Source organism: Nocardia sp. NBC_00511 (genome assembly GCF_045161165.1).
Taxonomy (GTDB): Bacteria; Actinomycetota; Actinomycetes; order Mycobacteriales; family Mycobacteriaceae; genus Nocardia.
The window spans coordinates 6,480,696-6,538,366 of sequence record NZ_CP107849.1 but is presented as its reverse complement, the minus strand read 5'-3'; the positions used below and the strand labels follow the sequence as shown (position 1 = coordinate 6,538,366).

Annotated in this window: 43 protein-coding genes and 1 pseudogene (2 of these 44 cut by a window edge); 26 read left to right on the top strand and 18 right to left on the bottom strand. The window is 68.7% G+C overall.

What is annotated here, in order from left to right:
• Both dcd and OG300_RS30530 read left to right on the top strand, forming a co-directional pair.
• Positions 1–550, top strand: the 3' portion of a protein-coding gene (dcd, locus tag OG300_RS30535) for a dCTP deaminase (RefSeq protein WP_405486903.1). The gene continues 29 nt to the left of window position 1, outside the view; 550 of the gene's 579 nt are visible here — the last part of the coding sequence; the start codon falls outside the window, past its left edge; its stop codon occupies positions 548–550.
• Positions 551–840: 290 nt separating this feature from the next.
• Positions 841–2,223 (top strand): molecular chaperone, encoded by a 1,383-nt coding sequence (locus OG300_RS30530; protein WP_405486901.1) that lies wholly within the window; start codon positions 841–843, stop codon positions 2,221–2,223.
• A 106-nt stretch (positions 2,224–2,329) separates the two neighbouring features.
• On the opposite strand, the gene OG300_RS30525 is transcribed toward OG300_RS30530, so the two are convergent.
• A complete protein-coding gene (locus OG300_RS30525; RefSeq protein WP_405486899.1) occupies positions 2,330–2,779 on the bottom strand; it encodes a hypothetical protein in 450 nt (149 codons plus the stop codon).
• 256 nt (positions 2,780–3,035) lie between these two features.
• Here OG300_RS30525 and OG300_RS30520 point away from each other — a divergent pair, with 256 nt between their 5' ends.
• The 3 genes and pseudogenes from OG300_RS30520 to OG300_RS30510 all read left to right on the top strand — a co-directional run.
• Positions 3,036–4,397, top strand: a complete 1,362-nt coding sequence (locus OG300_RS30520) for an XRE family transcriptional regulator (RefSeq protein WP_405486897.1) — start codon at positions 3,036–3,038, stop codon at positions 4,395–4,397.
• A gap of 27 nt (positions 4,398–4,424) precedes the next feature.
• Complete coding sequence (locus tag OG300_RS30515) at positions 4,425–5,684, top strand: pyridoxal phosphate-dependent aminotransferase (protein ID WP_405498736.1); 1,260 nt, start codon at positions 4,425–4,427, stop codon at positions 5,682–5,684.
• 477 nt (positions 5,685–6,161) lie between these two features.
• Positions 6,162–7,442: pseudogene (locus tag OG300_RS30510) on the top strand (YibE/F family protein); the annotation flags it as partial.
• A gap of 747 nt (positions 7,443–8,189) precedes the next feature.
• Here the strand turns inward: OG300_RS30510 and OG300_RS30505 are convergent.
• The 3 genes from OG300_RS30505 to OG300_RS30495 form a co-directional block, all read right to left on the bottom strand.
• Entirely contained in the window at positions 8,190–9,041 is an 852-nt protein-coding gene (locus tag OG300_RS30505; protein WP_405486895.1) for a lytic polysaccharide monooxygenase, read from the bottom strand.
• A gap of 353 nt (positions 9,042–9,394) precedes the next feature.
• Positions 9,395–10,156 (bottom strand): copper homeostasis protein CutC, encoded by a 762-nt coding sequence (locus OG300_RS30500; protein ID WP_405486893.1) that lies wholly within the window; start codon positions 10,154–10,156, stop codon positions 9,395–9,397.
• 186 nt (positions 10,157–10,342) lie between these two features.
• Complete coding sequence (locus tag OG300_RS30495; RefSeq protein WP_405486891.1) at positions 10,343–13,564, bottom strand: (Fe-S)-binding protein; 3,222 nt, start codon at positions 13,562–13,564, stop codon at positions 10,343–10,345.
• Positions 13,565–13,938: 374 nt separating this feature from the next.
• Between OG300_RS30495 and OG300_RS30490 the strand changes: the two genes are divergently transcribed.
• Positions 13,939–14,694, top strand: a complete 756-nt coding sequence (locus OG300_RS30490; protein WP_405486889.1) for a hypothetical protein — start codon at positions 13,939–13,941, stop codon at positions 14,692–14,694.
• Between the two features lie 87 nt (positions 14,695–14,781).
• Here the strand turns inward: OG300_RS30490 and OG300_RS30485 are convergent, their stop codons facing one another.
• The 6 genes from OG300_RS30485 to OG300_RS30460 form a co-directional block, all read right to left on the bottom strand.
• Positions 14,782–15,618 carry an NRDE family protein gene (locus tag OG300_RS30485; RefSeq protein WP_405486887.1) on the bottom strand — a complete coding sequence of 279 codons (837 nt, stop codon included), beginning with the start codon at positions 15,616–15,618 and terminating at the stop codon, positions 14,782–14,784.
• Positions 15,619–15,791: 173 nt separating this feature from the next.
• Positions 15,792–17,042 (bottom strand): S1 family peptidase, encoded by a 1,251-nt coding sequence (locus OG300_RS30480; protein WP_405486885.1) that lies wholly within the window; start codon positions 17,040–17,042, stop codon positions 15,792–15,794.
• A 267-nt stretch (positions 17,043–17,309) separates the two neighbouring features.
• Positions 17,310–18,662, bottom strand: a complete 1,353-nt coding sequence (locus OG300_RS30475) for a S1 family peptidase (RefSeq protein ID WP_405486883.1) — start codon at positions 18,660–18,662, stop codon at positions 17,310–17,312.
• A 105-nt stretch (positions 18,663–18,767) separates the two neighbouring features.
• The gene (locus tag OG300_RS30470) at positions 18,768–19,895 is read right to left on the bottom strand and encodes a hypothetical protein (RefSeq protein WP_405486881.1); all 1,128 of its coding nucleotides are present in this window, start codon (positions 19,893–19,895) and stop codon (positions 18,768–18,770) included.
• 46 nt (positions 19,896–19,941) lie between these two features.
• Positions 19,942–22,947 carry a LuxR C-terminal-related transcriptional regulator gene (locus OG300_RS30465; RefSeq protein WP_405486879.1) on the bottom strand — a complete coding sequence of 1,002 codons (3,006 nt, stop codon included), beginning with the start codon at positions 22,945–22,947 and terminating at the stop codon, positions 19,942–19,944.
• Between the two features lie 13 nt (positions 22,948–22,960).
• Positions 22,961–24,733: an Hsp70 family protein gene (locus tag OG300_RS30460; protein WP_405486877.1), complete on the bottom strand. Its 1,773-nt coding sequence runs from the start codon at positions 24,731–24,733 to the stop codon at positions 22,961–22,963.
• A 318-nt stretch (positions 24,734–25,051) separates the two neighbouring features.
• On the opposite strand from OG300_RS30460, the gene OG300_RS30455 reads away from it, so the two are divergent.
• From OG300_RS30455 to OG300_RS30445, 3 genes are all read left to right on the top strand, one after another.
• On the top strand, positions 25,052–27,247 hold the full coding sequence (locus OG300_RS30455; protein ID WP_405486875.1) for an IniB N-terminal domain-containing protein: 2,196 nt from the start codon (positions 25,052–25,054) through the stop codon (positions 27,245–27,247).
• Between the two features lie 99 nt (positions 27,248–27,346).
• Positions 27,347–29,203 carry a dynamin family protein gene (locus OG300_RS30450; protein WP_405498735.1) on the top strand — a complete coding sequence of 619 codons (1,857 nt, stop codon included), beginning with the start codon at positions 27,347–27,349 and terminating at the stop codon, positions 29,201–29,203.
• Positions 29,204–29,413: 210 nt separating this feature from the next.
• Positions 29,414–31,021 (top strand): dynamin family protein, encoded by a 1,608-nt coding sequence (locus OG300_RS30445; protein WP_405486873.1) that lies wholly within the window; start codon positions 29,414–29,416, stop codon positions 31,019–31,021.
• Between the two features lie 51 nt (positions 31,022–31,072).
• On the opposite strand, the gene OG300_RS30440 is transcribed toward OG300_RS30445, so the two are convergent.
• The 3 genes from OG300_RS30440 to OG300_RS30430 all read right to left on the bottom strand — a co-directional run bounded on the left by OG300_RS30440 (position 31,073) and on the right by OG300_RS30430 (position 34,692).
• Positions 31,073–31,618 carry a hypothetical protein gene (locus OG300_RS30440; protein WP_405486871.1) on the bottom strand — a complete coding sequence of 182 codons (546 nt, stop codon included), beginning with the start codon at positions 31,616–31,618 and terminating at the stop codon, positions 31,073–31,075.
• A 104-nt stretch (positions 31,619–31,722) separates the two neighbouring features.
• Positions 31,723–32,883 carry a zinc-binding dehydrogenase gene (locus tag OG300_RS30435; RefSeq protein WP_405486869.1) on the bottom strand — a complete coding sequence of 387 codons (1,161 nt, stop codon included), beginning with the start codon at positions 32,881–32,883 and terminating at the stop codon, positions 31,723–31,725.
• A 129-nt stretch (positions 32,884–33,012) separates the two neighbouring features.
• A complete protein-coding gene (locus OG300_RS30430; RefSeq protein WP_405486867.1) occupies positions 33,013–34,692 on the bottom strand; it encodes an MFS transporter in 1,680 nt (559 codons plus the stop codon).
• Positions 34,693–34,803: 111 nt separating this feature from the next.
• Between OG300_RS30430 and OG300_RS30425 the strand changes: the two genes are divergently transcribed.
• The 3 genes from OG300_RS30425 (at position 34,804) to OG300_RS30415 (ending at position 37,192) form a co-directional block, all read left to right on the top strand.
• A complete protein-coding gene (locus OG300_RS30425; RefSeq protein WP_405486865.1) occupies positions 34,804–35,316 on the top strand; it encodes a MarR family winged helix-turn-helix transcriptional regulator in 513 nt (170 codons plus the stop codon).
• A 72-nt stretch (positions 35,317–35,388) separates the two neighbouring features.
• Positions 35,389–36,261: a haloalkane dehalogenase gene (locus OG300_RS30420; RefSeq protein ID WP_405486863.1), complete on the top strand. Its 873-nt coding sequence runs from the start codon at positions 35,389–35,391 to the stop codon at positions 36,259–36,261.
• A gap of 52 nt (positions 36,262–36,313) precedes the next feature.
• The gene (locus tag OG300_RS30415; protein WP_405486861.1) at positions 36,314–37,192 is read left to right on the top strand and encodes a sigma-70 family RNA polymerase sigma factor; all 879 of its coding nucleotides are present in this window, start codon (positions 36,314–36,316) and stop codon (positions 37,190–37,192) included.
• On the opposite strand, the gene OG300_RS30410 is transcribed toward OG300_RS30415, so the two are convergent.
• The gene (locus OG300_RS30410; protein WP_405486859.1) at positions 37,181–37,657 is read right to left on the bottom strand and encodes a winged helix-turn-helix transcriptional regulator; all 477 of its coding nucleotides are present in this window, start codon (positions 37,655–37,657) and stop codon (positions 37,181–37,183) included. The genes OG300_RS30415 and OG300_RS30410 overlap by 12 nt on opposite strands.
• 104 nt (positions 37,658–37,761) lie before the next feature.
• On the opposite strand from OG300_RS30410, the gene OG300_RS30405 reads away from it, so the two are divergent.
• Complete coding sequence (locus tag OG300_RS30405; protein WP_405486857.1) at positions 37,762–38,244, top strand: SRPBCC domain-containing protein; 483 nt, start codon at positions 37,762–37,764, stop codon at positions 38,242–38,244.
• A gap of 6 nt (positions 38,245–38,250) precedes the next feature.
• Here the strand turns inward: OG300_RS30405 and OG300_RS30400 are convergent, their stop codons facing one another.
• Positions 38,251–39,144, bottom strand: coding sequence for an LLM class flavin-dependent oxidoreductase (locus tag OG300_RS30400; RefSeq protein WP_405486855.1), 894 nt, complete (start codon positions 39,142–39,144; stop codon positions 38,251–38,253).
• A gap of 151 nt (positions 39,145–39,295) precedes the next feature.
• On the opposite strand from OG300_RS30400, the gene OG300_RS30395 reads away from it, so the two are divergent.
• The 7 genes from OG300_RS30395 (at position 39,296) to OG300_RS30365 (ending at position 47,344) form a co-directional block, all read left to right on the top strand.
• Entirely contained in the window at positions 39,296–40,363 is a 1,068-nt protein-coding gene (locus OG300_RS30395) for a DUF1707 domain-containing protein (protein WP_405486853.1), read from the top strand.
• Positions 40,364–40,371: 8 nt separating this feature from the next.
• On the top strand, positions 40,372–41,151 hold the full coding sequence (locus OG300_RS30390; RefSeq protein WP_405486851.1) for a DUF1707 domain-containing protein: 780 nt from the start codon (positions 40,372–40,374) through the stop codon (positions 41,149–41,151).
• A 329-nt stretch (positions 41,152–41,480) separates the two neighbouring features.
• Positions 41,481–43,319 (top strand): molecular chaperone DnaK, encoded by a 1,839-nt coding sequence (gene dnaK, locus OG300_RS30385; RefSeq protein WP_405486849.1) that lies wholly within the window; start codon positions 41,481–41,483, stop codon positions 43,317–43,319.
• Entirely contained in the window at positions 43,316–43,945 is a 630-nt protein-coding gene (grpE, locus tag OG300_RS30380) for a nucleotide exchange factor GrpE (RefSeq protein ID WP_405486847.1), read from the top strand. Before dnaK ends, grpE begins: the two co-directional genes overlap by 4 nt.
• Before the next feature lie 63 nt (positions 43,946–44,008).
• Positions 44,009–45,184 (top strand): molecular chaperone DnaJ, encoded by a 1,176-nt coding sequence (gene dnaJ, locus OG300_RS30375; protein WP_405486845.1) that lies wholly within the window; start codon positions 44,009–44,011, stop codon positions 45,182–45,184.
• The gene (locus tag OG300_RS30370; protein WP_405486843.1) at positions 45,184–45,579 is read left to right on the top strand and encodes a heat shock protein transcriptional repressor HspR; all 396 of its coding nucleotides are present in this window, start codon (positions 45,184–45,186) and stop codon (positions 45,577–45,579) included. Before dnaJ ends, OG300_RS30370 begins: the two co-directional genes overlap by 1 nt.
• 595 nt (positions 45,580–46,174) lie before the next feature.
• Positions 46,175–47,344 (top strand): globin domain-containing protein, encoded by a 1,170-nt coding sequence (locus OG300_RS30365; RefSeq protein ID WP_405486841.1) that lies wholly within the window; start codon positions 46,175–46,177, stop codon positions 47,342–47,344.
• Between the two features lie 7 nt (positions 47,345–47,351).
• Here OG300_RS30365 and OG300_RS30360 read toward each other — a convergent pair whose 3' ends face one another.
• From OG300_RS30360 to OG300_RS30350, 3 genes are all read right to left on the bottom strand, one after another.
• Entirely contained in the window at positions 47,352–48,137 is a 786-nt protein-coding gene (locus OG300_RS30360; RefSeq protein WP_405486839.1) for an FAD-binding oxidoreductase, read from the bottom strand.
• A 45-nt stretch (positions 48,138–48,182) separates the two neighbouring features.
• The gene (locus OG300_RS30355) at positions 48,183–49,343 is read right to left on the bottom strand and encodes an FAD-binding oxidoreductase (RefSeq protein WP_405486837.1); all 1,161 of its coding nucleotides are present in this window, start codon (positions 49,341–49,343) and stop codon (positions 48,183–48,185) included.
• A gap of 154 nt (positions 49,344–49,497) precedes the next feature.
• Entirely contained in the window at positions 49,498–50,475 is a 978-nt protein-coding gene (locus tag OG300_RS30350; RefSeq protein ID WP_405486835.1) for an NADP-dependent oxidoreductase, read from the bottom strand.
• Positions 50,476–50,672: 197 nt separating this feature from the next.
• Between OG300_RS30350 and clpB the strand changes: the two genes are divergently transcribed.
• From clpB to OG300_RS30320, 6 genes are all read left to right on the top strand, one after another.
• On the top strand, positions 50,673–53,228 hold the full coding sequence (clpB, locus tag OG300_RS30345) for an ATP-dependent chaperone ClpB (RefSeq protein ID WP_405486833.1): 2,556 nt from the start codon (positions 50,673–50,675) through the stop codon (positions 53,226–53,228).
• Between the two features lie 126 nt (positions 53,229–53,354).
• The gene (locus OG300_RS30340; protein WP_405486831.1) at positions 53,355–54,278 is read left to right on the top strand and encodes a DUF5666 domain-containing protein; all 924 of its coding nucleotides are present in this window, start codon (positions 53,355–53,357) and stop codon (positions 54,276–54,278) included.
• A 176-nt stretch (positions 54,279–54,454) separates the two neighbouring features.
• Positions 54,455–55,540 carry a hypothetical protein gene (locus tag OG300_RS30335; protein ID WP_405486829.1) on the top strand — a complete coding sequence of 362 codons (1,086 nt, stop codon included), beginning with the start codon at positions 54,455–54,457 and terminating at the stop codon, positions 55,538–55,540.
• A 136-nt stretch (positions 55,541–55,676) separates the two neighbouring features.
• Complete coding sequence (locus tag OG300_RS30330) at positions 55,677–56,462, top strand: SDR family NAD(P)-dependent oxidoreductase (RefSeq protein WP_405486827.1); 786 nt, start codon at positions 55,677–55,679, stop codon at positions 56,460–56,462.
• 8 nt (positions 56,463–56,470) lie between these two features.
• Positions 56,471–57,016, top strand: coding sequence for an orotate phosphoribosyltransferase (gene pyrE, locus OG300_RS30325; RefSeq protein ID WP_405486825.1), 546 nt, complete (start codon positions 56,471–56,473; stop codon positions 57,014–57,016).
• Positions 57,017–57,180: 164 nt separating this feature from the next.
• Positions 57,181–57,671, top strand: the 5' portion of a protein-coding gene (locus tag OG300_RS30320; protein ID WP_405486823.1) for a beta-ketoacyl-ACP synthase 3. 568 nt of this gene lie beyond the right edge of the window; the window shows 491 of its 1,059 coding nt (coding positions 1–491); it begins with the start codon at positions 57,181–57,183; the stop codon falls past the right edge of the window.

Below are 57,671 nucleotides of genomic sequence, written 5' to 3'. Positions count from 1 at the left end.
GGAGCTCGCCTCGGGACGGCTGGGGGTCGAGCCGTTCGACGAGAAGCTGGTGCAGCCGTCGAGTATCGATGTGCGGCTGGACGGTTTGTTCCGGGTGTTCAACAACACCCGGTACACCCATATCGATCCGGCGCAGCGCCAGGACGAACTGACCACGCTGGTCGAGCCCGCAGCGGGCGAACCCTTCGTGCTGCATCCGGGCGAGTTCGTGCTCGGTTCGACACTCGAGCTGTGCACGCTGCCCGACGATCTGGCGGGCCGCCTCGAAGGCAAGTCGAGCCTCGGCCGACTGGGTCTGCTGACGCATTCGACGGCGGGCTTCATCGATCCCGGTTTCAGCGGTCACATCACCCTCGAACTGTCGAACGTCGCGAATCTGCCGATCACCCTGTGGCCGGGGATGAAGATCGGCCAGCTGTGCCTGCTGCGGCTCACCAGCCCGGCCGAGCACCCGTACGGCAGCGCCGCGGTGGGGTCGAAGTATCAGGGGCAGCGCGGGCCGACGCCGTCGCGCGCGTATCTGAACTTTCCGCAGCCCACCGTCAACTGAGCGGGCCGGTCGGTCCGAGAAGCCTGCCGGTCCAGCACTTTTCGGGCATCGGATCGGCGGCATTCGGTCATTACCTGGACGTTCGACCTTGCCCGCGATGGCGCGAATACGCCGTCCGCCAGGTGGGTCCGGCGGGTGTACGGATGGCTCGTCACGTCGTAAGGTGACGGCGAACAGGTACAGTGACCCCACCCCGAGCGTGTGCGGCTCCACCTCCTGCGCCTGGCAGTATTCCGCAGGCGGCGGTGCCCTCGTACGCGGGTGAGTGTGGGAATCGAGATGGGCAGCAGATGAGTTCGGTACTGGGAGTTTCGGTGGGGACGGGCGCGGTTCGCGTCGCACGTCCGACCACCGGCGATCCCGCCGAACCCACGGCCCGCCACGCCTTCTCGGCCGCACCGCACACCGCCCCGCCCGTGCCGGACGGATTCGATGTGCAGGCCGTCCCCGTCGGTGAGCGCCGCGTGGGCGAACTGGTCGCCGATGTCGTCGGCGCGGTGCTGGCGGCGGATCCGCGAATCAGCGCCACCGCCATCGCCTATCGCGACGAACAGCACGCGCGCGACATTCGCGCCGAACTGGCCCGCCGCCAGCTCACCAACTACGAGCTGGTGCCCGATGTGATCGCGGCGCTCGACTACCTCCAATACACCGGCGATATGCCGGGTTTCGGCACTGTCGCGCTGTATGACCTGGGTGCGTCCGGACTTTCGGTGACGGTGATCGACACCGCCTCCCGGCAGATCACCCACAGCGAGCGCACCAGCGACATCAGCGGCGAGTACCTGGATTCGCTGATCCGCGAACAGCAGATCGCCTCCGGCCGCATCGCGCATCCGCCGGATCACGCCGGTCTGGTCGCGCTGGACACGCTGTGCCGCGAGGCCAAGGAGCAGCTGTCGGCCAACAGCGCGGTCGCGCTGCCCTCCACCGAGGGCCTGGTCCTGTTGTCGCAGGAGAACTTCGAAGCGCTCATCATGCTGGCCGTCGAATCCTCGGCCCGGATGACGCGCGATGTCATCCTGCGTTCCGAACAGCCGGTGCAGGCGGTCGCCCTGCTCGGCGGCTGCGCCCAGATTCCACTGGTGGCCAGGGTTTTACGGCGCTGGCTCGGCGTCCCGGTGATCGTGCCCGGCGCCCCGGAGACCATCGCCACCCGCGGCGCCGCCCGCCTGGCGCGCCCGGTGCCGCAGCGCCCGGCCCCCGCGCCCTTCCCGGATGCCCGCGACGACAACACCGTTTCCGCGCCCGAACCATCCGCCTCCTGGCTGTCCACGCCGGGCGCGGTCGAGAAGTTCGGCCGTCGCCGCGAGATCAGTCTGGCCGGGGTGGCCGTCGGCGCACTGGTCGTGGTCGCCGCCATCGGCGTCACCCTGGGCTGGGGACCGCAAGTGCTGGAACATGATTCGCAGCGTCAGGACGCCGTGACCAGCTCGGTTCCACCCAGCACCACGCACAGCGCGGTGGCACCGGTGACCACCGCGACCACCACCACCGACGCCACCAACGAGTCGCTGGCCGCACCGCCGCCGCGCGCCGCACCCACCACGACGGACGCGCCACCCCCGCCTGCGCCGGGCCCCAACACCATCACCATCATTCCGGGTCTGCCGCCGGTCATCGTGCCGACGCTGCCCCCGCTGTTCCCGCCCGCGCCCGCCGAACAGCACTGACTCGAAAGCCCTGAGCTGGCACCGAATCCGCCCCCGTCGACTGCCGGGTGGGGGCGGACTCGGTGGGACCGGCGCCGGGCAGCGCCGGTGCGGAGGCCGACTGCGTTCAGCCTCCGCTTCCGGATCCCACCGCCAGAGCTGTCGTGACTATCGCCGACAGGGGTGGGAGTTCGATATCGCGGGCGGGCGGTTTGATCCAGTGACAGCCCTCCCTGGTCCAGCGGCCGAGTCCGGTGGGCAGCATGACCGCGCTGCCGATCGCCGGGATCCCGATGTCGAGGCGTTCGAGCACCTCCATCACCTGGGCGCCGGGACGCGAATCCGGTTCCGCCAGAAAGCTCCAGCGAATCTGGCGCGCCAGCATGGGCCCGGTGCGCTGATGCTGCTGTAGCGCCGCGCGCACCTGTTCGGCGCGCGCCACCGGCAGGTGTACGACGGCGACGGCACCGGTGACGGGAAGCATGACGAACCCGCCGCGTTCGGTGACCGGCAGCCCGAACTCGTGCCGGTAGTAGGAAACCCAGTCCTGGACGGTTCTGAGCTTGTCCGCGTTCACATCCCGCCCTCCTTGCCTCCCGATTCCAGGGTCGCGTGCGGACCGCTCGGGGATAACGCCCGCGCGCTCTACTTCCGCCGCCTTTCCGCCGCCACAATTACCGATGCGTATAAAGCCTGGTACCAGCTAGGTTTCGGCTGTGGCAACGACCATGTTCCACTCGTACCCTGGAGTTCGGAGTTCGTTCCGAAGGGATGGCATCGTGGTCCGGCACTGGTCAGGCAAAGAGGCCCGGGCCCTCCGCGATGCCAAGCGGATGAGTATCCGGGAGTTCGCCGCACATCTGGGTGTGCACGAGCGCCTGGTGTCCAAATGGGAGGCCGGGGGGGATCGGGTGCATCCGCGTCCCATCAACCAGGCTGCCCTGGACACGTCTTTGGCCAGGTCCGACGATGTGGTGCGGGCACGGTTCGCGGCCTTGATCGACCAGCCCTCGACTGACCGCCCCGCCGTTCCCGGTTTCGATGTGCGCCAAGGCAGTTCCGAGTTGTGGAACGCCGGTGGGGCGCAAGCCAGTTATTCCAGCGACGCGGAACTGCTGGCACTCGTCGACACGGGTGCGATGAGGGGCGATGCGTTAGCGGCGATTTCGGAGAGGGATCTGATCATGGCGGCTGCCCACGAGGCGAGCGACCACGCAGGCAGGGCGGAGGGCACCAATGTGGGTGCCACCATGTTGGAACAGCTCGACGCCGATGTCACACGCATCGCCAACGATTACGTACACATGGCACCGGTGCCGATGATGGTGGAGATGCTGCGGGTGCGCCGCCGCGTCTACCGGCTGCTCGAGGGTCATCAGCGGCCCGCCGACACCGCGCACCTGTATCTGCTGGCGGGCACCCTGTCCGGGCTGCTCGCCAATGCCAGCACCGACCTCGGATATTTCGACGCGGCGGGCGAACAGGCAAGGGCCTCTTGGGCTTACGCCGAACTCTGCGAGCACAACGGGCTGCGGTCCTGGACCCGCGGCATGCAGGCGCTGATCGAATACCGGGCCGAACGCCCGCGCCGCGCGGTGCTGCTGGCCCAGAGTGGCCAGCGCTACGCCGAATCCGCGACCGCCCGGGTCCGACTGCTGAACATCGAGGCCCGGATCTGGTCGCGGCTGGGCAGTTCCGCCGACACCGAACGCTGCATCCGCGCCGCCGACGACGCCCGCGACACCGAATCCAGCGACAGCCTGCACGACGATGTCGGCGGCGTCTTCGGCTTCACCCAGCCCAAGAGCCACTACTACGCGGGCGCGACCTACATCCATCTCGGCCAGGCCACACCGGCATTGGACGCCACCCGCCGGGCCATCGACCTGTACGTGAACGGCCCGACCGACAAGCGCTCCTACGGCGCGGAAGCCCTGGCCCGGGTCGACAACGCCGCCGCCCACCTGATCAACGGCAGCCTCGACGGCGCGGCCGCCGCCCTGGAACCGGTACTGGAACTCGACGAGGACAAACGCATCGCCCAGCTGGAGGAACGCCTCAGCGCCGTCCGCCAGCGCCTGGCCGGACCGGAGTTCCGCGACGCCGGTGAGGCCACCGACCTCGACGAGCGCATCGAGGACTTCTGCGGATCCACCGCCGCCAGGAGCGTATTGCCGCCCGATACGTCCCGTTGACGAAGCTCGTTGCGGTCGGATGGCACCATTGGTCGGGTGACGCCGTCTAACCAGCCACCGCAGCGGTCCCCTCGCGTCCTGGAGCAGTCGACCAAACTCCAGAACGTGCTCTACGAGATCCGCGGGCCGGTACACGCACACGCGGCGCGGCTGGAGGCCGAGGGGCATCGGATCCTGAAGCTCAATATCGGCAACCCCGCGCCGTTCGGCTTCGACGCCCCGGACGTGATCATGCGCGACATCATCGCGGCGCTGCCGTACGCGCAGGGCTACTCCGAGTCGAAGGGCATCCTGCCCGCGCGCCGGGCCATCTTCACCCGCTACGAATTGGTGCCGGGCTTCCCGGAATTCGATGTGGACGACGTCTACCTGGGCAACGGCGTCTCCGAGCTGATCACCATCGTCATGCAGGCGCTGCTGGACAACGGCGACGAGGTGCTGATCCCCGCGCCGGACTATCCGCTGTGGACGGCGATGACCTCGCTGGCGGGCGGCACCCCGGTGCACTACCTGTGCGACGAGTCCAACGGCTGGCAGCCGGACATCGCCGACATGGAAGCCAAGATCACCCCGAAGACCAAGGCGATCGTGGTGATCAACCCCAACAACCCGACCGGCGCGGTGTACTCGGCCGAGGTGCTGGCGCAGGTGGTCGACCTGGCGCGCAAGCACAATCTGCTGCTGCTGGCCGACGAGATCTACGACAAGATCCTCTACGACGGCGCCAAGCACATCTCGCTGGCCACGCTGGCCCCGGATCTGCTGTGCCTGACCTTCAACGGTCTGTCCAAGGCCTACCGGGTGGCGGGCTATCGCTCCGGTTGGCTGGTGATCACCGGGCCCAAGGAGCACGCGGCCGGGTTCATTGAGGGCATCGATCTGCTGGCCTCGACCCGCCTGTGTCCGAATGTGCCTGCGCAGCATGCCATTCAGGTGGCGCTGGGTGGCCATCAGAGCATCGACGATCTGGTGCTGCCGGGCGGGCGGCTGCTCGAGCAGCGGGATGTGGCGTGGGAGAAGCTCAATACCATTCCGGGCGTCTCGTGCGTGAAGCCCGAGGGCGCGCTGTACGCGTTCCCGCGGCTGGATCCGGAAGTCCATGAGGTGCACGACGATTCGAAGCTGGTGCTGGATCTGCTGCTGCAGGAGAAGATCCTGATGGTGCAGGGCACCGGGTTCAATTGGCCGCACCATGATCATCTGCGGATCGTGACGCTGCCTTGGGCGCGCGATCTGTCGGTCGCGATCGAGCGTTTCGGTAACTTCCTGGCCAGCTACCGGCAGTAGGTTCTGTCCGGAAATTCCGACCGAGCGTCCGCGCGGGGTACTGTCAAGTACCCCGCGTTTTCGTTCTGACCTGCGGCTATGCCTGGGTGTCCGGTCGCGGACAATGCCCGTTAGGGGTGCTGTCGCAGTTGGGACCCTGGCTAAAACAGACCGCTAGTACGAAAAAGTTGGGTTTTTAGAGACTTAGCTAGCGCAAAGAACCGTCTTTTGTGTACAGTGGTCCTCGGCACTCAGAGTGCCCGGTCGGACCGCCTACCCCCCCTGGGCCGTCCGGCCCTGGTTAGTCGGCCTACCCCCCCTGGGCCGCTGACCCCGGGCGGCGGAGACATCCCCCTGCTCTCCGCCGCCCCCCTAAACTTTTTTCGGCATTCCCTCGCAAATCCGTTGTTTCGGATTCTCGCGAGGGATTTGTCGTGTCCTTTTCCAGCCCGGAAACCTCTCAGGAATTCAGAAACGGTTTTCGTCTACGCTCGCCGGGTGAGCGATCACCATCACCATCATCATGACCATTCCGGGCCCATTGCCATCGGCGAGACGGCGGCCCGCGTCGTCGTCGGATTGCTCGCCGTCATCGGGGTCGCGGTGGTGGCCGGACTGATCTGGTTGTGGCCGAGCGCCCAGCACATCGACATCCCGCTGCCCATGCAGAACGGCAGCGGCGGCGCGGTGCAGACCGAGGCCGGAACCGTGGTCAAACAGGATCTCGGGCAGTGCGGGGACATCAACAACGGCAAGGTCTTCGCCGTCGAGCCGGATCTGCTGCCGCAGGCGCAGCAGCAGTGCCCGCGCAGCGTCGTCTCCATCGAATCCGGTGTGGAGAAGGGCAATTGGACGCTCTTCGTGAATTCACCGACGCCCGATCAGCCCAATCTGCATGTGGGCGACAAACTTCGCATCGTGCGCCAGGAGAATACGGATCCCGTCTCGCACCAGAAGGTGGTCATCTACTCCTTCGACGACTACGCGCGCGGCCTGCCGCTGATCCTCATCGGCGTCGCCTTCGCGGTGGTCGTCATCGCGGTGGCGCGCTGGCGCGGTCTGCGGGCGCTGATCGGACTCGTCGTCGCGTTCGGGGTGCTGGTGGGTTTCATGCTGCCCGCCCTGCTGGACGGAAAACCCGCCATCCCGGTGGCATTGGTGGCGGGTGCGATGATCCTGTACTCCGTGCTGTACCTGGCGCACGGGGTGAACCTGCGCACCAGTTCGGCGCTGCTGGGCACCCTGACCTCGATGGTGCTGGCGGCGGTGCTGTCCTGGGTGGCGTTGAAGATCACCCACCTGACCGGGCTGTCGGAAGAACAGAACACCAATGTCGCGGCCTACATCCAGCACGTGAGCATCACCGGGCTGCTGCTGGCCGGGTTCATCATCGGCTCGCTGGGTGTGCTCAACGACGTCACCATCACCCAGGCGTCGGCCGCCTTCGAACTGGCGGCATTGGACGAGAAGGCCACGCGCCGCGGCATTTTCGCCGCCGCCATGCGGGTCGGGCGCGATCACATCGCCAGCACCGTCTACACCCTGGTGCTCGCCTACGCCGGTGGCGCGCTGCCGCTGCTGATGCTGTTCAGCGTCGCCGGACGCTCCATCCACGATGTGCTCACCGGCGACGCGGTCGGCATCGAGATCGCGCGGTCGGCGGTCGGTGGCATCGCGCTGGCGCTGTCGGTGCCGCTCACCACCGCCATCGCGGTCGTGCTGGCCCGGCCCTTCGGCGCCAAGCCCGCGACGCCGCCCGCCACCGGACGCCGCGCACGCGGCGAAGGGGCACAGTCGAATCGATCCCGGCGGCCGGGGGAGAAGGCGACCGCGCGGGCCGGGGCTCGTTCCGGTGGTCCGCGCACCGGCGCCCAGGCGGCGGTACCCCGCGCCGGGGCCCAACCCGGGGGCCCGCGCACCGGTGCGCAACCGGCCGCCCGGCGCTCCGGTCCGACGGCGGGACCCGGCACCGGAGGTCAGCCGGCGGTGCCGCGACCGGCTCGGCCCGGTCCGCCGACCGACTCCTCGACGGTGCCCAGGACCGGTGTGGTGCAACCGAATTCGCCGCGACAGGATTCGGGTCGGGTGCCCCGGCCGCGCCCGGACATCGCGCATCCCAATCAGGGCTATCCCGAGCCGGGGTCGGGCGATCAGGGCTGGTCCGGCAATGCCCGTACACCGGACTCCGGTCCCAATACCTCGTCGTGGTTCAACCCGGGTGAGGAGTGGTCGAACTCGGCCCCCGAACCCCGTGACCAGGGCTGGGCCCCCGACCCCCGCGACGACGACGAGGGCTGGCCGCCCGAAGCGCCCGGCAGCGGGCGGCATTCCCGGTACTAGCGGGCGGACATGAAAACGAGGGGCGTGTTCCCGATCGGGAACACGCCCCTCTCCGTCAGCCGCGGTGGGTACCGAATCGGGTGGCCGCAGGGAATTCGGCGGCAACGAAGCTGCGGCGCAAGCGATTCGGCGGGGTGCGGGCTCGGGTCGACGGGTCCGAGTCCGCGGTCGCGGCGACGGGGTCTCTCAGATCATCTGCCAGAGCGCGGGCGCGGCGGTGGGGGTCCAGCCGGGGTCGTAGACCGTATGCGCCTGCAGGCAGCGGTATTGCATGCCGTCGTAGGTGACCACGTCACCGACGCTGTAGTGCGCGCCGACCTTCCACGGGTTGCCCGCGGGCTGCGCGGTCGTGGTCGGCGGCTGATGACCACGCGTGGTGCTCGGGGGCGCGGCGGTCGTGGTCGGTGCGACGGTCGTGGTGGGCGGGACCGTGGTGGTCGGCGGGGCCGCGGTGGTGGTGGGCGGTGCGGTGGTCGTGGTCGGGGGAGTCGTTGTGGTGGAAGGGGTTCCGCCTCCTCCGCCGCCGATCTGGAGGTCGATGCAGGAGTAGAAGGCGTCCGCGGTGTCACCGATGTTCCAGATCGCCAGGAGTTTCTGGCGGCCGGTGAAGCCGCCGAGGTTCACGGTGTGGGTGACGGTGCTGGCGGGCGGCGGGTTGTTGCCGCCGTCGACGGTGGTGAGCAGGGTGTCGCCGATGTAGTACTGATAGTTGAGGGTGCGGTGCAGCGCGGTGAACGTCCACGTGAAATCGGCTGTGCTGCCGACGGATTGGACCTGCCAGGGCTTGGTGTCGTCGTCCAGCTCGGCGAAGCGGGAGACGTTGCCGCTGCAATTGTGCAGGCCCTTGGGGCCTTCCACGCTCTGCGGCTCGTATTTGATGTCGCCGCAGGGCAATAGACCCTTGGCGCACTGCGCCTGGCGGCTGAGCGGGGACGAGACGTAACCGTGGGCGTACGCGGTCGCATCGGGCAGCATCGCCACCAGGAAGGGTGCGAGTGCGACGGCCCCGAGCGCGGACATGCTTCTTCTACCGATCACCTGAAACTCCTTGCGAGAGAGCGTGAGAGATGGGGTCAGCAGGAGCCGGCATGCTGTCCCGTGATGGATCCGAGATGTGATCCAGACCACTTTGTAGCAAGAACGTGCTTCAAAAGATATGACCCAGCAACGCTTTGGTCAAGCGTCCTATACTGGGGCAATCCAGAAACCGTTGAGGCGCAGCAAATTTCAGCACGGGCGCAGCAAACTTGACGCACGAGTATCGGGAGAAACCGGGCATTCCGCGCCGCGGGCGCGGCAAGATCAGCCACTTACCTTGCTGTGCGGTCGCTTTCGGGGGTCGCGATCACGCCATTCGGATCGGGCGCTGACGCAGGAGTGACAGGGCTCCGCTAACTCGCAGTGCGCGCCGCGTCGCACAGCGCCGCGACTCCGGCGGCGTCGGTCTCGAAATGGTCGAAGCCACCGGGCGCGCCGAACTCGGCGAAGTCGACCTCGGTGTCGTGGCCGGGCAGTCCGGGCACCGGAATGCGCACCGCCGCATGCAGATCGCGGGTTCCGGTCAGTTCGATCACCCGGCGCGCGTTGTCCGCGCGCAGACCGCCGCAGGCCATCACGTCGATGCGGCCGTCGGCCAGGCTCACCAATCGGCCGATCAGCGCCGCCCCGTCGAGCACCGACTCCTGGCGGCCGGAGGTCAGCAGCCGGGTGAAACCGAGTTCCAGCAAACTGTCGAAACCGGCGTACGGATCCGCGCACACATCGAACGCGCGATGGAAGGTGACCTCCAGATCCTCGGCCGCGGCGAGCAGTTCGGTATTCGCGGCCCGGTCCACGTGGCCCTCCTCGTCGAGCACGCCGATCACCACCCCGTGCGCACCCGCCGTGCGCACCCGCTCGATATCGGTGCGCATGGTCGCCACCTCGTCGGCCGAATAGCGGAAGTCGCCGGGGCGCGGGCGGATCAGCACATGCACCTGGGTGTGCCCGGCCGCCGCCACCGCGGCCTCGATCAGACCGGGGCCGGGGGTGAGTCCGCCGATGGTCAGGCCCGAACACAGTTCGACCCGGGTGACCCCTGCTCGCTCGGCGATGCGGACCCCGCCGAGGGACTCCACCCCGATCTCGACCCGTACCGTCCGCGCATCCGTCATACCTTGCAGTATGGCGAATCCGCGCCGAACATGTTGCCCGAGATTTGCCAATTGGCACGGAACGGTCGGTGAAATCCGCCGGTGAACCCCTGGTCGGGGCACCGAAAACGAGCTGGGCGGCGCTACCGAATCGGTAGCGCCGCCCAGCTCAATCAGGTTCGGCCGCCCGGTGTTTCGGGCCGTCGACTAGTTCTTCTTGCCCGGCGCCTTCATGCCCGACTTGAAGCCGAGGCCACCCGGCTTGGAGGCCGGCGGCTTGGCCGCGCCGTTGTCGCCGTTGCTGCCGTTACCGCCGTTGGTGCCCGCGGCCGCAGCCGTGGTCGCCTCGGTGGCAGTCGGCTCGGCGACCGCGGCCGGCTCGGCCGCAGCGGGCGCGGACTCGGCCGCAGCCGAATCAGCCGGAGCCGAATCAGCCGCAGCCGCAGGCGCTTCCGGAGCCGCGGCCGCCGGAGCGGAGCCCGGAGCCTTCGGTCCGGGGCGCTTGAGGCCGGACTTCATGGCCAGACCCTTGGGCGCGATCGTCGGCTTGGCCTCGGCCGGAGCCTCGGTCGCGGGAGCCGCCGGCGCCTCGGCCGGAGCAGCCTCGGCCGGAGCCGATTCCGCCGGAGCGGCCGCCTCGGCGGGCTTCGCACCCGGAGCCTTGGCCGCGCCCTTCATGGCGAGACCCTTGGCACCGGGCGCCTTGAGGCCGCCCTTCATGGCCAGTCCGCCCGCCTTGGCGGCCGGGGCCGCGGGCTCGGCCGGTGCGGCCGACTCGGCGGGAGCGGCTGCGGCGGAAGCGGTTTCGGCGGTCTCGGCCGCAGCGGCCTTCGCGCCGGGAGCCTTCAGTCCGCCCTTCATGGCGAGACCCTTGCCGCCCGGTGCCTTCGCGGCGCCCTTCATGCCCAGGCCCTTGGCCGGAGCCGGGGCCGCGGGGGCCGCAGGGGCCTCGGTCGCCGCCTCGGCGGGAGCGGGTGCGGCGGCTTCGGCCTTCGCACCCGGGGTCTTCAGGCCGCCCTTCATGGCCAGACCCTTGCCACCGGGGGCCTTGAGGCCACCCTTCATGCCCAGTCCGCCACCGGCCGGAGCGGCCTTGGGTGCGGTCTCGGCGGGCGCTTCCTCGACAGCGATCTCGGCCTCGGCCACAACGGGCTCCGGTTCGGGCTCTTCGACCTTGGGCTGCTGGACGACCTTGAGATTCTCGGTCAGCACAGCGGCCTCGACGCGGCTGATGGATTGCAGCATCAGCTGCGAGACATCCACGACCTCGACGCCCTGGCCGACCTCGCCGCCGTCCTTGCGGGCGGTGACGCCGTCGGTGAGCATGACGCGGCAGAACGGGCAGCCGGTCGCGATCATGGACGGCTCGTTGCCGCCCTTCAGCGTGTCGAGGGCCTCGTCGACGCGGTCGACGTTGATGCGCTTGCCGAGGTTCTCCTCCATCCACATGCGCGCGCCACCGGCGCCACAGCACATGGAACGTTCACCGTGGCGCGGCATTTCGACCAGGGTGGAGCCCGAGGCCTCCATCAGCTCACGCGGCGCGTTGTAGATCTTGTTGTGCCGACCCAGGTAGCAGGGGTCGTGGTAGGTGACGTTCTGCGCCACCGGCGACACCGGCACCAGCGACTTGGCTCGCACCAGGCGGTTGAGCAGCTGGGTGTGGTGCACGACCTCGTAGTTGCCGCCCACCTGCGGGTACTCGTTGTTGAGCGCGTTGAAGCAGTGCGCACAGGTGACGACGATCTTCTTGCGGGCCTGCTCGACACCCTCGAACACCGAGTTCAGCAGTTCGATGTTCTGCATGGCCAACTGCTGGAACAGGAATTCGTTGCCCGCGCGGCGCGCCGAGTCGCCGGTGCAGGTCTCCTCCTGGCCGAGCACCATGAACTTCACGCCCGCGGTGGCCAACAGCTCCGCGACGGCCTTGGTGGTCTTCTTGGCGCGGTCTTCGTAAGCGCCCGCACAGCCCACCCAGAACAGGTATTCGTAGCCGTCGAACGAGTCCGCGTCCTTACCGAAAACCGGTACCTCGAAATCGATTTCGCTGATCCAGTTCAGACGGTCCTTGGAGTTCTGACCCCAGGGGTTGCCCTTGTTCTCCAGGTTCTTGAACAGACCCGCCAGCTCGGAGGGGAACTCCGACTCGATCAGCACCTGGTAGCGGCGCATGTCGATGATGTGGTCGACGTGCTCGATATCGACCGGGCACTGCTCGACACACGCGCCACAGGTGGTGCACGACCACAGCACCTCGGGATCGATGATGCCGTGCACGTCCTCGCCACCGACCAGCGGACGCTCGGCCTCGGTGCGCGCGGCCTCCGAAATCTGGTTCAGCGCACGCTCATTGGGCTTGCCCTCGGCGTCGACCAGACCGACCTCGTCGCCGCTCATGTCCTTGCGGCCACCGGCCAGCAGGTACGGGGCCTTGGCGTAGCCGTGGTCGCGCAGCGACATGATCAGCAGCTTCGGCGAGAGCGGCTTGCCGGTGTTCCAGGCCGGGCACTGCGACTGGCAGCGACCGCATTCGGTGCAGGTGGTGACGTCGAGGATGTCCTTCCAGGAGAAGTCCTCGAACTTGCCGACACCGAAGGTGTCGTTGTCCGGGTCGGCGGTCTCCATGTCGATCGGCTTGCCGCCGGACAGCATCGGCTTCAGCGCGCCCAGCGCGACCGAACCATCGGCCTCACGCTTGAAGTAGATGTTGAAGAACGCCGCGAAGCGGTGCCATGCCACACCCCAGGTGATGCTGCGGCCCACGACGAGCAGCCAGATCATCGCGGACATCAGCTTGATGAAGGCGAAGATCGAGACGAGCGCAGCGCTGGAGGGCAGGCCCTTGGCGATCTGCATGGTGAGAAAGTCACTGGCAGCGTGTGATTCGCCGGTGTAGGCGAGGACGGCGGATTTCACTCCGACCATGCCGATGCCCTCGATCAGCACGACCCACTCGACGAAGTACGCGGCGAGGAAGTTGGAGCCGCCGAAGCGCGACAGTCGCTCCGGAACGCGGGGGTGATTCAGCTGGCGAATGATCATCAGCGCGACACCACCGACGATCGTCGCGATGCCGAGAAGTTCGTCGGCCAGGTGGTAGACGAGCGTGTCGCCCACCAGTGGCCAGGTGAACGTCGGTGTGAATACCTGCCCGTATGCCTGGAATACCAGGATGAATCCGAGTAGGAAGCCGACCATGACGAGCCAGTGGGCCCAGCCGACGGTGCGGAACTTCACCATTCGCGTGTGCGCCGCGAATTCCTTGATCATGGTGGTGATTCGGGGGCCGAACGGGCGCCATCTGTCCGGTGCTGATTGACCGACACGGATCGTTTGGACGATGTTGCGGACACCCCAAACGAACGATGCCCAGCATGGAATGCTGACGAGCACGGCGATCGTGCCCAACGTAATCGTCAGGGCATTCATGTCGCGACCTCTCTTACGGTTCTACGAGCGATGACGAGGTGGCCTGGTTCCACCTCGGGTTGCACGTATCCTAATGGACAGTAAGTTACTCGCCGGTAACTTAACTGTCCAGGGTTTCCCACACCGTAAATCCCGGCAAATCGCAGCGTTAACAAAGGGCAGGCTTACTTCGAAACCTGGTGTGACGCATGAAGTAACGAATCTCGCAAATCGTAGGGTCTTGGACTAGGCTCACGCTGTCCGACAGCTGTGCGTACCTTCACATGCTCGGGGAGGATACGTCCTAGCGCGTGGCATGGCCCGAGGGAAGCCGGGCCTCGCGTGGCGAAGGTGCGCACGACGCTTTACCTGATGACGGAATGGAAACCAACCGAATGAAGCTTCGCAGTACCACTGCGGCTGCTGCCCTGGTCATCGGCGCAATGACCGTCGGCATGACGACGGCCCACGCTGATGATGCTCCCGCGCAGCCCGCGGGAATCGATTACTCGACCAAGCTGGTGGACGGCAAGACCGTTGTATCGACGCTGAAGAACGGCACGTTCGAGCTGGCACAGCAGGACGGTGCCACTCCCGACGCGCCGAAGCAGACGATTGTCACCGTCAAGGACGGACAGGGCGCGCAGGTCGTGTCCTTCCCGCTGTCCTTCAGCGTGCAGGGCACCGATATTCCGGTGAAGGCCGACCTCAAGAACGACGCCAAGGTGCTCGAGGTCGTGCCGGAGAAGCCCGCGGGCTTCCAGCCGAGTGACCAGAAGCTGGTCGCGAACCTGAAGCCCATCGCCTCGGACACCGAGAACGCCCGGGCGATGAACGACTTCTCGACCAAGTTCGGTCTCGCGGTCGGGATCGGCACCTTCGTCGGCACCGCCGTCGGCGCGATCGTCGGGTTCCTGTTCGGTCTGCCGCTCTTCGGTGTCGGCGGCCTGCTCGGCCTGCCGACCGGTGCGGCCATCGGTGGCATCCTGGGCACCATCGCCCTCGGTGGACCGACGCTGCTGGCGGCGGGCATCGACCTGCTCAACACGGTGTCGGCGGCGCCCGGCACCACCCGCTGGTCCGATCAGGCGCAGGCGGCGCAGCAGGGCCCCGCGTCCACCGCTACCCCGGTTGCCCCTACGGCCAACTGAGCGGAATCGCACAGTCGTTCGGCCCGTCCCTTTTCAGGGGCGGGCCGAACGCGTTCCCGGACAAAGTTTTTCGCGGTCCGCGCGCATTCACTCCGGCAGTGGGACCGCGCCGTCGAAGGACACCGTGCCGCGCGCGTGGCCGAAGCGGTCGAAGGTGCGCTCGGTCATCGTGAAGGTGCCGTCCTCGCGGACCAGAAGCACTGTGCTGCAGCGGGTTCCATGGATCTCGTGGGAGACGAAGCGGGCCGAGGCGGCGCGTTCGGCCGCCAGGTCCAAGCCGGACTCGGGGAGTTCGGCGTCGGGGGCCTGGGCGCGGTCGGCGAGCACCGCTAGATGGGCGTCGACGTTCTCGGGATCGTCCGCCGCGACCTGATGCAGCGCTCGTACGCCGCTGCGCACCTTGGGCCACGCGGGGGTGGGTAGACCGCTGTCGACGGTCCCATCGGGCCGCAGCGAGCCCACCAGGGCCGCATTGGACAGGCCGTGGAAGCCGGGCGCGAGTTCGCGCGGGGCGCGGTCGCTGCGATTGCTGTGCCACCACAGCGTTTCCAGATCGGAGACGATCAGATTGAAACCGTTGTAATCGTCGGGCGCGGCGGACACCCCGCGGGCGAACTTCTCCGGCACGGTTTCGCCGCGCAGGAAATCCATCATGAGCGCGCCGCGGGAGCGGGCATCGGGGCGGGCCTCGTTCGGTCCGCGCACATTGGTGACGGTGGCGAAACGGTGGGTGTCGCGCTCGACGCCCAGCCAGGTACCGGGCAGCGGGCCGCCGGCGCCCCGGTCACGCCCGGCCAGCAGTCCGGGAACCTCGTCCCACCAGCGCAGCGATTCGGTTGGGCGGGTGAAGAACTCGTCCCGGTTGGCGGCCACGATCAACCGGTAGCCCGGCCGGGCCCGCCATCCGAGCAACACCAAACACATACCCACCAGCATGCCCGACCGCGGCGGTTCCGGCCCATGCCCAACCCCGCCCGCACCACGCACCCCTGCCGCCCCGCCGCTGTCACTGCGACGCGCCCGGAACGCCGCGCGGACCCCCGGATACGCGAAAAGGCCGGCAGCGCTGGGCTACCGGCCTTTTCGAAGGGCGTGGATCAGTTGGTGTTGACCCGCAGACCCGGGTTGTCGGAGAGCACCGTGCTGACCGGCTGCGCGAACAGCTGCGGGGTGTTGCCGGTGATCAGGCCGATCAGGTTGGGGATCTCGCAGATCGGGTAGTCGGCGACCGAGGAGGCGCTGGAGATGCCCAGGGCCAGGGTGCCGGTGACGATCGGGCCGCCCGAATCACCGGGCAGGGCGCAGATATTGGCCGAGAACGACTGGGTGAGCATGCGGTCGCCGACCTGCACGGTCTGGTCGACGGCGTTCACCACGCCGCAGCTGAAGCCGGTGCGCGAACCCGACTTGCAGACCGGAGCGCCGACCACGGGCACGGCCACACCGGTGATCGCGACCGGCGCGGCGTTCGGGACGCGAACCAGGTTGTTGGTGAAGCTGTCGCGCGACTGGTCGTTCACCGAGATGATCGAGTAGTCCTCGTTGCCGAGCACCGACTTGCCGAACACGCCGACCTGCGGGCCCAGCGTGTCGCTGCCGGCCAGCTGGTAGACGGCCGGCGAGTTGGCGCCGGGGGTGGCCGCGATGTTCGGGTTGCAGTGGCCCGCCGTGATATTCACGACGTTGCCGTTGCCGTCGGTGCCGTTGAAGCCGAGCGAGCAGCGCAGCGACATGCGACCGGCGACCGAGGCGAACGAGTCACCGGCGGCCAGCTGGCGCGGGCCCGCACCGGCGATGTCGCCCGCCTGCGGCACGTCGACGCTCTCGCCGCCGGCCGGGGGCGCGGTCATCACGATGACGCGGGTCGGGTCGACGAAGCCGGGCAGCGGCAGGTCGGCCTTGTCGGCGCGGACCGCGATGGTGTTGTTCATGGCGTCGATGGCCACGCCCCGGATGGACTTCGACACGTCCGCGGGCTGATCCTTGAGCCAGGTCTGGAAGGCGTTCTTCTCGCCGCGCAGCGTGCTCTCGCTCTTGGCCACGTCCTTGACGGTGAAACCGGCGTCCTGGGCGGCCTTGCGGGCCGCGTCGGTGCCGTCGCCGGGGGCCAGCGCGACGATGGCCTTGCCGGTCTCGTCCAGCCACGCGCCTGCGTACGCCTGCGGGAACTGCCGCTGCGCGGTGGTGGCGAAGGTGGCGACCTGCTGCGCGACGTCGGCGCGGTGCAGGTAGTCCTGCGGGGAGATCTTCAGGTCGCGGGTGATGGCCTGGATGAGTTCGGCGGGCATATCGGGGGTCGCGGGGCTCGAGGGTTCCGCGTGTGCGCTTGCCGCCAGGGGTCCGGCCATGAGAATCGCGGAGGCCGCGATCGCTGCTGAACGGGCTAGGGACCGCGGGCGTGGGCCTGCGGAAGGCATGGAAAGACGCATACGTGGCAGGAGCATGAGCCGACTATATGGTGTCGGGACCGTTATGCCTACTTATTGCGAGGTGACGTTTCGGTATTCGCGCGGCAAACAGCGGGCGTGTCGGATTCAAGCACATTGCGAAACTTGTCCGATTCTCGCGCATCCGGCTCGCGTGAGTTCGCGGCCCACGAGGTGGGCCGCGATCGCTCAGGTGGTGGAACGGGTCCGCACCTGAATTCCACTACCGATACCGCCGCCGGAATTGGCGTCGATTTCCGCGAGAATCGGGCGCACCGGGATACCCAGCGAGGCGGTTCCACCGTACTGCGCCAGCTGCGTATTGGCCTCGTTGCAGTTCGGCGCGTCGGCCGCGTTCGAACCACTGGTGATGCCCAGCGCCAGGGTGCCGGTCACGATCGCGCCACCGCTGTCACCGCCCAGGGTGCAGGCACTGGAGGCGAAGCCGCGCACCGTCTTGGACTGGCCCTCCGCGGTGAACAACTGGGTCTCCACCCGGTCGGCCACCACGAAACCACAAGTGAACGTGGAGGATTGACCCGACTTGCAGACCGGCGCGCCGGTGATCGGGTCCGCCACACCGGTGATGGTGAGGGTGGTGCCGTTGGCGCCGCGCACCGACGGCTGATCCATGCCGCCCCGCACCGCGTCGTCGTTGAGCTTGATGACCGAATAGTCCAGGCCGCTGCGGCCACCCAGGTTCGAGGTGACGAAGCTGCCCACCTGCGGACTCGCCAGCAGATTCTTGGTATTCGGCAGATACACGTCCGCCGGGGCGCCCTTCTCGACATTCGGATTGCAATGTCCGGCACTGATGTTGAGTGCGTTGCCCGCCGAATCCACACTGTTGAATCCGAACGAGCAGACATCCACGGTGTGCAGCGCGGAATCACTGAGTGCGGTCGGCGCGGTGATATAGGTGTCGCCGCCCATCGGCCGCCGCTCCACCGGGCCGCCGCTGTTCGGCGAGAGGATCACCTTGATATTCGCGATCAGCGTGGGCAGGTTCAGCAGATGTCCGGCGGGCGTATTCGCGACGCTGAGCACCAGCTGGCTGTTGAGGAAATCGATGGCCACCGAATTGATGGCATTGGAGATGTCGCTCGGCAGGCTGCTGACCCAGCGCTCGAGCTGATCGGCCCCGTTCTCCAGCGTGTCGGCGCTGATCGGGGCGAGCCGGGTCTGGTAGCCGTCGGCGGCCGCGATGCGCGCGGCGTCGACCGAGGTGACCGCGAGGACCGGCTTGCCGTCGTTGCCCAGCCAGGCGCCCGCGAAGTCGTCGGGGCGCTGGGTGCGGAACTCCGTTGCGTAGCCACGCAATTGCTGAGCCTTCGAGGCACGGTCCAGATATTCGGCGGGCGTCATGTTGAGATCGCGCTGAATGGCCGTGACCAGCTCGGGCGGAAGTTTCTCGGCGGCAAGTTGATCGGGCGCCGCGGGTTCCGCGGATGCGGTGCTGAGCAGGGGTCCGACGAGAACGGTCGAGGCGAAAGCGATGGTGGCTGCTCGAACCGTGGCGCGGCGCGCCATGAACTTGCGCATGGAGTCCCTTCGTAGTGCACCAGCAGACCGACCGTTCCGGTTATTTCCCGGAAGGTCGGTCAGCGCACCACTTTAGGGCACAAACCTCGGAAGGTCTCTACGAAATCAATGGGGAATCTGTCCCCAGGGATCCTGTACCTCCGGCGGCGTCGGCAACGAGAACGTCGGGACCGGCGGATACTGGTAGACCGGCGGGTACGGGCGCGTGGTGGTGGGCGGCGCGGGGCGGGTGGTGGCCGACGGCGGGTCGGTGGTGGGCGGCGGCGTGGTGATCGGGACCTCGCTCGTCACCGGCACATCGGCGACATCCACCGGCGGCGGCGCGGCGGCCGTCGGATTCTCCGAACCGGTCGGCGGCAGCAGCGGGGGCGCGGTGCCCGCGGTGGCGACCGGTTCCGAACGCACCTCGCCGCGCGGCGGGCCGGGCGTGGAGTCGTCGTTGTGCAATACCGTCGCCACTCCGAGGCCACCCAGGAGCAAACCGATCGCGGCCGCGGCGGCGGCGATGATGTACGGGCCCCGGGAGCCGCGCGGGCGGCCGAGCACCACCGCGGGCGAGGCCCGGGTGACCACCGGTTCGGCGGCGGTGGCGGCGGGGACCGCGGGCACGGCGGCCGAATACGCCTGTGCCAGCGGCAGATAACCCTCGAGCGCGGGCAGGACGTCGGTGACGTCGGCGGCATTGGCGGTGGCCGTGGAGGTATCGGGCGGGGTGAGGCCGGCCGGGGTGGACAGCACCGCCGCCAGGGCCGCCCGGGCGGCGTTGTAGGCGAGGGATTTGCCGGTGTCCGAGTCCGGCTGGGGTAGGTCGCGTTCGCTGACCAGCACCACGGCCTTCAGACCCAGGTAGTCGAGGGCCTCGCGCAGGGCGCGAATATTGGCTTCGGGCCAGCCGGTCGGGTGGGTGGCGTAGAACTCGGCGGGCCCGTTGAGGTGATCGGCCGCCAGATTGATCAGGCAGAAGGCGGCGGTGGCCATCAGATCCTCGGCCCGGTAGGCCTCGCCGTCGTCGACGGAGATACCGGCCGGATCGCCGACGGTCGTGACGAAACCCCGGATGGAATGCGAATGCCCGTCCGGCTGGTCGCCGCCCAGCACCGCATCCCCGTCGTCGGACATGTGCAGCACGGATTCGCGCACGATGTAGTGGACGGGCAGGGTGGCGTCGTCGCCGGTGACCACGGCGACGACAGATTCGTCGTCGGCGATCCGCAGGCCCACGCCAGTGGCCATCGTCGTTACCTCATTCGATGCGTCCGGGTCCTCGCTCGCGCCGAGGTCAAACGAGGAGCGAACCGTGACCCATGGCGCGAAGCATTGACAATAACTCCGAACGCGACCCGGCACCGATTCGACGTCTCATCCGGGCCACGTGATGTTCCACGGTTTTGGCCGAGATGTAGAGGCGGGCGCCGATCTCCCGATATGTCAAACCGAGGAGTACCAGTTCGGCGACTTCCCGCTCGCGTTCGCTCAGCACGGTATCGGAGATCGGTTCGGGGCGCGGCTGCGGGGCGGCCGGGACCGGCGGGCGGGCCGGGGACTCCGGCGGGCGGGACTGTGCGCGCACCATGCGGGCCAGTTTCAGCAGCGCGGTGGCGGTCGCGGAATCGTGGGCGGCCAGCGCCGCCTCACTGGCCAGCCGCGCGCCGTCCCAGCTCAGACCCAGACCGGCCAGCCGCGCCACCGCGGCCTCCACCGGTTCGCGTTCGACCTGGCCGCGCAGCACCAGCACCCAGGTGCGCCCCGCGTCGGCGAGGGCCGCGGCCTGTGGGTCGCCCGTCGCGGCGGCGGTCTTGAGCCGAAACGCGTGCGGCAGCAGAGCTTCCGGGCTCTCCTGGGCGAGGGCAGCCTGAATCGCGTACCAGTGGAAGGCATTCGACCAGGCGGGCGGCTCGTCGAGGCGGCGCAGCAGTTCACCCGCCGCGGAAACCAGTGCCGACACCCGGCTTTCGTCACGCAGCCGGATACCGGCCAGCCACAGTTCACCGATCGGCAAGAGCGTCAACAGATCCGCGCCCACCTCGTCGAACAGCGGATACGCCTGCTGCCAGGCCAGCGCCAGCGCGGTGTGATCGCCGCTGCGGCGGGCCAGGCCCACCGCCACCCCGTAGGCCAGCAGCCGATCGCGCGGATCCAGCACCGCCGCATTGACTTCCGTGAGCAGCGCGGCCGCCGACTGCTCGTCGCCACCGAGCATCGCCACCCACGCGCCCAGCACCAGCGACTGCGGATCCCGGCCCGCGCCGCGCAGCGCGTCCGCCGCCCGGCGCGGATCACCCAGGCTCAACGACAGCAGCACCGCGATGGACACCGCCGAGCACGGCAGGAATCGATCGCCGCCCTGATCGGCCGGGCTCAGTCCCGAGTGCGCGGCCTGGATCAGCGACGACACCGCCGCCACCGCCGCACCCCGCCGGGACGCGACCGCGGGCGCGGCGGCGGCCGAACGGGTGGGACGGCTCGGTGTGGTCGCCAGTGCCTGCATCTCGCCGGTGAAACCCGTTGGGGCGCGGACCGCTCCGAATCGGTTCGGGTCGGCGTCGGGGTTGCTCGTACGGGCCGCCGCACTGTTCGTCCTCGGCACCGCCTTCATGCCGCGAGGATCGGTGTACGGATTCCGACCGCCGTCCGGTGTGGCAGAGACCGCGGGGTGTGCGAAATCTGTTGTGGCCGCGTGCACCAGCGGGAGGCCAGGGACGATCGGCAGGCCGGGCTCGGCGGGGACGCCGAGGTCCGCCACGATGCCGGGTGCGCCGACGGAGATGGAATCGCAGAGAGCGTCGGCGATCTGGCCCGCGCGGGCGGTCGCCCCGGTGGGCGGCCAGTGCGCCGCCGTGGCCGACAGGGCACGGGCACCAGGCGCGTCGCCGGTCAGGGACAGCACGGTGGCGGCGACCGCCCAGTCCGGTCCGACCCGGGCGGGGCCGAGCCAGGTGTAGAGCTGGGCGGCGCGGGCGGTCAGGCCGCGCCGAGTCCACACGCCCGCGCAGATGCGCACGGCGGCAGCCAGATCGGCGGGTGCGACCGAGGCGCGGGCCAGCACGGGTTCGGCCAGGCGCAGCGCGGTGTCGCTGTCACCGCAGCGGGCGGCGGCATCGGCCCAGCGGATGGCGAGCCCCTCGGGATTCGCGCCGGCGGCGGCCGCTGCGGCATAGTGCCGGACCGCCTCGTCGCCGGCCTTCTCCGCACTGGCGCAAAGGAATTCGGCCAGGCGCGGATCACGGACCCCGGACTCGGCCAGCAGCAGGGCGGTGTTGTCGCGCAGCAGGCCCGCGTCGAGCCGGGCATGCAGCAGCCGCCGGGCGACGGTGAGGAAACGGCGATCCCCGACCAGGGTGCGCAGCGGGGCGACGGCCGGAGTCAGCAGCAGATCGGCGTCGGTGACCAGCGCGCTGCCGCGGGCCCGATCCACCAGATCCTGTGCGGCCGTGGGGGACAGATCGAGGACCTCGGTGAGTTCGCCGGTGTCCAGGCCCGCGCCGATGGCCGCGACCACCAGGGCGTCGAGCAGGTCGGGGGCGGCGTCGTCGAGGCGGGCGCGCGCCCACGCCGCCACCGCGGTGTCCACGGCGGCCACGCCCGCGTCCAGGCGGGTGGCGCAGGCCGCGGTCAACGCGGCCACCACGCCGCCGTGGATGCCCGCGGTCTGGCGGTGGATGTGCTGGGCCAGGCCGCGCGGCACCATCATGCCGAGTTCCCTTGCGAACGGGGCGATCTCGGTCGCGCCCAGGGCGCGCAGATCCAGCACCCGGCCACGCCGCGCCACCAGATCGGCGAGTGCGCGCAGTCGTGCGTCGTGCGGCCGGGGCCGCAGCGCGATCACCACCGAGCAGACGCCGGATTCGGCCGCCCGGCACAGCAGGTCGAAGGCGGTGGGGCTGAGGCTGTGCGCGTCGTCGATCACCAGCGCGGTGCGGCCACCCATCGTCCGCACCAGGGATCGGTGTGTCACACCGGATTCCGGCGGTCCGGCCGGCAAACCACGCGCGGGCGCGCCTTCACCGGGCCGACCCGCCGGTCCAGACCGTGCGGTCGCCGGATAGCCGTCCGGCCGCGGTGAATCCTCGTAACCGGAGGGCAGGGCGTGCGCCGGATTGTCGGTGAGCGTGACGCCCCGGGCCCGCAACCGGGCCCGGATCGCGCCCAGCAGGGTCGACTTACCGGTGCCGGAGCGGCCGCGGATCAGATAGAGCAGGGGGGTGGAGTCCTCGGAATCCAGTTCCCGGAATATCTCTCGTGCGCACGGGAGCGAATCGAGTGCGACGGGGGTGCTGCCTGTCACGAAGAACCAACTCTCAACCGCCGGTGTGCGGAACTATTTGATCGGGCACCGAACCCACGGCGTTGCCGAGGCCGTTCAGGAGGCCCGGAACTACCGGCACCTGCACGGTGGGCACGGTGGGCTGCTGGAACGTCGGCAGCTGTGGCGCCGGAACGGTCTGCACGGGCGCGGGCGCCGGGTTGGCGGGCGCTGGATTCGCGGGGGCCGGGGCCGGGTTGGCCGGTTGCTGATCGCCCGCCGGATTCTGCTGCGGTGCGGGCGAATTCGCCTGACCGCCGGGGACCGCCGCACCCGGAGCCGCGGCGACGGTGGTCGTACCGGGCTTACCGTTGCCCGGCTGCGTGGCCTTGGTGGTGGCCGCCGGTTGGCCGGGTGCGGCCGGTTGCGTGGTGACCGTGCCCGGGGCCGCCGGAGCGGCAGCCGTGGCGGTGGTGGTCGAAGTCGCCTGCGGCGTCACGGTATTGGCGGGCGCGGATTGCGCGCCGGTGCCCATGGCGAGGGTGCCGGTGGCGACCGCCGCCACCGCGAGGGCGGCCGCGCCGATCACGGCCACCCGCTTCCAGTGCCGGAAGCCGGTGGGGGGTGCTTCGGTGGGGAGGGTCGGCAGGGCCGGGGTCGGCGTGCGCACCGGCGGTACCTCGTCGACGGTGCGCTCGGGTAGCGCCACGCTCGCCGAATGCGACGGTGCCGCTGGGACATTCCCGATATCGGCGGGTTCATGATTCTCGGCGAGTGCCGGCGCGGCGTGCGCACCCGCGGGCACGACGGCCGGATTCGCCTGTGTCTCGGCGATATCGGCGAGCAGGTCGGCCGCCAGCAGGGCCGCGCCGTGCGCGCTGAGATGCGCCGGGTCGGCGGCGGCCGCGACCGGGATGCCGAACTCGGTGGACAGCAGCTCGGTGACCAGCGGGATGCTGGCGCCACCACCGGTGAGCAGGAAACCGTCCAGGTCCGCGCCGCTGACACCGGCGCGGCGCAGGGCCTCGCGGACCAGCTCGGTGGACTTCAGCAGCGGGCCGCGGAAGAGTTCTTCCACATCGTCGCGAACCAGCCGCACGTCGGTGGCGCCGAGAGCGGGCAAACGGACCGAAACCACCGTGGCGGTATTTTTGGAAAGCGATTCTTTCGCATTTTTGCAGCGAATCCGCAGGGTGGCCAATTCCTGTTCCACCGCGGGGTCGAAAGGATCGAAATCTCTTTCGCCGATCGCATAATCCAGCACGTACCGCATAGTGAGCAGATCGAATTCCGAACCGGACACCGAACTGGTACGTACCGGTTCGCCGAGCAGTCCGGACAGGGCACCGGTACGTACCACTGAAACGGTCAAACCGGTCGCGCCGAGATCGTAAACGACCATCGCGCCATCATGACTGGATTCGTGTACTTCCTGCAGCCAGCGCATCGCCGCCATCGGTTCCGGGACCAGGGCCACCGAATCCAGGCCGGAGGCGAGCAGCGCGGTGCGCTGCACCTCCACCGTGTGCTGGGTCCACCAGGCCGGGTAGCAGGCCACCGTGGCGGCCGCCGGACCCGCCGCACGGGTCACGGTATCCACCGCGCGCCCGACCGCCGCCGCCACCAGATCCGCTGCGCGAACAGCGGATCCGTCGCGGGTGCGGATGTCCACGGGGTCCCCGACCCGGGACAGGAAGCTCTCCGGAACCTCCGGCTCCGACCCCAGCGTGCTGGGGCCGATATGAAGTCTGCGTTGTCCCCCCGAAGTCGTCACGGCGACGGTATTCGACGCTCCGACGGTGATGCCGAGCGCCAGCCCCTGACTCATTTCGAGTTCCCCTGTCGTTACCAAGCGCGCGCCGGGTGAATCGCACGCCGCTCGAAAGCTGTTCGGTCCGATATGTACGAAATCGTGATGCCGGGCCAGGTGGCCCACCGAGCCTGTCGGTTGCCCGGGGGTTGTCGTTACCGTCTCGAAGCCGACTTTGGGGAAATTCCCCTAATGTTCACCCACCCCCCTAGGCGCCCGCCGCGGACGCGGGGGGAGTTCGCCCCGTTACGGCGTAACGGTTCCGGTTCCTAACGTGAAAGGAAATTCGAGCAGCGCGGGTCACTGGGGCCCGCCCACCGAGGGAGACGATTCGCCATGAGCCCCAACGCAATTCTCGAGTTCATCCTGAACCTGCTGCGTGACCACGACGCGGCGGTCAATTACTGCACCAATCCGGGCGCGGCCCTCGCCGCCGCCGGACTGGACGCGGTGACACCGGAGGACATCGCCGCCGTGGCGCCGATGGTGGCCGAGTCCGCACTGGTAGCGGGAGGTTCACAGCTCTCCGACATCATCGCCGCGGGCGGCGCCGGCGCGATCGGTGGAGCGCTCGGCGGCGACGCCGGGCTGAACGGGTCCGCCGGGCTCGGCGCGACCACCGCGGTCAATGCGGGTGCGTCGTCGAACATCGGCGCCAATGCCGGGCTCAACCTCGGCGCGGCGACCGCGACCGCCACCCAGGTCTGCCTCGCCGGCGATGCCGGAACCGGCCTGGAACTGGGTCTCTCCAATGGGATCGGCGCCGGGGTCGACGCGGCCGCCGGGCTCGGCGCTGGTCTGACCACCGGTCTCGGTGGCGCACTCGCCGCCGCCGGTGACGTGGCCACCGGCCTCGAAGCCAACCTCGGCGGCGTCCTGGGAGCACAGGCCGCCGCCGACCTGACCTCCACCCTCACCGGCGGCCTCGACGCGGGCGCGGGCCTGCAAACCGGTCTGCAGGGCGCGATCGACGCGGTCACCCAGGCTGGAGCCAACCTGACCACCGGCCTCGCCGGAGCCATCGGCGCCGGAGCCGACCTGGAAACCGGTCTGGGCGCGGGCCTTTCGGCCGCCGCGAACGCCGCCGCCAACGCCGGACTCGGCCTCGGCGGCGCACTCGACTCGGCCGCGAACCTCGGCGCGGGCGTGCAGACCGGACTCAATGGAGCACTGGACGCGGGCGCGGGAGTGCAGACGGGTCTCAATGGAGCACTCGGTGCGGCGACCGGCGTGGGTGCTGATCTGCAGACCGGTCTGAACGGTGCGGTGAACGCGGCCGGTGGACTGGGCGCGCAGCTCGGAACCGGGCTGGACACAGGGCTTTCCACCGGCCTCGACGGTGCGGTGAACGCGGGCGCGCAGCTGGGTACCGGACTCGATGCGGGCCTGAATGGCCTGGTGGGGGCGGGAACTCAGCTCGGCGGTGGGCTGGAGACCGGACTGAACGGTGCCGCGAATGTCGGTGCCGGATTGAATGCGCAGCTCGGAAGTGGTTTGGAAACCGGGCTTTCCGGTGCGGCGGACGCACTGGTCGGCGCGGGCAGTCAGCTCGACACCGGAATCAACGGCGCGCTGGGCGCGGGTACGCAGGTCGGCGCGGGCCTGGAGACCGGGCTGAACGGTGCCGCGAATGCGGGTGCGCAGCTGGGTACCGGGCTCGACGTGGGAATCAACGGGCTGGCGAATGCGGGCGCGGGCTTGGACACCGGGCTCAATGGTGCGGCAAACCTGGGTGCGCAGCTCGGAACCGGCTTGGACACAGGGCTTTCCGGGGTGGGTGACCTGGGTGCGGGTGTGCACACCGGACTCGACTCCGCCATCGGAGTGGGCAATCAGCTCGGTGCGGGTCTGGAGACCGGCCTCAACGGTGCCGGGAACGTCGGAACCGGGCTCGGCACTCAGGTCGGCGCGGGTCTGGACGCGGGGATCCACAACGCGATCGGTGCGGGGACCCAGCTGGGTGCGGGGCTGGAGACCGGGCTCAACGGGGTCGGGAATGCCGGTGTGGGGCTCGGTACTCAGGTCGGGACCGGTCTTGATGCCGGGATTCATGACGCGGTCGGGGCGGGGACCCAGGTGGGGGCCGGTCTCGAGACCGGGCTCAATGGGGCCACCGGGATCGGGGCGGGGCTGGATACTCAGGTCGGGACCGGGTTGGACGCGGGGATTCATACCGCGACCGATGCCGGGGCGCAGCTCGGGACGGGGCTGGATACCGGGTTGACCGGGGTCGGGAACGCGGTGGCGGGGCTCGGGGGTGGGCTGGATACCGGGTTGTCTTCGGCTGGTACCGCCGGGGTGCAGGTCGGTGGGTTGGACACGACCGCGCATACCGGGGCTTCGGTGGATGCCGGGCTGCACGGGGTTACCGCGGCGAATCCCTGGGCGGGCGTGGACGTTTCGCAGGCGTTCGGGGCCGGGGTGCAGGGTGGCGGGGACGCGTCGCTGTTCGGCGGCGGGGACTCGCACACCGGGGTCGACCTCGGGACGCATCCGGGTGGCGACATCATCGGCGACATGCTGCATTCGTAGACAGGTCGGGTGATGCGGGAGTCGCTCACCGCCACTGGTGAGCGACAACCGGGACGAGAAGGCAACGGCGGGAATAGGTTCGGTAGAGACGTGACGAGCATGATGGCGGCGAACCCGCTGCTGACGATGTTGACGGAAACCATCGCGATGGCGCGCGCCGCCGAACGCGGGGATCTGATCGCGCGACTGGAGACCGTCGCCGGGAAGGTGCGTGATCCGCGGCGGCGGATCGTGGTGGCCGGACTGGGCAATCAGGGCAAGAGCCGGTTCGTGAACGCGCTGATCAACCTGGAGGTGTGCCCGGTCTCCGACGACGTGGGCACCGCCGTCACCACCGTGCTCACCCACGGGTCCGAGACGCGGGCCACCGTGGTGGTGGCCGGATCCGACGGCGGCGAGGCCACCCGGGAAGCAGTGCCGTTCTCGCAGATCGGCCTGGTCACCGCCCGCACCCCGCAGGGCCGGGCGGTGCTGCGGCTCGAGGTGGAAGCGCCCAGTCCGCTGTTGGCGGACGGCATCGTGCTGGTGGACACCCCGGGACTGGGCGCGCACGGCGGCACCGGAACGGCCGGTGTGCTGGGGCAGGCGCCCGCCGCGGACGCGGTGCTGGTGCTCACCGACGCCTCCACCGAACTCACCGATCCGGAGGTGGATTTCCTGCGGCAGCTGCGGGAACTGTGCCCGGCGGTGGCGGTGGTGGTGACCAAGATCGACCTGTATCCGCACTGGCGGCAGGTGTTCGAGGCGAACCGGAAACATTTGCGCGCCAACGATATCGAGATCCCGATGCTGCCGGTGTCGGCACTGCTGCGCGCGCACGCCATGCGGTTGCAGGACGAGGGCCTGGGGCGTGAGTCCGGGTTCGGGCTGGTGTTCCAGTTCCTGCGCGAACAGGTGGTGGCGCGGGATCAAGCGGCGATGCAGCGCACCGTCGCCCTCGATATCTCCTCTGCCGCAGAGCATTTGGCGCTGGCCATCGGCAGTGAACTGGTGGCGCTGCGGGATCCGGAGCGCGGCGCGGCAGCCATCCGCGAATTGCAGTCCGCGCGTGCGACCGCCGAGCAGCTGCACCGCAGCACCGCGGCCTGGCAGCAGACGCTGGGCGACGGCATCACCGATCTGGCCGGGGACATCGACCACGATCTGCGCAACCGGCTGCGCGATATCGCCCGCACCGCCGAGGACTGGATCGACACCACCGATCCGGGTCGGCACTGGGAGCGGATGGACGAATGGATCACCGCCACCGTGGGTTCCGCGGTCGGTGACAACCTGGTGTGGACCGGCACCCGCGCGGTGAAACTCGCCGAGCAGGTCGCCGCGCACTTCACCGAAATGGGTTCGGTGGACCTGCCCGAGGTGGGCGACACCCTCGACGGCGACTCCCGCGCCGAGGCCTGCACCCTCGCCGACCTGGAACCCGACCTCGGTTTCGGGCACAAGGTGCTGGTCGGGGTGCGCGGTTCGTACGGCGGCGTGGTGATGGCGGGCATGGTCGGCACCATGGCGGGGATGGCGTTGATCAACCCGATCTCACTGGGCGCCGGAGTCCTGCTGGGCGGCAAGGCCTTCCGGGACGACAAGGCGGCGCGACTGGCCAAGCGCCGGGCCGACGCCAAGATGGCGGTCCGCCGCTATCTCGACGACATCGCCTTCCACACCGGCAAGGAGACCAAGGACCGGCTGCACCGCATCCACCGCATGCTGCGCGACCATTTCACCGCCATCGCCGAGCGCACCCTGCGCTCCCTCGACGAATCACTGCGCGCCGCGCAGGAGGCCGCCAATCTGGAGGCCGCCCGCCGCACCGAACGCGCCACCGAACTCGACCGCCGCCTGCGCGTGGTGGCCGAACTGCGCCGCCACGCGGGCGCGCTGCTCGGCGACGCGGCCCCCGCACCGGCTGCCATCGCCGCGCCTCCCGCCGCACCGCAGCTTCCGCCCGCCCGGGCCTGATCGGTTCACGCGGACGGCCGCCTGCCCGCCTACGATTGCCCCGGCGGTGAGACGCGCTCGCGCGCCTGTCCCGATCCACTCGGCAAACGGGTGTGGTTCACATCTGGGAGTCGGCTGTGAGGGTGGGGGAGATCTGCTAACGATTGCGTGAGCGCGGGCGAATGCCAGGCGAATGCGTGGAGGTGCGGAGTGCTTCGGAATCGGGAGCCTATGAGGGACGACGCGAGTGGTGTCGGGTATGGGCTGGTGCCGGAGACCCGCGGCCTGGTGGCCGCGGCACGCCGGGCGCTGGCCGACCGGCAGCGGGTGCGCGGACAGCTCGACGAATGCGCGCGACGACTGGACGAGCCGCTGCGGGTGGCGCTCGCGGGCCAGCTCAAAGCGGGTAAGTCGACACTGTTGAACGCGCTGGTGGGACAGGACATCGCACCCACCGACGCGACCGAGTGCACCCGGCTGGTGACCTGGTACCGCAACGGTGCCGCACCGCGGGTCACCGCCTACGCGGGCGACGGGGCTCGCGCCGATGTGGTGGTGCGGCGCGGTCGCGGGGCCGACGGGCTGCCGGGCGCGCACGGGCTCACCTTCGACCTGTCGACGTTGCGCTGGAACGCGCCCGCGCCCCGCGAGGTCGATCACCTGTCGGTGGAATGGCCGTCGAGCGAGCTCACCCAGACCACCATCATCGATACGCCCGGCATCTCGTCGCTGTCGCGGGAGGTGTCGGCGCGCACCTCGCAGCTGCTCACGCCCGGCGGGCACGGGACCGAGCTGCCGAGCGCGGACGCCGTGCTCTATCTGCTGCGCCGCCTGGACACCGCCGATGTCGACTTCCTGGAGCGGATCGGCGGGAACGGTGCGGGATCCGGTGTGGGACAGGGGCTTCCGGCGCGGGCCTCCGGTCCGCTCGGGGTGATCGGCGTGGTGTCGCGGGCCGACGAGATCGGCGCGGGCCGCATCGACGCCCTGCATTCGGCGCGGGACGTGGCCGCCCGGTTCGCGGGTGAGCTGGAGCGAACCGGCCTGTGCCAGTCGGTGATTCCGGTCGCGGGCCTGCTCGCCTTCGCGGCTGCCACGCTGCGGCAGCGCGAGTACGCGGCCTTCGAGGCGCTGGCCGCCGTCCCCACCGACGACCTCACCGCGGCCCTGCTGTCGGCGGACCGTTTCGCGCATCCGGAGCTGCCGCTGCCGGTGCCGCCGGAGCTGCGGGCACATCTGGCGGCGCGCTTCGGCCTGTTCGGAATTCGCTTGGCCGTCACCCTGATCCGGTTGGGTGTACGTGGCGCGCAGGCGCTGGCTTCGGAACTCACTCAGCGCAGCGGTCTCGACGAACTCCGCACCGTCCTCGACGTCCAATTCGCCCAGCGCGCCGACGAACTCAAGGCGCACTCGGCCCTGACCGCCCTGGCCCGCATCCTCACCGCCAACCCCGGCACCGCTGCCGACACCCTGCTGCCCCGGGTGCGCACGCTGCTCGCGGATGTCCACGGCTTCGCCGAACTCCGGCTGCTGTCCACCCTGCGCACCGACGAACTACCCCTTCCCCCAGCCGATCTCGCCGAAATGCACCGCCTCGTCGGCGGCACCGGCGTGGCCCCGGCCCTGCGGCTGGGTCTGGCACCCCACACCGACCTGGAGACGCAGCGCGGTGAAGCCCTTGCCGCCGTGCACAAATGGCGTTCCCGGGCCCGGCACCCCCTCGCCGATCAGCAGCTGTCGAGCGCCTGCCTGACCGCCGCCCGCAGCGCCGAAGGGCTCCTGGAAATCCTCCACGAGCCCCCGACCACGCCCTTCCGCGCCATCCGTCCGAACCACTGACCGATCACGCGGGCGTCCGCCGCACCGAACCTGCCGCGTACCGGTCGGGTGCTAGACGGTGAACTGATAGGGGACCAGCACCGACCGTTCGACCCAGGCGAGGAACGGCACGTACGCCGACGGTGTGAAGACCGTTATCGTGACACCGGCCGTGGTGCCCGCGGGTAGGCGCGTCACGTCGACGTCGAAGGGGATCGGGTCGCCCGGCGTCCGGGTCGCCCGCAGGTACACCTGCTGCTCATTCCACTGGGGCAGTGGATCGTTCACCGCACCGGAGGTCGATCGCACCACCATCCATTGATTGCAGGTGTCGGGCTCCGCCGACCCGGCCGCCAAGGCGCCGATGCCCAGCGACTGCAGATTGACCTTCAGGTGGCCAGGGTTGGCGGGATCGGTTTCGGCCCAGATCCGATAGTCGATCCGGCATGCGGCGTTGTCGCCGAAGACGAAGCTGTTCTGCCACGCGGGCGCCAGACCCAATGGCGGCGGTGTCGGAGCGACGATATCGGCCGAGGCGACGGCGGCGGACCCGGCCGCGATCGACAGACCGGCGGTGGCGATGACGAGCGTCCGGAGGATTCCGGTGGGCAGGCGCATGATTTCCCCTCAGGTAACTTTCAGCTAACCACCTTTCCGGCTGATCTCATACGTTGTCAATGTGAGGTTCATCGGCCCTGACCTGCGGTGATGCGTTCAGCCGGTCAGGGCGTGGTTCGGTCGCTGCGCGGGTCGACGAGGATCTTGGCGTGGTGTTCGGGGGAGGCCAGGGTGGTGAAGGCGGTGTCGATGCCGTCCAGGCCGACGGTGCCGGTGATCAGTGGGGAGGGATCGACCTTGCCGTCGGCGATCATGTGCAGGGTGTCGCGGAATTCGCCCGGGTCGTAGCCGAGCACGAAGCGGACGTCGATCTCCTTGTTGATGGCCGTCGCCGGGTGGAAGGTGTCGGTCTGCATGCAGACGCCGACCACCACGACCCGCGTCATCGGCGGTGCGTCGGTGAGGATCTGGTCGATCATGCCCGGGACACCGACGCATTCGAACACCACCGGACCGGCCGGCCCCTGCTGGAAGGTGTGCGCCGCACGGAACAGGTACCACCACGGGACCCCGGGCACCCGGGTGAGCTTGTCCATGGCGTCGAAGGCCAGGTTGAGGAGGTCGTTCGCGCCATTGATGCGAATCTTCTTCGGCGATGCGCCCCAAGGTGATTCGGTACCGGGGTCGACCACCACATCCGCACCGCAGCGGGTCGCGAGTTCGCGGCGGCGGGGCGAGAAGTCGCTGGCCACCACGGTGCGCACGCCGGCGGCCTTCAGCATGGAGATCACGGCCAAGCCGATCGGCCCACACCCGATCACGAACGCGGTCTGCCCCTTACCGATTCGACTGCGCCGCACCGCATGCCACCCCACCGCCATCGGCTCGGTCAGCGCCGCATGGTCGGCGGACAGTCCGTTGGGAACAGCCAGCGTCACCGATTCCTGCACCACCACCTGCTCGGCATACCCGCCGGACGCAGCCGCCGACAGTCCCGTGAGCTGTGGCGCCCGCCCCTGCCGCACGATCGGCATCGCGACCACCGGCGTCCCGGTCTGCCACCGGCGGCGGGTTCCGGGCCCGTATTCGACTATGTCCCCGGTGAATTCGTGCCCCAGCACGATCGACTGACCCGACCGCATGAAGTTGTCATACCCCGTGGCGGCGGCCAGATCGGCGAGCTCGTCGCAGTGCAGGCGGGCATGCAGGTCGGAGCCGCAGATCCCGCAGCGGGTGACGTTCACCAGCACTTGGCCGGTCCCTGGCACCGGTGTCGGCAGGTCTTCGACCCGGAATTCGCCCTTGGTTACAACAGCCGCGCGCATGTGGACTCCCCTCGGCAGATGGTGACGGAGTTGATTGTTCTCCGCCACGAGCCGCGGGTCCGGTGATCGCACCGAACCCGCGGTTGCTTCGTTCGTATCCTGCCAGCCGGGCGGCGGGCCGGGAACCTCTCAGACGCTGATCAACTCGTCATCGGCCTCCTCGTGGACTTCCAGGCGGGTACTGCGCGGCAGGGCCAGGAAGCCGATGCCTACCAGGGTCATGAGGGCTATGCCCCAGGTCAGGGTGTGGTCGAAGGTGTGGGCGAAGTTGACTGCGTTGGCTTCGGTGCCTGCGGTGGCGAGGGTTCGGGCGACGTCGGGGGTCGGTGGGGTGGATTGGCAGCTGGCGGGGACTGCTGAGGGGTCGGATTCGGCGGAGCGGGCTTGTACGCAGGCGGCGAATCCGGCGAGGATCTGGTCCTGGGCGGGACCGGGGACTCCGGCTGCGGTGAGTTCGGTGCGGGTTTGTGCGGCAACGGATTCCACGCCTCGGGACGAGTCGTGGTCGAGTTGGCCGAAGAAGAGGATGCCGACCAGGGCTACGCCGAGGGCCATGCCGAGTTGCTGTCCGGTGTTGAGGAGGCCGGAGGCGGCTCCGGCTTCGCCGTCGGGGATTTGGCCGAGCAGCATGTCGATGGTCGGCGCGACCACGAAGCCGAAGCCGATGCCGGTGACGATCAGCGGCAGCACCATCTGCCAGGACGCGAAATTGGATTCGTAGTGCGAGGCCAGGCCGCCGTACAGCCCGAAACCGGCCGCGGTGACCAGGATTCCGGCCAGCAGGACCCACTTGCCGAAGCGGGGTGCGAGGGCGCTGACCGAGACTCCGGCGCCGATGCCCGCGCCGACCGCGAAGAAGACCGAGGTGAGGCCGGCGCGCATGGGGGACCAGCCCAGACCGGCCTGCATGAACAGGGTCCAGGTGAGGAAGAAGCCGCCGAAGCCGATCCAGAACAGCAGCCAGCTCGCCAGGCCCACCGTGAACGGGCGGGAGCGGAACAGGGTCAGGTCGATCAGGGGGGAGCCGATGGTGCGGGCACGCCACCGTTCGTAGACCAGGAAGGCCGCGAAGACGGCGGCCGCCGCGCCGATCATGACGAAAGTCCAGGCGGGCCAATCCAATCGGCGGCCCTCGGTGAGCGGGTAGATCAGCAGCAGGATCGCCGACACCGACAGCACCATGCCGACGATGTCCAGCCTGGGTGCGTGCGGGGCCCGCGAATCCCGCATCACCACGGCCGCGGCCGCCAGCGCGAAGATCCCGACGGGGACGTTGACCAGGAAGATCGGCCGCCATTCCAGGCCGAACAGGTTGCCCTGCACCAGCAGTCCGCCCAGCGACAGTCCGACCGCCGAGGCGGATCCGCCGACCCCGCTGTACACGGCGATGGCCTTGGCGCGCTCGTGCTTGGGGAAGGTGACGCGAATGATGGCGAGGATCTGCGGCACCATCAGCCCGGCCATCGCGCCCTGCACGAAGCGGGAACCGATCAGCAGGCCGGGTGAAGTGGCCAGGCCGCAGGCCAGCGAGGCCAGGGTGAATCCGGCCATGCCGAGCAGGAAGAGGCGTTTGCGGCCGTAGATGTCGCCGAGGCGGCCGCCGGTGATCAGGACCGCCGCGAAGGACAGCACGTAGGCGGCGATGATCCATTCGATCTGCGAGTAGGCGGCGTTCAGGTCGCGCTGGATGCTCGGGACCGCCACGTTGACGATGGTGACGTCGAGTAGATCCATGAATCCGGCGGCCAGCACGACGGCGAAGGCGATCCAGCGGCGGGGGTCGAGGGGTGGGGTGTTGTCGGTGTCCACGGCGAGCTCTCTTCGATGTGGGTGGATGGTTCGACTGACCAAACTATGCACCTGAAGTGATTATCAATCAAGAGGGCAATCATGGAGTGTGCATTGCTGTACGCTGGGGTGGTGACCGACGTCGATCCGAAGTACCCGCTGCTGTACGAGAGCGCCGCATTCCTGTTGGCGCAGTTGGGTTCTCACTCCGGCACCCGCTTCGTCGAACTGCTCGCGCCACTGGGCATCAAGCCGCCGCAGCACGGCACGCTGCGCATCCTCGAGGCCAACGACGGCCAATCTCAGCAGCAGCTGTGCGAGGCGCTGGGCATCCATCGCAATGTCATGGTCGGCCTGGTCGACGACCTGGAGAAGCGCGGTCTGGTCGAGCGGCGCAAAAATCCCGCCGACCGCCGTGCTCACGCCGTGCATCTGCTGCCCGCCGGGCGCGAATTGCTCTCTCGCTCGGCCGAACTCGCTCGCGGGCTGGACGCCGAGATGCTGTCGGCTCTGGACCCGGCCGAACAGGCTGTGATGGTGTCGATGCTCCAGCGTGCCGCCAACGGCAACGGGCTCACGCCCGGAATCCATCCGGGTCTGACGGCGGCCCCGGGCACTGCCCCGTCGTGTGACGCAGACCACTGACGGGGGCTGTCACAGCCGCCGCCGGCGCGTGTCCAACCAGGTGTAGGCAATTCACCCGGAAGGACACATCCCATGGCTCGCATCGACGTGCTGGACTCGTTCATCGACTACACGGATGTCGGCAGCGGCGAGATCCCCCTCGTGCTGCTGCACGGCAATCCCACCTCCTCCTACATCTGGCGCAAGGTGATTCCGCACCTCAGCGGTGAGAATCGGGTGCTGGCACCGGATCTCATCGGCATGGGCGCGTCCGGCAAGCCCGACAGCGACTACCGCTTCGTGGATCACGCCCGCTATCTGGATGCCTGGTTCGACGCGCTGGGCCTGGATCAGGTCGTCATCGTCGGCCACGACTGGGGTGGCGCGCTCGGAATGGACTGGGGTGCACGGCATCCCGGTCGAGTACGCGGTGTCGCAGTGGTCGAGACCTTCCTGCGCCCGATGCGGTGGTCGGAGATGCCGCCGCTGGGCGCGGAGATGTTCCGCCGCATGCGTTCCCCGGAAGGCGAGGAGATGGTCCTGGAACGCAATATGTTCATCGAATTCAACATGCCCGCCTCCACCCGCACCCTCACCCCGGAGGCGCTCGACGCCTACCGCGCGCCCTACCCGACCCCGGAATCCCGTAAGCCGATGCTGGTGTGGCCGCGCGAATTTCCGCTCGAAGGCGAACCGGCCGATGTGGTCGCGATTGTGGAGAACTACGACCGCTGGATGGCCGACACCCCGGATATCCCCAAGCTGGTGATGGCTGTGGAGGACGGCGTCGGCCTGGGTTCGGCCGAGGTCATCGAGTGGGCGGCGACCACGTTCGCGGCCACCGAAACGGCGAATATCGGGCCTGCCGGGCACCACTGCCCGGAAGATCAGCCCGACGCCATCGGGCAGGCGGTCGCCGACTGGGCGCGCCGCCACGCCCTCACCGGCAGTCCCGCCACCGCGTGACACCCGCTCCCGAAGGTTGCGCGCCGCACCTGTACCCGGCCAAGCTGGCGGAATGCAGAGCGAGCCGCAGCGCGTCGACCCTCGCGAGACAGTGGCCGTACGCGCGCCGGAGCGGGACCTGGTAGCGCGGGCCGTGGGTGGGGATCGGGCCGCCATCACGGATGTGGTGCGGCTGCTCCAGGATCCGATCTACCGGCTGGCGCTGCGGATGACCGGGCGGCCCGCCGACGCCGAGGACGCGTCGCAGGAGATCCTGCTGCGCGTCCTCGGCCACCTCGACGGCTTCCGCGGCGAGGCCCGGCTCACCACCTGGGCATACCGGATCGGGGTCAACTACCTGTTGAACCTGAAGCGGCAATCGGCGCAGGAAACGTCGCGGGCCACCTTCGACGAATTCGGCGAGGACCTGAAAGACGGCCTGGCGGAAGCGGACTACCTCGGTCCAGAGGCGGAGTTGCTGGCCCGCGAGACCCGGCTCAACTGCACGCAGGCCATGCTGCAATGCCTGGCCCGCGACGAGCGGGTGGCCTACGTGCTGTCGAGTGTGTTCGAGGTGAGTTCGGAGGAGGCCGCGTGGATCGTCGACGCGACCCCGGCTGCCTATCGAAAGCGGTTGGAACGGGCCAAGAAACGGCTCGGCAACTTCATGAACGCGTCCTGCGGGCTGGCGAATCCGCAAGCGGCGTGCCGGTGTTCGCGGCGGGTGGCGCGGGCGGTGGAGCTGGGCCGGGTGGACCCGCGCCGCCCGGCCTACGCCGCCCATCCGGTGACGGCGGGCGGGCGCACGGTGGTGGAGGCGGAACGGCAGATGGTGCGGCTGCACGACGCGGCCGCCGTGATCGGCTCACACCCGGATTACGCTGCGCCGCAGGCGAAAGTGGAGGTCATCGCCGGACTGCTGCACTCGGGGCGGTTCCCGCTACTGGACTGAGGTCCCGTACTTCTTTTCATAGGCCCACGGGGCCAGTTCCGCGACCACCTCGGTGAGCTCCGGCGTGTGGTCGGCGGCCGAACAGTCCAGTCTCACACCGACTTCCCCGCCGCAGCCGGTGTGCCGGTAGGTGACCGGCCGCCCGTCGGGTGCGGCCCACCGGTCGCCCCAGGCGGTGAGGGCGAGGATGACCGGTTTCAGGTCCAGACCCTTGGCGGTGAGGGCGTATTCGCCGTGGCCGCCGTTCTCGCCGGGCCGCAGTTCGAAGATGCCCGCCTCGACGAATTCGGCCAGCCGTTTGGTGAGGATATTGGGGGCGATGCCCAGCGACCGCTGGAACTCGGTGAAGCGGGTCATGCCCGCGAACATGGCGTTGCGCACGATGAGCAGACTCCAGCGTTCGCCCACCACCTCGAGGGTGCGTGCCGCCGAACAGACCTCTCCCTCGTACAGGCGTCCCAACATGACTCCAGATTGGCGCAATCGCTTGTGTGGTGCAAGCAATATCACTATCGTGATGAAAGTAAATCGCGCGCGCTGTCCACTCCGACCCGCGAAACGGGATACCCATGACCGAGCAGAGCTTCACGACCGCCATCACCGTCGACAACACCCCGGCCGAGGTCTTCGCCGCTGTCCTCAACGCCCGCGGCTGGTGGTCACCCGGCATCCGCGGCGGCACCGCGAGCATCGGCGACCGATTCGTCTTCGAGGTCCCCGGCGTCCACCGCAGCGATATCGAACTCGCCGAGGTGATCCCGGATCGCAAGGTGGTCTGGCACATCGGCGAGACCGTGATGACCTTCGTCCAGGACGCCGGCGAATGGACCGGCACCGAGATCCATTTCGACATCACCCCCGTCGACGACGGCACCGAACTGCGGTTCACCCACGTCGGCCTGGTGCCCGAATTCGAGTGCTACGACGCCTGTTCCACCGCCTGGGCCTTCTATATCACCGAGAGCCTGCGCGACCTCGTCGCCACCGGCGTCGGTCAGCCCAGTGAATTCTCCGGCGAGGTCGAGGCCCGCGCCGAAGCCGCCCGGGCGTAACCGGATTCACAGGTCCGCCAGCAGCTTTCGCGCGAGAGGCACCACCTGTCGCGCGAAACGCTGGACCTGGTCCACATCGAAGCCGGGCGGCCAGTAGACGAAGGTGTCGAATCCGGCGTCGCGTGCCAGCTCCAGAATGATCTGCGCCCACTCCTGCGGTGAGCCGTGAATCGGTTCGGAGCCACGGGGATTCGGGTGCAGCGGCCGATCGCTGACCACGCCGGGCAGTGCGGCCAACCGGCGGATGTCGCGGGGATCGCGGCCGTATGTCCGTGCGGCGGCGTCGATGCGGGCATTGGCGGCGGCCCACTGCTCCCACGGCATCCAGTTCGGCAGCGGCGCGACCCAGCCGTCGGCCGCCGACCCGATCAGGTCGAGGGTATTGGGGCCCATGGCTCCCAGCCAGATGCCGATCGGGTGCGCCGGGGCGGGCCCGCCCTCGATGCCCTGCACCGTGTATTCGCTGCCGACCACCGAGACCAGTTGTCCCGGCCGCCATTCCGCTCGGATGATGGCGATGCCCTCGGCCAGCGCCATCAGCGCGGAGGTGCCCTTGCGCGCCGGACCGCCCATGCCGATCACGCCGCTCTCGAAAGCCCCTGAGCCCAGGCCGAGTTCGAAGCGGCCACCGCTGAGCAGGTCGTAGGTGGCGGCCTGCTTGCCGATCATGGCGGGGGTGCGCAGCGGCAGGTTGGCGACGCCGGGGTAGAGGCTGACGCGACCGGTCGCGGTCAGGCAGGAGCCGATCACCGCGAAGGCGTCGGCGAATTCGGCGTTGTAGGGATGGTCCTGGATGCCGACCAGGTCGAGGCCCTCGATATCGGCGGCCACGGCCATGTCGATGACGTCCGGCAGCGCGGCGGCGACCGGTGCGACCGAGATTCCGAAGCGGGCCTGCATCCGACCTCCTCACCAGCGGGAATCGACGAGTCAGATCTTGATGGGCCACCCCGGCTATATCCGGCATTTCGGACGTCCGCGCCCGCGCTCGGGCGTGTCTGATTGCAGATCACCCCGGGCGAGCCCACCCCAATGCCGATACGATGCCCGCGTGAGCTCCAATTCGTCCGGATCGGCCGGGAATTCGGCCCCGTCCGGACGCACCCGGGCCCGCGATATCGACCGCGTGAACGCCCGCGCGCTGCTCGACGCCGCCTATGAAGAGGGCGAACTCGGGGCCGCGGAGTACCACCAGCGCTCCGAGCGGGCGCAGGCCGCGCAGACCCTCGGCGAACTACAGGCGCTGGTCGGTGACCTGCAACCGAACAAGACCGCGGCGCAGATCCCCACCCCCGGGTCGCGACGGCGCCGCCGGGTCGACGCCTATCCGCCCGGGACCCGCGCCCGCGACACCGACCGGCAGGCCACCTGCGCGCTGCTCGACGCCGCGCTCGCCGACGGCCAGCTCAGCGAACCCGATCATCGGACCCTCACCGAACTCGCCGGGGAGGCACGGACTCTCGGGGATCTGACCCAGCTCACCGACGATCTGCAACGATCCGCCGACGCGCCGCCGGATGCCGCGCCACCGCGTTCGCGCCGGGGCGGCTGGTTCGTCGGAGGGGTCGCCGCCGCGGCGGTCGCGGTCGCGGTGGGAGCCTTCATCGCGGTCGATCGACCCGCGACGCCCCAGGCCGGTCCGCCCTCGGTGGATCTGGGCGTGGTCCGCCAGATCGTGTTGCCGCGACCGGATCTCACCACGGTCGAGGGCATCACCTACTTCCGCGACGCCTACCGATTGAAGTTCGGCGACACCCTCGTCGACGAGGCCGACCTGTTCCCCGGCTACGCGTCGGTGACCCGGGCGACCGCGCCGAACCGCCAGGTGCGCTACGAATATCGCGGCGGCTTCGGCTACGGCACCACCCCCGAGACCCGCCCGGTCGCCACCGCCACCGCCGACCTGGCGGCCCTGGACGTGGCGGCGCTCGCGCCGTGGCTGAGCCAGGCCCCCGCGCTCACCAAGGTGGATCAGGGCGTCATCAACTACCTCGACATCGAACCGAGCGCCAAGGGGCCGATCGTCCGAATCTATGTGGGCAACAAGGCCAATGAGAGTGGCTACCTCGAGGTGTCGTTCGCGGGCCAGATCGTGCGCACTGCGACTTTCGGCAGATAGGCGAGACGATGACCGATATGCGCAGCCAGCTGCTCCGAGCCCGTGACAGTGATCGCGTGGACGCGTGCACCCTGCTCGACGCCGCCCGGGACTCCGGCGAGCTGAGCGCCGACGAGCACGCTCAGCGCACCTCGAAAGCCATGGCCGCCAAGCTCTTCGGCGAACTCGACGACGTGCTGAGGGACCTGCAGATTCCGCGCAATCTGGTGAATTCCCCAGTGGTGCGGCCGGATCGGCGCACCCCGTCCACCCGCTGGCGGCTGGCGGTGATCGTGCTCGCGGTCGCGGCCGTGGTGGGCGGATTCGCGGGTTGTGTCGCGCACACCGCCGCTCCCAAGCCTCCGCTGCCCGATCCGACCACCGGGGCCGGACTGGCCAGTTTCGTGGCGGCCTATCAGGCCCACTTCGGCGATACCAAGGCCGATCAGGTGCTGCTGTTCCCCACCTATGTGATGGTGGATCGGCGCAGCACCCCGGACACCGGCCGGGACGCGAGCATTCGCTACGACGGCGGTTTCTCCAATTTCTCCGACAGCGCGCGCTCGTCCGGCGAGGACACCTTCGACCTGGCCGCGCTGGATCTGCGCAAGCTGGCCGCGCTGCTGGCCGGCGCGCCGGAGTCGGCCGGGGTGCCGGGCGGGCAGATCGCGCATATCGGTATCGAACGCGGCGCGGACGGCGGCCCCGAGGTCAGTGTTTATGTGGATGCCGCGGGCGGGCAGTCGCGCGGGGGCTGGTTCAAGGTGACGGCCAAGGGCGAGCCGATCGCCATCTATCCACCGAGCTGATTCGTACCTGCCCGTAGTCGTGCGCCCCGATCGTCACGATCCGGGCGCGTTCCTGGTTGCAGACCGGGCGGTATGGACACAATGGCGGCGGCCCGCCCGCGCCCTCCGAAGAAATTTCGTGACCCCGGGAATAGACCGTTTGCGGCGCGGGTTGGGACCGATCAGTACAAGGTTGAGTGACTCGGACTCAAGTTCAAGTTGCGCGAGACGCGCGACGGGGGCAGGATTGAGCCGACCACGCTCAGTGTTACTGCGGACCATGCTCCTCGAAGTGTCAGGAGCCGCGGTCCGGCACTCGAAGCAGGTAAGCACAACTAGGAGGAAACACCATGGCTCGTGCGGTCGGTATCGACCTCGGGACCACGAACTCGGTCATCGCCGTTCTCGAAGGCGGTGAGCCGGTCGTCGTGGCCAACTCGGAAGGATCGCGCACTACGCCGTCGATCGTGGCGTTCGCGAAGAACGGCGAGGTGCTCGTCGGTCAGCCCGCCAAGAACCAGGCCGTCACCAACGTCGACCGCACCATCCGGTCCGTCAAGCGCCACATGGGCGAGGACTGGTCGGTTGAGATCGACGGCAAGAAGTACACCCCCCAGGAAATCTCCGCGCGCACGCTGATGAAGCTGAAGCGCGACGCCGAGGCCTACCTCGGTGAGGAGATCACCGACGCCGTCATCACCGTCCCCGCCTACTTCGAGGACGCACAGCGCCAGGCCACCAAGGAAGCCGGACAGATCGCGGGCCTCAATGTCCTGCGCATCGTCAACGAGCCCACCGCGGCCGCGCTGGCCTACGGCCTCGACAAGGGTGACAAAGAGCAGACCATCCTCGTATTCGACCTCGGCGGCGGCACTTTCGACGTGTCCCTGCTGGAGATCGGCGAGGGCGTCGTCGAGGTTCGCGCCACCTCCGGTGACAACCACCTCGGTGGCGACGACTGGGACGAGCGCGTCGTCGGCTGGCTGGTCGACAAGTTCAAGGCCAGCGCCGGCATCGACCTGACCAAGGACAAGATGGCCCTGCAGCGCCTGCGCGAGGCCGCCGAGAAGGCCAAGATCGAACTGTCGTCCTCGCAGTCGACCTCGATCAACCTGCCCTACATCACGGTCGACGCGGACAAGAACCCGCTGTTCCTCGACGAGCAGCTGACCCGCGCCGAGTTCCAGAAGATCACCTCCGATCTGCTGGACCGCACCCGCAAGCCCTTCCAGTCCGTCATCAAGGACGCGGGCATCGCCGTCGGCGACATCGATCATGTTGTCCTCGTTGGTGGTTCGACCCGTATGCCCGCCGTCTCGGACCTGGTCAAGGAACTGACCGGCGGCCGTGAGCCCAACAAGGGCGTGAACCCGGACGAGGTCGTCGCCGTCGGCGCCGCCCTGCAGGCCGGTGTGCTCAAGGGCGAGGTCAAGGACGTCCTGCTGCTCGATGTCACCCCGCTGTCGCTGGGTATCGAGACCAAGGGTGGCGTGATGACCAAGCTCATCGAGCGCAACACCACCATTCCGACCAAGCGGTCGGAGACCTTCACCACGGCCGACGACAACCAGCCGTCCGTGCAGATCCAGGTCTTCCAGGGTGAGCGCGAGATCGCCTCGCACAACAAGCTGCTCGGATCCTTCGAGCTGACCGGCATCCCGCCGGCCCCGCGCGGCGTGCCGCAGATCGAGGTCACCTTCGACATCGACGCCAACGGCATCGTCCACGTGACGGCCAAGGACAAGGGCACCGGCAAGGAGAACACGATCAAGATCCAGGACGGCTCCGGCCTGTCCAAGGAGGAGATCGACCGGATGGTCAAGGACGCCGAGGCGCACGCCTCGGAGGACAAGGCCCGCCGCGAGGAGGCCGAGACCCGCAACCAGGCCGAGTCGCTGGTGCACCAGACCGAGAAGTTCATCAAGGACAACGAGGACAAGGTCCCGGCCGACATCAAGTCGAAGGTCGAGGCGGCCATCGCCGAGGCCAACGAGGCGCTCAAGGGCACCGATATCGCGGTCATCAAGGCCGCGGTGGAGAAGCTCGCCACCGAGTCGCAGGCGCTGGGCCAGGCCATCTACGACGCGTCGGCCGCGGCCGAGGGCCAGTCGGAGAACGGCCAGGGCGCACCGACCACCGATGACACCGTGGTCGATGCCGAGGTCGTCGAGGAGCCTGAGAAGAAGTGACGAACCAGAACCCGGAACACAACGTCGATCCGGCCGCGTTCGACGGGCGCTTCGCGCCTACGGGTGAGGTCTTCGAGGCCGCGGCGGATGCCGCGGCCCTCGGTGCCGAGGGGAATCCCGAGGTCGGCGAGGACATCATCGCCGACGCGATCAGCGCCGAGCTGGCGGAGCGCACCTCCGACCTGCAACGTCTGACCGCCGAATACGCCAACTACCGCCGCCGCGTCGAACGGGACCGCAAGGCCACCATCGACAACGCCAAGGCCTCGGTGGTCGCCGAACTGCTGGGCGTGCTCGACGATCTCGATCGCGCCCGCGCCCACGGCGACCTGGAGTCCGGCCCGCTGAAGGGGGTCGCCGACAAGCTCGAGACCGCACTGCAGAAGCAGGGCCTCGAGGAATTCGGTTCCACCGGTGAGCCTTTCGACCCGACGCTGCACGAGGCCGTGCAGCACGAGGGCAGCGGCGCGGACCCCGTGCTCGGCACGGTGATGCGCAAGGGCTACCGCTTCGGCGACCGCGTGCTGCGGCACGCACTGGTCGGCGTCACCGACAATGTGGCGGATTCGGTTGCGGCGCAACCGGATGCGAAGAACGGTGGCCCCGATGCCGCCGCGAGTAATTAAGACGATTCGGTCGGCACCGCGTAATACGCCGACGCCGACACCCAGGAAAGGAGGAGATGCCCGGTGAATCGTGAGTGGCTCGAAAAGGACTTCTACAAAGAGCTGGGTATTTCCTCCAGCGCCAACCCGGACGAGGTCAAGAAGGCCTACCGCAAGCTCGCCCGTGATCTGCACCCGGACAAGAACCCCGGGGACAGCGCGGCCGAGGAGCGGTTCAAGGCCGTCAGCGAGGCACACGCCGTGCTCTCGGACCCGGACAAGCGCAAGGAGTACGACGAGGCCCGCAAGCTGTTCGCGGGCGGCGGTTTCGGCCGCGGCGGCTTCACCCCCGGCCCGCAGTACGGGCAGGGCGGCGGCTTCTCCAGCGACTTCAATATCGGGGACATCTTCGGCAGCGGGGCCGCCGGTTCCGCCTCCGACGGTGGCCTCGGCGACATCCTGGGTGGCCTGTTCAACCGGGGCGGCACCCGCACCTCGTCGCGTCCGCGGCGCGGTTCGGACGTGGAGACCGAGACGACCCTCGGCTTCCGCGAGGCCGCCCAGGGCGTGACCGTCCCGCTGCGCATGACCAGCCCGGCCGCCTGCACCACCTGCCACGGCAGTGGCGCCAAGCCGGGCACCAGCCCGCGAGTCTGCCCGCACTGCAACGGAACCGGCGTGGTCAGCCGCAACCAGGGTGCGTTCGGATTCAGCGAGCCGTGCGAGGACTGCCGCGGCACCGGATCGATCATCGACGATCCGTGTGTCGACTGCCGGGGTTCGGGTATCCAGAACCGGACCCGGACCATCACCGTGCGCATTCCCCCGGGCGTGCGCGACGGGCAGCGGATCCGGCTGGCTGGTCAGGGTGAGGCGGGCCTGCGCGGTGCGCCTCCGGGCGACCTGTTCGTCACCGTGCACGTCAGCCAGGACAAGGTCTTCGGCCGCAATGCCGACGATCTGACCCTGGTGCTGCCGGTCAGCTACGCCGAACTGGTGCTCGGCACCACGGTGTCCGTGCCGACCCTCGAGGGTCGGGTGGGCGTCAAGGTGCCGCCGGGCACCGCGGACGGCCGCACCCTGCGGGTGCGTGGACGCGGTGTGCCCAAGCGCGACGGCGGAGCCGGTGACCTGCTGGTCACGGTGAAGGTCGCGGTGCCGCAGAAGCTGGACGACAATGCCACCGAGGCGCTGCGGCGCTATGCGGAGGCGGAGAAGACCAGCGGCTTCGATCCACGTGCGGGATGGGCAGGTGCGTAATGAGTTCCGATCCGAAGCAGACCGAGGTTCATTACTTCATGATCTCGGTGGCCGCGCAGCTGGCGGGCATGCACGCCCAGACGCTGCGCACCTATGACCGACTGGGTCTCGTTACGCCGCAACGCACCTCGGGCGGCGGGCGGCGTTATTCGGACCGGGACGTGGAGCTGCTGCGCGAAGTGCAGCGGCTGTCCCAGGACGAGGGCGTGAACCTGGCGGGCATCAAACGGATCATCGAACTCACCAACCAGGTCGAGGAGTTGCAGCAGCAGGTGAGCGAGCTGGCCGCGGAGGTGGAAAGACTGCGGGCGGGGTACCGTCCGGATCTGACACCGCCGCAGCGCAGTACGGCTCTCGTGGTGTGGCAGCCCCGCAACCGCCGAAATCTCCCGTAGTCCACGGGTAGCGCTGTAGCAGAAGAGGTTCGGAGACCACGGTCTCCGGGCCTCTTCTTTCGTGTTGCGGGCGGTCTGCTTTCGCGTTGCATGCCATGGGTCTTCGTGGCGGTGCTCCGGGCGGACGAGTCTCGGTGTTCGCCCGGTTGCGGTTTGTTGCGAGCAATGTGCTGAGTCATCGGGTGGTGCAGTGGGATTCGCGAAGTGATTTAGCATTGCGAAATACAAACAGACCGGTAGGTAGACGAAAACTTCTAATCATGAGTTTTGTCCGTATGCTGCAAGGTAATTCGATGCGGGGCATGGTTGCGGCACGATCGCTGTTTTCCTGAGTCTTGCAAAACGGATCAGCCATGATCGACGTCCGAAACCCCGTGTCTGGCGGCGTGTTCCAGTTGAGCAGTCGGTTTTCGGCTCAGATACCCCGCAAAGTTCATGTTTCAGAGGAATAAAGGGCGTGATATTGAAACGTCCCGTTCCGTAGCTGGCTAACCTCGCCTACACTTGCTGAGCAACGGCTGCTGTCGAGTGTCCCGCGGCAACTTCACTCGCCCGTCACGCCTGCGTTCGATTGCGAAATGGGGTTGTGACACAAATGGATTCGCGGACCGTCGCATTGATTAGAACGACGTTCAAGGCGGTAGCTGCGGAGGATGGCGGCGCCGAGAAACTCGCCCGATCGTTTTACTCCATCCTCTTCACGGAGTATCCACAGGTACGCGATTTCTTCCCCGCCGCCCTCGATGCCCAACGAGACCGATTGGTCAAGGCCATCGCCTACGTGGTGGACCGGCTCGAGGAACCCGACCGGCTACTGCCCTTCCTGGCGCAACTCGGCCGCGACCACCGCAAGTACGGTGTCGTCGCCGATCACTATGCGGCCGTGGGCAAATCACTCAAGAGCGCGCTCGAGGCCTACGCCGGCACCGAACTGTGGACCGACGAGATCGGCCGCGCCTGGGACGAGGGCATCGGCGTCATCGCCGACACCATGATCACCGCCGCCAATCAGGAGACCACGCCGCCGGTGTGGACCGGCACCGTGATCGAGCACCGGGAAGTGCTGCGCAATCTGGCCGTCGTACGCCTGAAGCTGGACCAGCCCATGCAGTACGCGGCCGGCCAGTACATGAGCGTGCAGATCCCGTCCCGGCCCCGCATGTGGCGCTACCTGTCCCCGGCCATCCCCGCCAATCCCGGTGGTGAACTGGAATTCCACATCCGCGGCGTCACCGGCGGCTGGGTCAGCCCGGCCATGGTCGGACACACGCGGGTCGGCGAACAGTGGCTGATCGGCTCCGCCCTCGGCGGGCTCGGCGTGCCCCGCAACACCCGCCGCAAACTGCTGATGATCGGCTGCGGCACCGGAATCGCCCCGCTGCGTGCGCAATTGATGGCCATGGCCGCCCGCCGCTCCAACCCGAAGGTGGACCTGTTCGTCGGCGGCCACTACCCGTGCGACCTCTACGACCTCGAGGTACTGAGCCAACTGGCCTGCGCCAACAAGTGGCTCACCGTCACCCCGGTCACCGAGAGCGACGAGAACCCCTGGTGGCACTTCGACAATTCCGAAGAGACACCGGAGTTCCCGGGCCTGCAACCGCGCGAGATCGGCCAGATCGGCAAGATCGTCGCCGCGCACGGCTCCTGGGAGGATCGCGACGTACAGATCGTCGGCGCGCCGTCGATGGTGCAGACCACCAAGTTCCGGCTGATGGCCGCGGGCACCCCGACGGAGAACATCCGCCACGACCCGCTGTTCTAGCTCCCGCTCAAAAGCCTTCGTAGCGAATGGCTTCGGCGGGTGCGCCGATGGCCACCAGCTGGTCGATGGTGTTGCGGACCTGGGCCGCCGCACCGCAGACCAGGATCTGCTGGTGGTCCAGCGGGCCGAAGCGGTCCGGGATGTCGGCGATGGTGCCCGGCATCATTTCCTCGGGGCGGAAGCCGATGTCGTTACGGCACTGCTCGTACCAGGGGTCGGGACGATCCGGGTCGTACTCGTCGTGGACCACGGGAACCACGGTGAGCCAGGGCAATTCACCGGTCAGCAGCGACAGCATGTCCGAGGCGTAGAGGTCGCGCGGGAAGCGCGCGCCCACGAACAGATGGGTGGTCGGCGGCTCGGGACGGCGCGAAATGTCCAGCAGCAGTGCGCGCATCGGGGCCAGCCCGATGCTGTCGGCGATCATCACCAGGGCGGTCACGTCCGGCTCCACCGTCAGCCAGCCCGCGGGCGCGCTGATTCGCCACTCGTCACCGGGCCGCGAATCCGACACGATGGAACCGCTGCACCAGCCGCCCGGCACCGTGCGGACATGGAACTCCAGCTTGCCGTCCAGCGACGGCGGCAGCGCGGAATACATGCGGCGCACCATGTTCGGATGCTGCGGGGTGCGCACCTCCACCGACTGGCCCGCCGCGAACGGCACGAACTCGCCGATCAGCCGCACCACGGTGGTGTCCTCGCGCAACCGGTGCGCCCCCACCACCGTCGCCGTCCACTCCGTCTGCGCGCCGAGCGCGAGTTCACCGGTCTCGTCGGGGCCGAGGGTCACCGCACACTCCTGATCATCGCCGCACCAGCTTCGAAAGTACTTGCCTCACACCGGATCCGAGTCGATGGCCCACTCCGGCGTGCCGACCGCCAGCAGGGCGCGCTTGGTGTCGGCGATCATCCGGGCCGAACCCGCGATCTGGATCTGCCGATCGGTCCACGCGCCGAAACTGGCCACCACCGCACCGAGGTTACCGATCAACCGCCGGTGCATGCCGAACGGCGGGTCGGTGGGCGGATACGGATGCCACCACGGGTTGGTCTCGTTCTCGCACACCGGAATCACGGTGAGCCACGGATTGGACTGCGAGAGCTGCCACATATTGTCGACGTCGTAGAGGTCGCACGGGTAGCGGCCGCCCATGAACAGGTGCACGCGCGGATTGATGCCGCGCCGCCCCATCTCGATCAACTGGGCGCGCAGCGGGGCGATCCCGGTACCGGAACCGATCATCAGCACATCCTTGCGGCCACCCAGATCCACGTGCAGGCCACCCAGCGGGGCCGCGATCATCCACCGGTCGCCGACCGCGGTCTCGTTCACGATGGCCGGACTCACCCAGCCGGTGCGGACCTTGCGGACATGGAACTCGATCTCCCCGTACGGATTGGTGGGGATCGCGGGGGACAGGTAGCGCCACATCTTGGGCCGCTGCGGGATCGCGATCGGCACGTACTGCCCGGCCTGATACGGGATCGGCGTATCGGTCTGCAGGCGCACGATGGCCAGATCGTCCACCACGCGGCGGTGCCCGACCACCGTCGCCTCCCAATAGGGTTGCGACTTATCGGAGTTCGCGCCGATCGCCATGGACGCCGAGATCAGGATGGTGACATCGCGCCAGCCCGCCTCCAGCTGCCGGCTCCAGTGCGCCGTGCCGTTGTAGCTGCGGAACGCCGAGAGCAGCGCCCGGCCGGCGATGTCGTAGTGGGCCGCCTCCACGCCGTACTTGCGGTGATCGCGCGCCAGCTGTTCCAGGAAGCGCTGCGCGCGATCCCAGTTCTCCAGATTGTCGAGCACGAACATGATCGCCGTGACCAACCGTTTGGGCTGCATGTCCATGGCCGACGGGAACAGCTCCCGCAGTGCGGGTATCTCCGCGAAAAGATGGCCGTAGAACGCGCTGATCAGCCGTTCGGGCCCCTGCGGGGCTTCGACGACTGTCCGAAAGTTTGCGCGGACCAGCGCTGCAGAACGCGCATCCACGACGTCGAGCTTTCCTTCCTGTGGTACTACCCCGGAACGCCTGGTGTCAGGCGGTCCTCCGCGTCAAGTATCCCTTAAAAGCTGGTGGTCGCACGGATATAGCGGAGGGTGACCGATTTGCAAGCCGCTGGGAGGTGTGAGGCGAACCCGGGGTTCAGATAACCAGCACGGTCTTGCCGCGCGCACCCGGGGCGCCGAGCACGGTGACAGCCTCCGCCAGCGGCGGCATGGCGCTGATCGGGACCATCAGATCGGCATTGCCGACAAGCGCCAGCAACTCCCGCAATTCGGCTGCGCCACCGTGGGATTCGAGGTTTCCGCCGCGAATGTCGCGGGCCTTCAGCTCCGTCTCGTCGGCCGAGCCGATGGTCGAGAACGCCGCGCCGCCCGAGCGCACCAGGCTCGCGTTGACGGCGAAACCGGGGGCCGCGCTGACCAGATCGAAGAGGATGTCGATACCACCGGGATGGGTGGTCCGCACCGCGTCGGCTATCGACAACTCGGACTGCTCGGCGTGCGTGGGCGAATCGGTGACGGTGATTCGCCCGTAGTTCACCACCTCGCTCGCGCCCAGCCGGATCATCCGGTCGGTGTCGTCGGGGCGCGCGGTCGCCAGCACGTGCGCGCCCGCCAGCGCGGCCAGCTGCACCAGATACGACCCGACCCCGCCGGACGCGCCGATCACCAGGACCCGCTGCTCCTTGCTCACCTCGGCGGCCCGCAGCAGATCCAGTGCGGTCAGGCCCGCGGTGGGCAGGGCGGCGGCCCGGATGGCGGTCACCTCGTCGGGCAGTTTGGCCAGCGTGCCGTCGCACGGGACCACGATGTACTCCGCGAAGGTGCCGTGCCCGAGCGGCGGGACCAGGAACTTGCCGACCACCCGATCACCGATACCGAAACCCTCCACACCCACGCCGATCCCGCTGATGGTGCCCGCGCCGTCCACTCCGGGAATCATCGGAAAGTCATGGGGGACCACGCCATCCAGAAATCCGTCGATGATGCGCTGATCCACCGGGTTCACCCCGGCCGCCTCCAACTGGATCTGCACCTGACCCGGGCCGGGCGCCGGGACGGGCATCTCCGCTGCTTCGGGCTTACCGCCGAATTCACGGACGACGATCGCGCGCATGGTGCTCCTTCACGGTCCGAGAGTGGTCTGACACGGATGAGCTGGTGTGATGCGTCAACGAATGGGGCCAACTGTACGCGTAGCGTGACAGAGGCCATTCGGCTCTGGTACCGGTGCCGAAAACTAGTCAGACTTGAGCGGAACAGACTCAACTCCTCCCGCGTTGGACCGAGTAATCGACTAGTAGGAAGGTGACTGTGGACTCGTTCAATCCCACCACCAAGACCCAGGCGGCCCTGACCGCCGCACTGCAGGCGGCGTCCGCCGCCGGTAACCCGGAGATCCGTCCGGCGCACTTGCTGGTGGCGTTGCTGGATCAGACCGACGGCATCGCCGCACCCTTGCTCAAGGCCGTCGGCACCGATCCGGCCACGGTCCGGCGCGAGGCCCAGGACATCGTGGACCGGCTGCCGCGGGCCTCCGGCGCCACCACCACCCCCAACCTCGGGCGCGAGGCGCTGGCCGCGGTCACCGCGTCGCAGCGACTGGCCACCGAGATGGGCGACGAATATGTCTCCACCGAACACCTCATGGTCGGCCTGGCCGCCGGGGATTCGGACGTGTCGCAACTACTGCTGAAGTACGGTGCGACCGCCGACGCGCTGCGCGAGGCCTTCACCGCCGTGCGCGGCACCACCCGCGTCACCACCGCCGACCCGGAGGGCTCCTACCAGGCGCTGGAGAAGTACTCCACCGACCTCACCGCCGCCGCCCGCGACGGCAAACTCGACCCGGTCATCGGCCGCGACACCGAAATCCGGCGCGTGGTACAGGTTTTGAGCCGCCGCACCAAGAACAACCCGGTGCTCATCGGCGAACCCGGCGTCGGCAAGACCGCCATCGTCGAGGGCCTGGCCCAGCGCATCATCGCCGGTGACGTCCCGGAATCCTTGCGCGGCAAGAAGCTCGTCTCGCTCGACCTGGGCGCGATGGTCGCCGGCGCGAAGTACCGCGGCGAATTCGAGGAGCGGTTGAAGGCCGTGCTGGAGGAGATCAAATCCTCTGCGGGACAGATCATCACGTTCATCGACGAACTGCACACGATCGTGGGCGCGGGTGCGACCGGCGAATCCGCCATGGACGCGGGCAACATGATCAAGCCCATGCTGGCCCGCGGCGAACTGCGCCTCGTCGGCGCGACCACGCTCGACGAATACCGGCAGTACATCGAGAAGGACGCCGCCCTGGAACGCCGCTTCCAGCAGGTGCTGGTCGGCGAACCGTCGGTCGAGGACACCGTCGGCATCCTGCGCGGGCTCAAGGATCGCTACGAGGTGCACCACCACGTGCGCATCACCGACTCCGCGCTGGTGGCCGCCGCCGCCCTGTCCGACCGCTACATCACCTCCCGGTTCCTGCCGGACAAGGCCATCGACCTGGTCGACGAGGCCGCGTCCCGGCTGCGGATGGAAATCGATTCCCGCCCAGTGGAAATCGACGAGATCGAACGCGTCGTGCGCCGCCTCGAGATCGAGGAGGTGGCGCTCGCCAAGGAGACCGACGAGGCGTCCAAGCAGCGCCTGGAGAAGCTGCGCGCCGAACTCGCCGACGACCGCGAGAAGCTCAACCAGCTGATGACCCGCTGGCAGAACGAGAAGCAGGCCATCGACGCGGTCAGCGAACTCAAGGAACAGCTGGAATCGCTCAAGGGCGAATCCGAACGGGCCGAACGCGACGGCGACTACAACACGGCCGCCGAACTGCGCTACGGGCGAATCCCCAAGCTGGAGAAGGAACTCGGCGAAGCCGAAGCCCGGGCGAAGACCTCCGCGGACGGTGACGTCATGCTCAAGGAGGAGGTCGGACCCGACGACATCGCCGAGGTGGTGTCCGCGTGGACCGGCGTCCCCGTCGGCCGCATGCTCGAGGGCGAGACCCAGAAGCTGCTGCGCATGGAGGACGAACTGGGCAACCGGGTCGTCGGCCAGCAGGACGCCGTGCAGGCGGTGTCGGACGCGGTGCGCCGGGCGCGCGCCGGAGTCGCCGACCCGAACCGGCCCACCGGGTCGTTCATGTTCGTCGGCCCCACCGGCGTCGGCAAGACCGAACTGGCGAAGGCGTTGGCGGACTTCCTGTTCGACGATGAACGCGCCATGGTCCGCATCGACATGAGCGAGTACTCCGAGAAGCACTCGGTGGCCCGCCTGGTCGGCGCGCCCCCCGGCTACGTCGGCTACGACCAGGGCGGTCAGCTCACCGAGGCGGTCCGCAGGCGGCCGTACACGGTGGTGCTGTTCGACGAGGTCGAGAAGGCGCACCCGGACGTGTTCGACATCCTGCTGCAGGTGCTCGACGAAGGTCGCCTCACCGACAGCCAGGGCCGCACCGTCGACTTCCGCAACACCATCCTCATCCTGACCTCCAATCTGGGTGCGGGCGGCGACAAGGACCGGGTTATGAGCGCGGTGCGCACGGCGTTCAAGCCGGAGTTCCTCAACCGGCTCGACGACGTCGTCATGTTCCACCCGCTCGACGAGGAGCAGTTGGAGCAGATCGTCGACATCCAGTTGGCGCAACTGCAGAAGCGGCTCGCCCACCGTCGCCTGAAGCTGGACGTGTCCGACTCGGCCACCTTCTGGCTGGCCGTGCGCGGCTACGACCCGGCCTACGGCGCGCGCCCGGTGCGCCGCCTCATCCAGCAGGCCATCGGCGACACCCTCGCCAAGGAACTGCTGGCGGGCGAGGTGCAGGACGGCGACACCGTGAAGGTGAACGTCAGCCCGGACGGCGACACCCTGATCGTCGGCCGCTGACCTGCGCCTCGATCGCGGATCGAATCGTGCCCCCGTCGAGCTCCGGCTCGGCGGGGGCACGCCGCTAAAGGGACCGTCCGGTCGAGTTCGCGGCTCGAAGGGGGCAGGCCGCCTACGCTGGAGGGCATGACAAATCCGAGCGATCCGTGGTCACGGCGGCCGGAGCAGGGTCCGGACGACGGGCCGACCGAAAAGGTCGGGCCGGGTGGCCACCCCTCCGGCAGCGGCCACCCCTCGGACCAACCCATGGCCTACGGGCCCGGCGAACCGGGTGCGGCCGATCCGACCGAGTACTTCGGGCAACCGCCCGGCCCCAACGCGACCCGCGTGATGCCGCCCGCCGATGCCCAGTGGGGCGGCTACGAGACCGGCGGCGGCTACGAGCAGCCGCCGACCTACACGCCCGCCACCGGATATCCACCCACGAGTAGCTATGCGGCACCGGGCTATCCGCCCCAGGGCGCACCCGGCTACCCGCAGCAGGGCGCACCCGGTTATCCCGGACAAGGCGCACCCGGTAGTCCCGGTGGACCGGGCGGATATCAGCCCGCCGGTTTCCCACAGAACCCCACCCCGCCGCCGCCCAAGCGCAACACCACCCTCTGGGTCGTGCTGGGCATCGCCGCCGTCGTGGTCGTCGCGATCGCGGGCGTGCTGATCGGAACCCTGGTGGCGAACAAGAATTCGTCGGACAACACGGCCTCGGGCACGACCACCACCGGCTTCGTGTTCCCCAGCGGAAACAGCACGGTCCAGCAACTACCGGGTGGCATCCCCACCATCCCCGGCCTCGGCGACATGGATCAGCTGGGCGCGAACATGGGCACCATCGCCACCAACGACGGCACCACGCTGACCATCACCACCCTCTCCGGCGGCTCGCTCACCGTGAAGACGGATGCCAAGACCCAGGTGATCTCCCTCGGCAGTAGCAAGGTCGCGGATCTGCCTGTCGGAGAAGTCGTTATGGTTCAGGGCGACAAGAACGCCGACGGCTCAGTCCAAGCCAAGCTGATCTTCAGCACCTCCCTCCCGAGCGGACCTCGATAACCTATGCGCCACAATGAATCACGAAATCCAGCACCGTCATGTTCGCGGCGCGTCACGATTCTGCAGCGACGGAGGGAGGGAGCGCAGCGACTGACCGGAGGAGTGAAGAATCGTGACTTGGGCGCCGCGAACCGCCCGAAGCGAAGCGTAGGGCAAATAACACAGGGTAGGCGGCGATGACGGCGATATGGTTCGGGCTGGCGGCGATCGCACTCGTGGGTGCGATCGTGCTGCTCTATTTCGATCGGCTGCAACGGCAGCGCACCGGGCACGTGCGGCAGGTCTGGGCGAAAACCCAGGGCTACACCTATGTTTCGGTGGAGCCCGCGCTGGCCTCCACCTGGCGGCGCGGCGCCCTGGCCAAACTCGGCTACCTGTCCGCCGTGGACGTGGTCTCCGGTAACCGCAAGGGCGAGAAGTTCGTGCTCTTCGATCTGGAGGACGCCGCCACCCTGGTCGCGGTGCGCCGGCAGATCGGCTCGGACATCGATATCGACCTGCGGCTGAAAACGGCTGCGCCACCCAAGGATCACGACCTGGAACTGCTCGGCGCGATCGGCGACCGGGTGGTGTTCGCGACCAACCCGGACATCGCGCGGCACGCGGTCGATCAGCGGATGGTGGCGTTCATCGAGTCGCTGCCGGATCAGGTGCAGCAGTTGTGGTCCGAGGGCAACTGGACCCTGGGCATGCTGCCGGTCGGGTCGGTCTCCAAGGATTGGGAGATGGCCATCGACGCGGTGCTGCGACTCTCGGGTCTGCTGCACGTGCTGCCGCCGGTCATCAACTCCGAGCGCGGCCGCGACGAACTGCCCGAGCCCGGGCGCTCGCGTCCGATGCCCGAGGACGACGGCTACGACGGCCACGACGAATACGGCGACTACGCCGACGACGAACTGGCGCGGCCGGACCTGCCGCCGCGCCCCCGCCCCGACGTCGACGACTACGAATCCCCGCTGGTCGGCGATATCGCCGGGGCCGCCGAATCCGGTGACGAATCCGAAAGCTGGCGTCCCGCACTGAAAGTCGTGCCCGACCCGCGCAACCGCCCGCGCCGCAACTGGCCGCCCGCCGCCGAGGGCGACCGGGATTTCGACGGCGAGGACGCGCCCCGCGACGACGACCAGGACTGGCAGGACGAGGACCCCGAATCCGATCGGGAGCCCGAGGAGGGCTGGCGCAAGGATCAGGGTCGCAGCGCCCCGCCCGGCGGTCCGTTCCATCCGGGGTTCCGGCCCTACCAGGGACCCGCTCCCCGGTGACTCGCCGCGCGGAGGATCGCCGAGGCATTTTTATGCGGGTAATCCCTCCGCGCGCAGCCGCCAGGCACCAGAATGGTGGCGCAATCTCGGTCATCGCCGACCGGTTCCCTGTCGTGCGACTGATAGGCGATTCCGGATGACCGCGAGCTCTCCACCGGTGGCCATGGTCACCGGCCCGACCTCCGGCATCGGCCAGGCCTACGCGCTGCGGCTGGCGGCACTGGGCTACGACCTGGTGCTGGTGGCGCGGGACGAGGATCGGCTGGCCGCGCTGGCACACGAGACCCAGGTGCGTTTCGGCGCCCGGGCGGAGGTGCTGCCCGCGGATCTGGCTCGCCCGCACGAACGCGACCGGGTGGTCGCGCGATTGTCCGAGGGCGTCGAATTCCTGGTCAACAACGCGGGATTCGGGATGACGGGCGAGTTCTGGACGCTGGAACCCGATGCCCTGCACAACCAGCTGGAAGTCAATGTCAGCGCCGTCGTGGAACTCACCCGCGCGGCGCTGCCGACCATGGTGCACGCCGCCAAGGGCACGGTGGTGAACGTGGCCAGTACGGCCGGTTTGATACCCGGTAGGGGTTCGACCTATTCGGCCTCCAAGTCGTACGTCGTATCCTTCTCGGAAGGGCTGGCGGGCGCGCTGGCCGGAACCGGAGTCCGGGTGCAGGCCTTGTGCCCGGGATTCGTTCGCACCGAATTTCATCGGCGAGCCGGGATCGACATGGCCTCGCTGCCGCGGCCGCTGTGGTTGAGCGTGGACGAGGTGGTGGCCGGTTCGCTGCGTGATCTGGAAAGAGACCGGGTGATCAGCGTGCCCGGCATGCAGTACAAGGCGATCGTCGCGGTCGCCGGACTGATCCCACGCTCCCTGGCGGCCCGCCTCAACCGGGGCTTGTTCAACGCACGCGGAAGGACATAGACACAGCAATGCAGGTAACGACTACCGACCGGGACAGACTCGCCGGACTCGTGCGCGACCTCGCCGTCGTACACGGCCGGGTCACGCTCTCCTCGGGCAAGGAAGCCGACTACTACGTGGACCTGCGCCGGGCCACCCTGCACCACGAGGCGGCGCCGCTGATCGGCAAGCTGCTACGCGAACTGGTCGCGGACTGGGACTTCGACGCGGTGGGCGGGCTGACCATGGGCGCGGACCCGGTCGCGGCGGCCGTGATGCACGCGCCCGGCCGTCCGGTCGATGCCTTCGTGGTCCGCAAGGCGGCCAAGACGCACGGCATGCAGCGCCAGATCGAGGGCCCCGACATCGTGGGCAAGCGGGTGCTGGTGGTCGAGGACACCACCACCACGGGCAACTCGCCGGTGACCGCGGTGCGCGCGCTGCGCGAGGCCGGGGCGATCGTGGTCGGCGTGGCCACCGTTGTCGACCGGGAGACCGGGGCCGACCAGGTCATCGCCGGTGAAGGTCTGGAATATCGGTCGATTCTCGGGTTGAAAGACCTGTCGCTGAGCTGACACCGCAGCGGGTCCCGAGACCGGGAACACAGCAGGTCTCGGGACAAATGTCCTTACTCTCGGGTTAACCCGACTTGGCTCTGTGCTGAACCCTTGCTCTGGGTTAGCCTGTGTCCTGGTCTTACGTCCGACAATGGTGTTGTGAAGGGTCGTGTGAGTCACCAGTGGTGAGCATTGCAATCAACAAGGGTCATTCGAATATTGCGATGCTCGGCATCGGTGCCTATCGTCCGCAGCGCGTCGTCAGCAATGCCGACGTGTGCGAGGTCCTCGACTCCACCCCCGAGTGGATCTTCGAACGCACCGGAATTCGTAACCGCCGCTGGATCTCCGGCGACGAGACGCTGCGCAGCATGGCGGTCGCGGCGGGCGAGCGGGCGCTGAAGAACACCGGCATCGACCGGTCCAAGATCGGCGCGCTGATCCTGGCCAGCTCCAGCTGGCTCAAGCTCACCCCGCACGGCGCGCCCAGCGTCGCCGCCGACCTCGGCATGAACGGCGTCCCGGCCTTCGACCTGGTCTCCGGCTGCGGCGGTTTCGGTTACGGCCTGGGTGTCGCGGCGGACATGATCCGTTCCGGCTCGGCCGAATACATCCTGATCATCGGCGCGGAGACGATGACCGTCGGCCTCGACCCGAAGGATCGCGGCACCGC

Excerpts from the sequence above, each read along its gene's own strand:
- OG300_RS30530 (WP_405486901.1), top strand. The coding sequence starts at position 841 with ATGAGTTCGGTACTGGGAGTTTCGGTGGGGACGGGCGCGGTTCGCGTC.
- OG300_RS30520 (WP_405486897.1), top strand. The coding sequence starts at position 3,036 with ATGAGTATCCGGGAGTTCGCCGCACATCTGGGTGTGCACGAGCGCCTG.
- OG300_RS30500 (WP_405486893.1), bottom strand. The coding sequence starts at position 10,156 with ATGACGGATGCGCGGACGGTACGGGTCGAGATCGGGGTGGAGTCCCTC.
- OG300_RS30495 (WP_405486891.1), bottom strand. The coding sequence starts at position 13,564 with ATGAATGCCCTGACGATTACGTTGGGCACGATCGCCGTGCTCGTCAGC.
- OG300_RS30490 (WP_405486889.1), top strand. The coding sequence starts at position 13,939 with ATGAAGCTTCGCAGTACCACTGCGGCTGCTGCCCTGGTCATCGGCGCA.
- OG300_RS30485 (WP_405486887.1), bottom strand. The coding sequence starts at position 15,618 with ATGTGTTTGGTGTTGCTCGGATGGCGGGCCCGGCCGGGCTACCGGTTG.
- OG300_RS30480 (WP_405486885.1), bottom strand. The coding sequence starts at position 17,042 with ATGGCCGGACCCCTGGCGGCAAGCGCACACGCGGAACCCTCGAGCCCC.
- OG300_RS30475 (WP_405486883.1), bottom strand. The coding sequence starts at position 18,662 with ATGCGCAAGTTCATGGCGCGCCGCGCCACGGTTCGAGCAGCCACCATC.
- OG300_RS30470 (WP_405486881.1), bottom strand. The coding sequence starts at position 19,895 with ATGGCCACTGGCGTGGGCCTGCGGATCGCCGACGACGAATCTGTCGTC.
- OG300_RS30460 (WP_405486877.1), bottom strand. The coding sequence starts at position 24,733 with ATGAGTCAGGGGCTGGCGCTCGGCATCACCGTCGGAGCGTCGAATACC.
- OG300_RS30455 (WP_405486875.1), top strand. The coding sequence starts at position 25,052 with ATGAGCCCCAACGCAATTCTCGAGTTCATCCTGAACCTGCTGCGTGAC.
- OG300_RS30450 (WP_405498735.1), top strand. The coding sequence starts at position 27,347 with ATGATGGCGGCGAACCCGCTGCTGACGATGTTGACGGAAACCATCGCG.
- OG300_RS30445 (WP_405486873.1), top strand. The coding sequence starts at position 29,414 with ATGAGGGACGACGCGAGTGGTGTCGGGTATGGGCTGGTGCCGGAGACC.
- OG300_RS30440 (WP_405486871.1), bottom strand. The coding sequence starts at position 31,618 with ATGCGCCTGCCCACCGGAATCCTCCGGACGCTCGTCATCGCCACCGCC.
- OG300_RS30435 (WP_405486869.1), bottom strand. The coding sequence starts at position 32,883 with ATGCGCGCGGCTGTTGTAACCAAGGGCGAATTCCGGGTCGAAGACCTG.
- OG300_RS30420 (WP_405486863.1), top strand. The coding sequence starts at position 35,389 with ATGGCTCGCATCGACGTGCTGGACTCGTTCATCGACTACACGGATGTC.
- OG300_RS30415 (WP_405486861.1), top strand. The coding sequence starts at position 36,314 with ATGCAGAGCGAGCCGCAGCGCGTCGACCCTCGCGAGACAGTGGCCGTA.
- OG300_RS30410 (WP_405486859.1), bottom strand. The coding sequence starts at position 37,657 with ATGTTGGGACGCCTGTACGAGGGAGAGGTCTGTTCGGCGGCACGCACC.
- OG300_RS30405 (WP_405486857.1), top strand. The coding sequence starts at position 37,762 with ATGACCGAGCAGAGCTTCACGACCGCCATCACCGTCGACAACACCCCG.
- OG300_RS30400 (WP_405486855.1), bottom strand. The coding sequence starts at position 39,144 with ATGCAGGCCCGCTTCGGAATCTCGGTCGCACCGGTCGCCGCCGCGCTG.
- OG300_RS30390 (WP_405486851.1), top strand. The coding sequence starts at position 40,372 with ATGACCGATATGCGCAGCCAGCTGCTCCGAGCCCGTGACAGTGATCGC.
- dnaK (WP_405486849.1), top strand. The coding sequence starts at position 41,481 with ATGGCTCGTGCGGTCGGTATCGACCTCGGGACCACGAACTCGGTCATC.
- OG300_RS30370 (WP_405486843.1), top strand. The coding sequence starts at position 45,184 with ATGAGTTCCGATCCGAAGCAGACCGAGGTTCATTACTTCATGATCTCG.
- OG300_RS30365 (WP_405486841.1), top strand. The coding sequence starts at position 46,175 with ATGGATTCGCGGACCGTCGCATTGATTAGAACGACGTTCAAGGCGGTA.
- OG300_RS30350 (WP_405486835.1), bottom strand. The coding sequence starts at position 50,475 with ATGCGCGCGATCGTCGTCCGTGAATTCGGCGGTAAGCCCGAAGCAGCG.
- OG300_RS30340 (WP_405486831.1), top strand. The coding sequence starts at position 53,355 with ATGACAAATCCGAGCGATCCGTGGTCACGGCGGCCGGAGCAGGGTCCG.
- OG300_RS30335 (WP_405486829.1), top strand. The coding sequence starts at position 54,455 with ATGACGGCGATATGGTTCGGGCTGGCGGCGATCGCACTCGTGGGTGCG.
- OG300_RS30330 (WP_405486827.1), top strand. The coding sequence starts at position 55,677 with ATGACCGCGAGCTCTCCACCGGTGGCCATGGTCACCGGCCCGACCTCC.
- pyrE (WP_405486825.1), top strand. The coding sequence starts at position 56,471 with ATGCAGGTAACGACTACCGACCGGGACAGACTCGCCGGACTCGTGCGC.